Raw genomic sequence first — 57,257 nt, 5'->3', positions numbered from 1 at the left:
CATACGGAATATGCCCCGATGAGCAGATGACGATGTCCGCGGCGGCCAGTTCCTCCCCGTAGTCGTACGGGGCCTGCTTGACGGTGACGTTTTTGCGGCTGAGCGCCATCATCTGCAGGGCATCGGCCGGGTGGGCGTATGCCTCGCCCAGCAGGACGGTCACCTTCAGCGGAATCTGGAGCTGGGTCAGGTGCCGGAGCGTCCGGCGGGACAAATCGCCGGGATCTTCCGGGCCGTGGGTGACGACAATATGCGGGAGGCTTCCCGGAGGGTTCTTTTTCGTGCCGGCGCGCCGGTGCCGGAGGAGGGAAGGGTCGGCGATGAAGCCGGCCGGTCCGGTGACGACGTTTTCCGGCGATTCGCCCCGCTGTTCCCGGTAGAGGGTCTGGAAGACGAGGTCCGCCTCCGAAGAGCCGCCCCCGTCGTCGTCGAAATGAATGACGGCGGGAACGAGACCGCGGAGCACTGCCGCTTCCGCCGGATCGGATCGCCGGTCATCCCTGAGCAGCACGTCGGGCCGGAGGCGTTCCACCGCCTTGATGAGCGCGTTCCTGCCGCTGATGGTTTCAGTCCGGAATCCGGCTTCCTCGGCTCCGGGGAAGGGATGTCCCGACAGGAAAATGACGTCGATCCCGGCTTCTTTCAGCGACTGCGCAATGCGGACGGCGCGCCTCGCCCGGTAGCCGGAAGGGGCCAGTGGATCCGTACAGTGCAGAACGGCTGTCTTCTTTGCTTGTCCGGTCAAGGTCTTCACCCTTTCTGACTTTTAAACTGTGTTCCTGTCCAACATATGGGACAAGGAATGAGATTATGAGGCGCCCGGCTGGAAGTCGGGAGGGAATATGGTAAACTGGTTATTATTTTTGGAAACCGGGGGAAGGAGGCACCTTGAATGTTCGGTTCATTTCTATTTGACATGATGGCGCTCGGCGCACTCGGAATCGGGTCGCAGTGGGTGGCCTGGAAACTCAAGCTACCGGCCATTGTCGTCATGTCCGTCGCGGGTCTGCTCGTCGGTCCGGTGTTCGGGCTCATCAATCCCCAGGAAGGGCTCGGGAGCTTTTTCACCCCGATCATCTCGATCGCCGTGGCGATCATCCTGTTTGAGGGAAGCCTCAATCTCGACTTCCGGGAAATCCGCGGATTTTCGAAGCCGGTCGGCCGGATTGTCACCGCCGGCGCATTCCTCGCCTGGATTCTCGGTTCGCTCGCGGCGCACTTTGTCGCGGGGCTGAGCTGGGAAGTCGCATTCGTCATCGGCGGCCTGTTCATCGTGACGGGGCCGACCGTCATCCTGCCGCTGCTGCGCCAGGCCCGCCTGAAGCCGCGGGTCGCAGCCGTCCTGAAATGGGAAGGCATCGTTGTCGACCCGTTCGGCGCACTGCTTGCGCTGTTCGCGTTCCAGATCATCCGTTTTCTCGGCGGAGATCTGACGGGCGGGGGCATCCTCGTGTTCTTCGCCGCCTCCTTGTTCGCAGGCGTTCTCGGCTGGTTTTTCGGCTGGATGCTCGGGCGCGCATTTGAACGCGATCAGGTTCCGGAGTTCCTGAAGTCGCCGGTGCTGTTCGCCGCGGTGCTGTTCGTCTTCGTCCTGTCCAACGAGGTGATGGATGAAACCGGGCTGCTTGCGGTGACGGTCATGGGGATGACGATGGCGAACATGCACCTGTCGTCGATCGAGGACATCCGGCACTTCAAGGAAAACGTGTCGGTATTGCTCGTTTCCTACATTTTCGTCATGCTGACGGCGTCGCTCCATGTTGACACGCTGCTCGGCATCTTTAATCCGCGGATCATCGCGTTCGTGCTCGCGACGCTGTTCCTCGTGCGCCCGCTGTCGATCTGGCTGTCGACAATCGGCACCGACCTGACAAACCGGGAACGCACGCTCATCAGCTGGATCGCGCCGCGCGGAATCGTGGCGCTGACGGTGTCCGGATACTTCGCATCAATCTTGCTGGAGCACGGCTATGCGGATGCGGAACTGCTGACGGCGCTCACGTTCGCGCTTGTCTTCGGGACTGTGCTCGTCCACGGATTCACACTCGGACCGCTTGCAAAGAAGCTCAATCTCGTGGCATCCGACTCGTCGGGCGTCCTGGTCGTCGGCGGCGGCCTGTTCAGCGCGAACTTCGCGAAGGCGCTGAAGGACGACGGCAAGCCGGCCGCCATCATGGACGACACGTGGCATGACCTGTCGGAGGCAAGGCGGCTCGGCGTTGATGTGCTCACGGGCGACGTGCTGTCGGAACAGGTCGACTACCGGTTTGACCTGACGCCGTACCAGTACATGCTCGCCATGACCCACATGGACCTGTACAACGCGCATGTCTCCAGCGACTTTGCCCACGACCTCGGACAAGACTCGGTGTACCGTGCGGGGCTGCGGGGCGATCCGAAGCGCTACGGCGTGGAAGGCGTCCGGCTTGTCCGCTCGCCGGGCCGTTTCCTGTTTGAACCGGCGCTTCCGGTCGCAGTGCTCGACGCCCGGATCCGTGCGGGGCATGTGATCCGCAAAACGCCGATCACGGAGCGCTACACGTACACGCAATACTTGCGTGAGCGCGACGAAAGCCCTGTGCTGCTGTATATCCTCCGCAAAGACGGCGGCATCGACCTGTACTCGCCGGGCAAGGAAATCGGCGCGGAAGCCGGAGACACCGTCATTTCCCTCGCACCGCCGGACAAGACGGTCGACAAGGTGAAAGAGCGCATCGAAGGCGCCGGCGCCGGCAAAGTGACCGCCAACCGGCGAGAGATCGAGCGGAAGCTGACGAACGGCGGAACCGGCGCAGGCCCGAAAGCCCCGCTCCCCGGTCCCGCACCGGACTCCGCACTGAAATGAACCACATGAACGGCCGGAAGGGGCTTGGCTCCCCTCCGGCCGTTTTTTCGCGGCCGCGCGGGCGTATCGGTCTCTTAAACGGGCGTATCGGTCTCTTGGCAGAAGGAATCGGACTCTTAAACGGCCGAATCGGACTCTTAGCCGCGCGAATCGGACTCTTGGCAAAAAACACTTCCCGCAGCCCACCCGGTGAAATCCGGCTCCCGGTCTTGTATAATTCAAACTGTATGAGAGGAGTGCAACGTTTTGTCGAAATCATTGGTACTCGCAGAAAAACCGTCCGTAGCCCGGGACATCGCCCGCGTGCTCGGATGCAATCAAAAAGGAAACGGCTCGCTTGAGGGGCCGAAGTATATCGTCACATGGGCGCTTGGCCACCTGGTCACCCAGGCCGACCCCGAGCAGTACAATCCGCAATATAAAGAATGGAAAATGGAGGACCTGCCGATTTTGCCGGATCCGTTCAAGCTGGTGCCGATCAAGCAGACGACCCGGCAGTTCAACGCAGTGAAGGCGCTGCTCAACCGGGGCGACGTGAAAGAAGTCATCATCGCGACGGATGCGGGCCGCGAAGGAGAGCTCGTCGCCCGCTGGATCCTTGAGAAGGCGAAATCGAAAAAGCCGGTCCGGCGCCTGTGGATTTCATCGGTCACCGACAAGGCGATCCGCGACGGATTCAGCCGCCTGAAAGACGGCCGGGAATATGACAATCTGTTCCGTGCGGCGGAGGCCCGTGCGGAAGCCGACTGGGTTGTCGGCATCAATGCCACACGCGCCCTCACCGTGAAGCACAACGCCCAGCTGTCGACGGGCCGCGTCCAGACACCGACGCTCGCGATGATCGCGGAGCGGGAGCGCCAGATCAACGCATTCAAGCCGAAAACCTACTACGGTGCCCAGGCACTCACGGACTCCGGCCGTTTCACTTGGGCAGGCGGGAAATCCGGCGACGGCCGGACATTCGACAAAGGTGAAGCGGAAGGTCTGCTGAAGAAGCTCGACCGCCTCCACGAAGGCACGATCACCGAAGTGAAGCGCACGCCGAAGCAACAGCCGGCACCTCCTTTGTTCGACCTGACGGAACTTCAGAAAGAGGCGCACAAGCGGTGGGGCTGGTCGGCGAAAGAAACGCTGAACACGCTGCAGGGCCTGTATGAAACGCACAAGGCCGTGACTTATCCGCGGACCGACTCGAAGCATCTGACGAGCGACATGGCGTCCACGCTGAAAGAGCGGCTGGATGCCGTCCGGCTCGCGCCTTACCGAAAAGACGTCGCGGCCATCATGAAAGCGGGCGCGCCGAAGCCTCAGAAGGGCGTCATCGACGACGGGAAAGTGAGCGACCACCATGCCATCATCCCGACGGAAGAACCGGCGGTGCTCGAACGCATGAGCGATGCGGAAAAACGGCTGTTTGACCTGATCGTCAAGCGGTTCCTCGCCGTGTTCTCCGGCCCGTACCGCTACGAATCGGTGACCGCCGTGCTTGAGGCGGGCGGCGAACGCTTCCATGCAAAAGGCCGGACGATCAAAGACGAAGGCTGGCGCGCGGTGTACGGCCTTGATGCGGAAGAGGACGACGACAAGACGCTGCCGCCTTTTGAAAAAGGCGAGAAGCTCGGCATCCGTGCTTTTTCGATGACCGAGGGCCAGACGAAGCCGCCTGCCCGGTTCAACGAAGGAACGCTGCTTGCCGCGATGGAAAACCCTGCCCAGTTCATGGCGGGCGAATCAAAAGAACTGATCAAAACGCTCGGCGAGACAGGCGGGCTCGGCACGGTCGCAACACGTGCGGACATCATCGAAAAGCTGTTCAACTCATTTGTCATCGAGAAAAAGGGCCAGGACATTTACACGACGTCGAAAGGACGCCAGCTGCTGGAGCTCGTGCCGGAAGACCTGAAATCACCTGCGCTCACGGGCGAGTGGGAACAGAAGCTGACGAAGATCGCGAAAGGCGAACTTCCAAAACAGGCGTTCATGAAGGAAATGACCGACTTCGCGCGCAGTGCCGTGTCGGAAGTGAAGTCCACCGACAAGAAGTTCAAGCACGACAACGTCACCGGCAAAATGTGCCCGGACTGCGGCAAGCCGATGCTTGAAGTGAACGGCAAGCGCGGCAAGATGCTCGTCTGCCAGGACCGCGAATGCGGCCACCGCCAGCGCGTCTCCCAGCTGACCAATGCCCGCTGCCCGAATTGCCATAAAAAGCTCGAGCTCCGCGGCGAGGGGAAAGGCCGAATCTTCACATGCAAATGCGGCTACCGCGAGAAGCTGTCCGCCTTTGAAAAGCGGAGGGCGAAGTCGAACACGGGCAAGGCGTCCAAGCAAGATATGCAAAAGTATTTGAAGAAACAGGAAGAGCCGGCAAATACGGCGATGGCCGATGCGCTGAAAAAGTTGCTCGAGAAAAACGACTGACCGGGGAGGGAGTCCGGAACATGGGGAAGAAGGACAAAGTCCACAAAACAAATGCCGCCCGGCAGCTCGACCGGATGAAGGCAGACTATGAGCTCATTGAATATGCTGTGGATGACGGCCTCAACGACGGCGTGTCGGTGGCACAAAAGACGGACCAGGACCCGCATGTCGTGTACAAAACGCTCGTTTCGACGGCGGGAACGGGGAAGTATTTCGTCTTCGTCATCCCCGTCGAAAAAGAACTCGACTTGAAAAAAGCGGCCAAGGCTGCTGGGGAGAAGAAGATCGACATGCTTCACCTGAAAGACCTGACGGACGTGACGGGCTACGTCCGGGGCGGCTGCTCGCCGCTCGGCATGAAAAAAGCGTTCCCGACATACATCGACGAATCGGGGGAGGGGCTCCCCAAAATCGTCGTGAGCGCAGGAAAGCGGGGGCTTCAGATGAAACTGGATCCGAAGGTATTGGCAGCGGCGGCGGATGCAATATTCGCCCCGCTCGTGAAATGACGCGAACAACGGCCGGCGTCCCGGCAACGAAAGGAAGGGCCGTCATGAAGAAGATGAACCGGACACAGCAGTGGCGCTGGATCTTCTTTTTCGTCGGCCAGCTCATCCTGTCGCTCGGCATCACGATGACGATCAAGGGCGAGAAACTCGGCATCGGACCCTGGGATGTGCTCCACGTCGGCCTGTTCCGGAATTTCGGCCTGACGATCGGATCCTGGTCGATCATCACGGGCTTCCTCATCGTCGGCTGCACGGCTGCGGTGCTCCGCCGCTGGCCGCAGATCGGAACGTGGATGAACATGCTGCTCATCGGGCTGTTCATCGACTTTTTCTACTGGCTCATCCCGCCGATTTATTCGACGGGCGGCCAGACGGCGATTTTCATTGCGGGAACGGCGGTCATGGCGGCGGGCGTCGGCATGTATGTGTCTCCGAACATCGGTGCCGGTCCGCGCGACACGCTCATGCTCATCATCACCGAAAAAACCGGATGGAGCGTCAAAACCGTCCGGACCGGTCTTGAAGTGACCGTCGCGATCGCAGGATGGCTGCTCGGCGGCCCGGTCGGCATCGGGACCGTCCTCATCGCGCTGTTCCTCGGACAGCTCGTCCACCACACGATCCCGTGGTTCCGCACGCTTCTCCTGAGGGTGTGCAGAGGAGACGAAACGGCGCTCGGCGGCAAGCCGAAATGAGTGAAGCACGGCCCCTTCATCCGGGGGACCGTGCTTTTTTGGCTTTCCTTCGCATATACTGTCCCGTCAAAGGAGAAAGGATGATCCGCTTGAACGGGACAATCACTTCATTCATGGGCACGGCCTACACGGGAGACGGCATCGTCCACAATTATTCGGAGCTGTTAGGCGAAGCGTCGAAGGCGGTCCTGCTGAAGGCTCCGCCGACCGGTGCACTGTCCGGCCTGCTGCGTGAAATCGGCATGCATTACGTCAAACAGGGGTACAACATCGACCTGTTCCGCGACCCGCTCACGGCGGACGGCGTCGATGCCGTCTGGGTCGAAAAGCCGGGCTTCCTGTTCGCCCAGGCCTCTCATCCCGCGGCGCTCGAGCCGGCCCATGTCGGCGGCCCGCACCGCGTCGTCACTTTCTACGACAGCTACAACGAGGACCGCCTGCGTCTGCAGAACGGCTTCATCCGGGAAACGGCGGCGAAAGGGGAGCGGGCGCTGGCGAAAACGCTGTCCTCGATGAAGAAGGCGAAACTTCTTCACGATGACTGGGAAAAAGTGAACCAGCGCCGCATGAACTGGGAACTGGCGGACGCGCTGGCCGACAGCCTGAAAGAAGAGCTGTTCGGCTCCATTTCGCTGAATAAGCCGTCGTCCGTCTCCAACCGGTTCATCGGCACGCTGACGGCGGACGGAGCAAGGGATCATTTCCGGGACGTCACGAAAAAGCTGGACCGGCGCCTGCTCATCAAAGCCCATCCGGGAACCGGCAAATCGACGCTCATGAAGGTGCTCGGAAAGGAAGCGCAGGCCCGCGGGTTTGACATCCGGTACGGCTGGTGTGCGCTCGACCCCGGCAGCATCGACCTGCTTGTCCTTCCCGAATTGTCCGTCTGCCTGTTCGATGCGACCAACCCGCACGAATACGGGCCGGAGCGGGAAGGCGACCAGATCGTCGACATGACCGGGATGTGCCGCGACGATGCGGCAGCCGAAAAAGAGGCGGAGGCGATTGCGGGCGAATACCGCGGGCACATCCGCGACGCCCGCGCCTGGATGGGCACATATGCCGAAACCGTCCACGCCGTCCGCGCCCGCATGGACAGCGCCATCGATCCCGAGAAATGGGCGGCAAACGTCGCACGTGTAAAGGCGCAACTGTAACGGAGAACGCCGCCGCAACGGGGGGATGAACCCCGATGCGGCGGTTTTTTGGCGTGGAATCGCTGTCCTTTCCTTCCTTTCCTCCTGAAATTTGATAGAGTGGAAGAACAGGTACACTTTCAAGGAGGGACGGGCCATGCCATGGCTGTATGTATTGTTTGCAGCGATCATCGAGGTGTTCTGGGTTGTCGGGCTGACCCATTCCGATACGGTGCTCCAATGGGCGGGCACCGTTGTCGCGATCATCCTCAGCTTTTATTTCATCATCAAGGCGTGTGAGCACCTGCCGTCGGGAACGGTGTATGCGGTGTTCACCGGCTCCGGGGCGGCGGCGATCGTGCTGGTCGACATACTCGTGTTCGGAGAGCCGTTCGCGCCGGTCAAGCTCATTTTCATTGCGCTCATCCTGATCGGCGTCGCCGGCATCAAACTCACCGATGACACCGGCGGGCCGGAAGGGGGCGAAAGCTGATGGCCTGGTTTTATTTGTTCCTCGCGAGCTTCGGCGAGATCTTCGGCATGATGACGATCAATCTGTATTTGCGGGATAAAAAGTGGTGGCGGCTCATCCCGGTCATCCTGACGTTCGGCTTCGGCTTCCTGTTCCTGTCGCTTGCAATGCGCGACCTGCCGATGGGCACCGCGTATGCGATCTGGACGGGATTCGGGGCGGCGGGTGCCGTGCTCATCGGCATCTTGTTTTTCCATGAGCCGGCCGGATGGAAGCGGCTGCTGTTCATCACCCTCATCATCGCCGGCGCAGCGGGGCTTAAACTGTTCGGCTGACCGCCGGCGTAGGTAAGCACTGCGGCACTATGTTAAAATGAAGGCATCAATGCGTTTTGAAAGGAAGATCCGTCTTGGCAAAGATTCTTGATCAATTTCTCAGCGAAAACCTGCATGAACTCAAAGACGCAGGACTGTATAACGTCATCGACCCGGTCGAGGGTCCGAACGGGCCGAAAATCACGATCGGCGGCAAGGAACTCATCAACCTGAGCTCAAACAACTATCTCGGCCTCGCGACGAATGAAGACCTCAAGAAACTCGCGAAGGCTGCCATCGACAAATACGGCGTCGGGGCGGGCGCGGTCAGGACGATCAACGGCACGCTCGACATCCACGTGAAGCTCGAGGAAAAGCTCGCCGAGTTCAAGGGCACCGAAGCGGCGATCGCCTACCAGTCCGGCTTCAACTGCAACATGGCGGCGATTTCGGCGGTCATGGACAAAAATGATGCGATCCTGTCAGATGAATTGAACCACGCCTCGATCATCGACGGCTGCCGCCTGTCGCGCGCGAAAATCATCCGCGTGAATCACCAGGACATGGACGACCTTCGCAAGAAAGCAAAAGAAGCGACCGAATCCGGCCAGTACAACAAAGTCATGTACATCACCGACGGCGTGTTCTCGATGGACGGCGATGTGGCGAATCTTCCCGAAGCCGTGAAAATCGCCAAGGAATTTGACCTCATCACCTATGTCGACGACGCGCACGGATCAGGCGTCATGGGTGAAGGCAAGGGGACGGTCAAGCACTTTGGGCTTGAAAACGACATCGACTTCCAGATCGGCACGCTGTCGAAGGCGATCGGTGTTGTCGGCGGTTACGTCGCCGGCAAACAGCAGCTCATCGACTGGCTGAAAGTCCGCTCCCGCCCGTTCCTCTTCTCGACGGCGATGACCCCGGGCGACACGGCGGCGGTCATCGGCGCGGTCGACAAGCTGCTCGAGTCGAGCGAACTTGTCGACAAGCTGTGGGAAAACGGCAACTATCTCAAAGAGGGCCTGAAGAAGCTCGGCTTTGACATCGGCCACTCCGAAACACCGATCACCCCGTGCATCATCGGCGAAGAAAAACTGACACAGCAGTTTTCAAAACGTCTCATGGAAGAAGGCGTCTACGCAAAATCGATCGTCTTCCCGACCGTCCCTCAGGGCACCGGCCGCGTCCGCAACATGCCGACGGCTGCCCACACGAAGGACATGCTCGACGAAGCGATCGCCATCTATGAAAAAGTCGGCAAGGAACTCGGCGTCATCGGCTGAGGAGGGATATTCGTGAGAAAACGGGACGAAGAACAGATCCAGCTGCTGCATCCTGAAGGGAAGACAGCCGCGAAAATCCTGAAGCGGCGCTACGACGCCATCCGCAAAGCGATACTGCAAGAAGTGGACGCAAGCCGGGAGATTGCATTCATCGATCTCACCGAACGTGCCCCGAAGAGGCTGTCCCATTTCGACGGCAAGACGACATGGTACATCACTGCCGTCAAACTGGACCTCGAGGCACGCGGTGAACTTGAGCGATTTGAACAGGAAGGCCGGCAGTGGGTGAGAAGACCCGCCGAATAGACGAAAACAGGGCACCCGGGAATCCGCCGGGTGCCCTGTTTTGCTTTTCAAAGCCGGATGATTCCACTCAGCGTCCGTATGCGCTCACTCGGCCTCTCTATGATGTCACTCGCGGGCCAAACGCGCTCACTCACCACCGAGCAAATATCAGAAAAGGTCCACCCTGCGCCGAAAGTATACGAAAAAAACCAACACGGTGAATCACGCGTGTTGGCTCTTGATGAACGGTTTCAGTGGCTCCGCTGGCGGACCGGTCAAACCGGCCGCCGCACTTCCTCCGCAAAGACGGTGACGATTTCGCCGTCGCCGAGTTCCACGTCATACTGGACGATTCCCTCCAGGTCCCGAACGTCTATAATCAGCCCGCGGCGTCCATCCTTCAATTCGACAGCAGTGTTCTCGACGTATTGCAGCATCGATGATCCCTCCTGTTTTAAGAATGGGTGAGGCCTTCCTTCATCTTCTCGAAGTTGTGATAAAGCAGGTAGTGCTGGATGCCGGTGGAAGCGGCTTTGGCTGCGGCGGCTTCATGACGGAACTCGTCGGGCTTGTTCCGGATTTTTGCAATCACGGCGAAGATTGTGTGCTTCATCCAGTCATCGGAAATCCCGCCGGCGATGCGCCGCGCTTCCTCCAGGTCACCGTTCAGGGCATGTCCATAAGCGTAATAGTAAGACCGGAGCGGCCCGGGGTTGATCTTCTCAGCCTGAGCGAGCACATCATCCCCGTCTCCCGAATGAACGCCGAGCAGCGCACCGTACACATGCCGGGAGTCGCCGCTTTTGCTTTTGTCCATGATGTTCCGCAGCGAATCCCGGATTTCTTCTTCGGAGCCGTGTCCGACATTGTAGGCATAATTAAAAATCGGCTTCCGGTAATTCCGCAGCAGGAACCGGTCAATGGCGCGGAGATTCTGTGACTTGTACACAGTATGAAACGTCGGCACGGTCGTCACGGCGATATAAACAGCAACAATGACAAGCAGGATCAGCCAAAACGGAGCTCCGGCCAGCATGAGGATGAATGCGGCGGCCGACAGTGCGATGAGCAGGAGCAAAAATTGAACAACGGCATTCAAAGGCGGCACCTCGGTGTTTTTCTTCATTATACCAACGACCGGCGGGCAGTGAAAGGATTCCGTTGTTGTGCTTTTGGCGGCGACATTTTATAATGGAAAACGTGAAAGACAAGCAGATCAATGCTTTATTCAAATATAATGTACGCCCTAAAAACACAAATGAATGTCTGAGGAGTGATTCGGATGAAAAAAATCATGGTGACCGGCGCGCTCGGCCAAATCGGTTCGGAACTGACCGGAAAACTGAGGGATCTGTACGGTGCAGACAATGTCCTGGCGACGGATCTGCGCGAGCCGGCGGGCGGACAAAACGGGCCGTTCAGCCAGCTGGACGTGACCGATGGGGAACGCATGCAGGAACTCGCCAAGTCATTCGGCGCGGACACGCTGATCCACATGGCGGCGCTCCTGTCCGCGACCGCCGAGCAGAAACCGCTCCTCGCCTGGAACCTGAACATGGGCGGGCTTGTGAACGCGCTGGAAACCGCCCGGGAGCTCAATCTCCAGTTCTTCACCCCGAGCTCGATCGGCGCTTTCGGTCCGTCGACGCCGAAAACGAACACGCCCCAGGACACGCTCCAGCGCCCGACAACGATGTACGGCGTGAACAAAGTGGCCGGCGAACTCCTCTGTGATTACTATTTCACCAAGTTCGGCGTCGACACGCGAGGCGTCCGCTTCCCGGGCCTGATTTCGTATGTCACGCCTCCGGGCGGCGGCACGACCGACTATGCCGTCGACATCTATTACAAAGCGCTTGAGGAAGGCCGCTACACATCGTTCATCGCCGAAGGGACCTACATGGACATGATGTACATGCCGGACGCCCTCCAGGCCATCGTCGACCTGATGGAAGCCGACCCGGCGAAGCTCAACCACCGCAATGCGTTCAACGTCACCGCGATGAGCTTCGAGCCGTCCCAGATCGCATCGGCGATCCAAAAGCACATCCCGGACTTCCGGCTCGACTATGCCGTCGATCCTGAACGCCAGGCCATCGCAGACAGCTGGCCAGATTCGCTCGACGCGACGGCCGCCAGTGAAGAATGGGGCTTCAAGGCGCAATACGACCTCGACTCGATGACCGCCGACATGCTCGCCAAGCTGAAAACAAAACTGGGGAAATAAACCCTGCCAATCCACCGCCGGATCCGATCCGTGCGGTGTTTTTGTACGACCGCCCAAATCTATGCCGACGTTTTGTATACTTGAGGAAAAGGGGTGGAGGTCATGGCATCATTCCTGGTTCGTTCCGGAGGAGATCCAAAAGCGGCGGCAGCCTTCCTCGAGCGTCTTAACCGGCTGCCGTCCAGCCACATCGGCTATTGCGGAGAAGATTATGGGGAAATCCTTCACACCATTGAAGCAGATTTTTCGGATCTCGGATTTGAAAAGTCGTTCTGGGTGGCGGAAGAAGAGAAAGTCATCATCGGAGCACTCGGTTTGGACATCAGCGTGGAGGACAGGGAAGCCGGGGTGTGGGGCCCGTTTGTCGACCCGGACTATCCGTTCAGGGAGGTTGCGGAACGGCTCTGGAAAAAAGCGGTCGGATCAGTGGTTGGAAAGGTTTCCCGGTTTGGTTTCTTTACCAACGAAGAAAATTTCGAGGCCGCGGCGTTTGCGGATCGACTCGGCGCTGTCCGGGCCGGCCGTCATATCGTGTTGCAGGCAGAACGGAAGGAAGGCCGGGCAGACCGGTCGGCTGTACCGTTTGAGCCGTGTCATGAAAAAGCATTCAGGGAACTGCACGAAGCGTCTTTCCCCGGCACTTATCTTTCTTCGGATGAGATTCTGGACCGGTTGAACGGCCATTATCGGCTTCTTGTCATTCCTGACGAGTCGGACGGCCTCAAAGGATATATTTATGTGGAGGCCGATCCCTTGCACGGCGAAGGCGCGATAGAATTTCTTGCCGTATCTACGCGCCACCGCCGGCAGGGAATTGCGACGCGGCTCCTCAGGACCGGGCTGGCCGAACTTTTCGGCCATGAAAAAATCCTCAGCATCCGGCTGACGGTGGAAGAGGGCAATGAAGCCGCACTGGCGCTTTATAAAGCTGCGGGATTCCGGTCGGTCCACCGGCTGACCGCCTGGACAATGGAAAGGTGAAAAAGCCGGCACTCCCACAAAGGGTGCCGGCTTCGCTTGATTCAGAACAGCATATGTGCAATGACCGAAATGATCGGGAGCGCGATGAGCGTGCGCAGGATGAAGATGACGAACAGTTCGAAGAAGTTGACCGGAATTTTCGACCCGAGGATCAGGCCGCCGACTTCCGACATGTAGATGAGCTGCACGACGGAAATGGCAGCTACAGTGAAGAGCGTCACTTCCGAGGTGATCGTCCCGTCCGCCAGGATTGACGGCAGGAACATGTCGGCGAATCCGATGATCATGAGCGGAGCGGCTGCGGCGGCTTCAGGGATTTGAAGAAGCGCCAGGTACGGCTCAAACGGCTTGCCGATGATCTGAAAGAGGCTGGTGTATTCAGCCAGGATGAGGGCGATCGTACCAAAGCCCATCACAACGGGAATGACACCGAACCACATGTCAAAGACGTTTTTCATGCCGTCCTTGAATGTGCGGCCGAGATGACGGTTCTTCTCGGCCGTGGACAGGGCGTTCTCCAGGCCGTGTGTGATCACGTTGTAACCCGGAGGAACTTTCTCTTCTTCGCCGGTGAATTTCCGCCCGTCTATGTATTCCTCTTTTTTGCGGGAAAGCGGATAAATCCGCGGCATGATGAGCGCCAAGATGAGGCCGGTCACGACAACAGTTCCGTAGAACGGAAGGAAGTACTTTTCCATTCCGACCGTTCCGATGATGACGATCGAGAAAGTGATTGAAACGACAGAGAACGTCGTGGCGATGATCGTTGCTTCTTTTTTCGTGTAATGTCCTTCCTGGTATTGCTTGTCCGTGAGCAGGACGCCGATCGTTCCGTCACCGACCCAAGAGGCGAGCGCGTCGATCGACGAGCGGCCCGGCAATTTAAACAGAGGCCGCATCACTTTCACCATCATCGTTCCGAAAAATTCTAGGAGCCCGAAGTTCATGAGCAGCGGCAGAAGCAGCCCCGCAAAGATGAAGATGGTGAACAGGAACGTTACGAGCCCTTCCGCCGGATCAAGAAGCAGCCCGCCGGTGTTGCCGCTCCATACTGCTTCGGGTCCAAGCTTGAACGCGGTCATGATGGCAAACACTGCGCCGAGGATGCGGACGATCGTCCAGAACAGGGAGACCCCGAACAGGTTTTCCCAGAAGGTGCGCTCTTCCGGCGCCTTCTTCGGTGCAAACAGCATGATGACCGAGCCGAGCGCCGCAGCGGACAGGACGGCCACGGCGATCCACTCGATGACCGGGACGATCCAACCCGCCAGCCAATTGGCGAGTATGGCGATCGGCACGATCCAGTCGCCTTCATATTTGATCGGCACCATGAACAGGAAGACGCCGATAATCGACGGGATGAGGAACCAGGTCCACGTCGACGCATTGAATTTCTTCATTTTCTTTTTCCCCCATCTTCTATTTTTCCCGGGTGGCTGAATTCGATAGGATACATAATAATTCACTTTAATGAATAAGTAAATACTCCATTTGAAGTGAGTGAATTCAGTTAATTCCGGACAAGAAAAACCCCCTCTCCCAAGATATCAAGGAGAGGGGGCTTCGTCAAAATGTTTCTTCAAAATCGTCGTGCCAGCGGTAATTATAAAATTTCTCTTTTGCAAAACGCTCGAGTGCCTCGGGATCCTTTGCCCGGATCTTCGGCTCCATTTCCGCCATGAGCCAGGCGGTCTGGGAAGCATGGGCATTCAGCGTGTTGATCTTCCGTTCCAGCATGTCTGTGACGTCATGAACAACATCCGGCGCACCGAGATCGTGGTCCGTTTCATTTGCGAATGCGACCGTATACAACTTCGGCCGGCCGGCTTCCGGGATGCGGCGCACGGCACGGACAACCGCGCGTGCCGTTGCTTCATGGTCCGGATGGACGGAGTAGCCCGGATAAAATGTGATGATGAGCGAAGGAGCGGTTTCGTTGATCAGATCCGTGACCAGCTGGACCATCTTCTCGTCATCCTCAAACTCGACCGTCTTGTCCCGGAGGCCCATCATGCGGAGATCATCCAGCCCCATCGCCGCGCAGGCGGCCTTCAGTTCTTTCTTCCGGATCTCCGGCAGCGTTTCACGGGTCGCGAACGGCGGCATGCCGAGGTTCCGGCCCATTTCACCGAGCGTCAGGCAGGCATATGTAACCGGTACGCCCATTTGAATATAGCTTGAGATCGTTCCCGATACGCCGAATGCTTCGTCATCGGGATGAGGGAAGACGACGAGCACGCGGCGTTCTTTTTCAATTGGCATTCCGCTTCACTCCTTAATAAGCAAATGGCGTCTCGCTCAGTTCGAGTGCGACGGCGAGCTTTCCGCTGCCTTCGAGCCCGGCCATGAGGAGGCGGCCATATTCATCAATTTCATAATGGGTGATGCCCTGAGCGTACACCCAGCCGTGCGGCAGCTTCAGTCCGACGCGGTGCGGCGAGTCCCCGACGACCTTGCCGAGTTCAAAGCGCACCTGCACGTTCCGGATGAACGCTCCCGCGTTGAAAAACCCTTCGTTAAAATGGGCCGCATACGAACCGTTCGTCGTCTCAAGGTGGAGGTACACCTCTTTGCCGGCAAACGCGTCGATGTGGCGCTGCAGATCCTCCCGGTTCACTTTTTCCATCAGCCATTCAGCCCTCCCAATAAACTTCTCACTTGATCAAGTATAGAGAATATCCGCCCCAAATGCGATTTCCGCGCTTGCGGGGGGGGGGGTTGGACAATCCGGCCGGCCGGACAAACGGGCCCGCTTGCTGCAAGCGTATAAAAACGGCCGGGCATCAGGCGCCCGGCCGTTTTTTCAGATTTCTTTCACCGTTACTTCCGGAGTCTCAAACTGGTTTTTCGCGCCGTGGAGGACCGGGCCGACGAATTGGTTGAGCTGCCAGCCGTGCTGGATGGCGGCTGCAACGAATTTCTTCGCTTCGAGGACGGCATCCCGGACATCAAGGCCGTTCGCGAGGTTGGCCGTGATCGCCGCTGCGAATGTGCAGCCGGCCCCGTGGTTGTAGGTTGTGTCGATTTTGTCTGTTTCAAGGAGGAGGAACCGGCTGCCGTCGAAGTACAGGTCGACCGCCTTGTCATGCTGGAGCTGCTTTCCGCCTTTGATGACGACATGCTTTGCGCCGAGCCCGTGGATCTTTTCAGCGGCTTTTTTCATGTCATCGACCGTCGTCAGTGCACCGAGGCCGGAGAGCTGTCCGGCTTCGAACAGGTTCGGCGTTGCCACTTCCGCGACGGGAAGGAGGTATTCGACCATGGCGCCGACCGTGCCCGGGTTGAGCACTTCGTCTTCGCCCTTGCACACCATGACCGGGTCGATGACGACATGTGTCGTGCCGGAATCCCGGATGCCTTCGCCGGCTGTGCGGATGACTTCCTCGGTGCTCAGCATGCCCGTCTTGAGCGCGTCGATGCCGACGGAGAGCGCTGTCTTCAGCTGCTCTTTCAGGACATCGATCGGCAGCGTGTAAACGCCGTGGCTCCAGTTGTTGTCCGGGTCCATCGTCGCAATGACGGTGATGGCCGTCATGCCGTATGTGCCGTGTTCCTGGAATGTTTTCAGGTCCGCCTGGAGGCCGGCACCGCCGGACGTATCGGATCCTGCAATGGTGAGTGTCTTTTTGAGTGCCATCATGAAGACTCCTTTTCAAAGTGAATTCTCATTTTATTGTAACAGGAATTCACAGGATTATCGAAATTTCTGCCAAGAAATCACTTCCAGCCGCTTTCCGGCTGCCTGGCCCCTCCTGCACGCGTTTTCCGGCCGGGAATCGGGTAATATTAATAGAATCAGAGAGTCAACCGCCGAACGGGCGGGGAAGGAGGCGGAAGATGGCGGACTGGAAAGAAAGAAACACCGGCCGGAACCGGGAGGAGGAAGAGTCGGCCGTGACGGTCGACGAAGTGTGGGACGCGCCGGCAGCCGGCGATGAACCGTCAGCCGGCCCCGGGCAAAAGGGAAAAGGTCGGCGTGCGCTCAAGACGTTTCTCTGGATCGCCGTTCCGCTGCTCGCCCTGATCCTGATCGTTACGTTCATCGCCATCCGGATGCTTGTCGGCGGCAGCACATTCATGGAGCAAAAAGGTGCGGTCGTCGAGCGGGTTCAGGCGCTGAGTGAACTGGCGACCGCGGAAGCCTACACGAAAGTGATCATCGAACGCTCGGACAATGAGCTGTTCGGACAAAGCATCGGACTCGACATCCCGGGTACGAAGCGCCATCTGCTCGTCGTCATCCCGGGGTCGGTGAAGGCCGGGATTGATTTCTCCAAAGTCGGCGAAAAAGACATCCGGATTGACACCGAGGCAGAAACGGTCCGGATCGAGGTTCCGGAACCGCAATTCCTCGGCGATCCTGAAATCCGGTTCGATGATGTGGAGATTTATTCGCAGGAAGGCCTGTTCCGAAGCAAAGCCGACATCCAGGAAGGCTATGACCTCGCCAGGGAAGCGCAGGCGCTCATCACCAAAGAAGCGACCGAGCGTGGAGTGCTGGAAACGGCGCGGCGGAACGCGGAAACGGCGCTGAAGGAAATGTTTTCATTCGCAGGGTATGACGTTCAAGTGAAATTCAAGGAGTGATGCCTGTTGGCAAAGGATATTTTGAGCAACGACTGGCAGGGCGAGCTGGAAGGGGAATTCGAAAAGCCGTATTACCTGAAGCTGCGCGAGTTTCTGAAGGAGGAATACAGCAGCCGGGAGATCTACCCGCCGATGCATGACATCTGGACGGCGTTCGAGCTGACGCCGTACGAAGAAGTGAAGGCCGTCATCCTCGGCCAGGATCCGTACCACGGCCCGGGACAGGCGCACGGCCTGAGCTTCTCGGTGAAGGCGGGCGTGCGCAAGCCGCCGAGCCTGCGCAATGTGTTCAAGGAGCTGAAGGCGGACATCGGCTGCGCGGAGCCGGAGGACGGCACGCTCACCGGGTGGGCAAATCAGGGCATCATGATGCTCAATACGGTGCTCACGGTCCGAGCGGGCGAGGCGAACTCCCACCGGAAACAAGGCTGGGAGACGCTCACCGACGAAGTGATCCGCAAGCTGTCGGAGCGGGAAAAGCCGGTCGTCTTCGTCCTGTTGGGCAAGCCCGCCCAGCAGAAAAAGCAGCTCATCGACCTGTCACGGCATGCGGTGATCGAGTCGCCGCATCCGAGCCCGCTCAGCGCCAGCCGGGGGTTTTTCGGCAGCAAGCCGTTCTCGAAAGTGAACGAACAGCTCCGGCGGTGGGGCGAAGAAGAGATCGACTGGTGCAGAACAAAGGCGTAGTGCCGGGTGGATCATTGCGGTATAATGGTCACCGGATTGTGCGCCCGCCAAAAGCCGGGACATGATAAAGTGAGTGAATGGAGGGAGATCGGATGGTGCCGATCGAACGGATCTTTGAAGAAATGGAAAAGCAGCTGCGCGACGCGAAGAATTCCTCCGATGAATCAAGGCGGCGGGAGGCCCTGGCGGCAATCCGGTCGCTCGCGGACGTCGCACTCGGCGACAGGCCGAAAAACGGGATGCCGGAAGTGAAACCGCTGCCGCTGTCCGCTCCTCAGGCGACCATGACGGCGCCTGCGCAAGACGCAGACGGCGCGAACGGCAACTCCATATTTGATTTCTGACTCCGATACAGACCATACAGAACGAAAGAAGGGGAAATGAGTGAAGTTCTTTTTGATTGCCGGAGCGATCAACGCCATGATTTCCGTGGCGGCCGGCGCATTCGGCGCGCACGGGCTGGAAGGCAAGCTGAACGACCATTACATGAGCGTCTGGGAAAAGGCCGCCATGTATCAGATGTACCATGCGCTCGGCCTCATCATCATCGGTGTGCTGAAGCACCCGTCGCTGCTCGGCAATATCACCCAGCTGAACTGGGCAGGGTGGCTGCTGTTTGCGGGGATCATCCTGTTTTCCGGCAGCCTGTACGTGCTTGCACTCACGCAGATCGGCGTGCTCGGCGCCATCACGCCGCTCGGGGGCGTCGCGTTCATCATCGGGTGGCTCATGCTCGCAATCGGCGCGGCCAAGCATCTCGGCTGAACCCCCATACAAGGAAAAGGACATCCGTCGGGCTTTTGCCGTCGGGATGTCCTTTTTTTCATCTCGGCTGCTGGTTGAAGTAATTCAGCTCCTCGTCGAATTCCGCGTAGTCAAAGTAGATCATCGGGAACAAGAATCGGTGGTCGGTCCGTGCCTCGCGCAAAATTACGTGGTCACGGCCGGCCGCTTCCACAAACCCGCGGACCACCTTCGTCGTCGTCCCCCGCTCACCGTGCTCGAATGAGAAGTGGAACGTTCCCGGCTGGCCCCGGTTGAGCCGGAGGATGTTCTCGATGTACGACTCTTCCCCCTGAGCCGGCGGCCGGCCTGTGGGCAGGGTCACCTGCGGAGGTATCGTGCCCTGTGGAACGGTCGGCTGCATCGGCACCGGCCGGATGTTCGGATTCCAATAATACTGGACCATCTGGATCCACCTTTCATGTTATGGATTGGATTGGCGGCATTCGCCTGGTGATGGAAAGCGAAACGCAGTGCGGCTATGAGCGGCCCGAGTTCTGCCGGCTGTGCAACCGTTCCGATCATTTTCGGCGGCATGGCCCGCACTTTCGCCTGACCTCCTCGGAATGACTATATGAGCGGGAGGGCGGGTACATTCCTGTATAGCAATGAAAACGGACAGGAGATGAGAGAAACAGTGGCGATCGACAACACGGTTTATGAATTCATGCAGCGGTATGACAGCGGCAGGCTGAGGACGAAAGACGGACTGGAAGCCTATTTCTCCGAATATCCGGGGTTTTTCGAGGAATACTTCCCGAAACACTGCCCGAAGACCGATGAGCGCCTCATCCGCGCAATCGAGCAATACCCGGGAAAGATTAAAGACATCGAGGCTGCCGGACAGCGGCTGCCGGAAGAAATCGAAAAAGTGGAAGCGGCTTACCGGGAACTCACCGGGATTGACCCGCACATGGACCACCATCTGTTCGTCGGCACATTCGGCTCGAATGCATTCATCGGCGGCAAAGAAAAAAACGATGCCTACTATGCGCTGGAAATGCTGTCACCGGATCCCGATGATCTTCGCCTCGTCGCCGCCCACGAAACCGGCCATGTCGTGCAGTACCGGATGTCCGGGGAAGCGGGCGGGGAGACGTGGTGGCGCCATGTCGACTGGTCGCATCCGGCCGTCACCCTGATGTCTGAAGGGGGGGCGCTCCACCTTTCCAAGCTCGCCGTCCCCGGACTCGACCAGCCGTCCTACACGTCGTTCGGCACGCTGCCGGAAGAGGGATACGGATTTTTCATGGCGAACAAGCGGCAGATCAAAGATGAGTTCCTGAAAGACATGGACGGAGGCTGGACCGGCGGCAATGAAATGGAATGGTTCCGGCTTTCGGGCGGCCGCCGGCACGGCTTTTCCCGGCTCGGTTATTACCTCGCAGGCGAATTCATGGAACGGCGCGCAGAGATACGCGGTCTTGAACCGGCACTCACCGACTGGGACCGCCTCACGCTTGAGGAAGAAGTTCACGACTATCTGAAGGAATAAAAAAACGGGCAGCCCGATTGCGGCTGCCCGTTTCCGGATTTTATTTCACATCAAAAAAGGTGTTGCGGTCTTCGCCCTGCAGGATCGTGCCCACGAAGAAAGAGCCGAACACGCCGTAGCGGGCGCTCACTTCGTCAAAGCGCATTTCGTAGACGAGTTTCTTGAACTGGAGAACGTCGTCGGAGAAAAGCGTGACCCCCCATTCGTAGTCGTCAAAGCCGACGGAACCGGAGATGATCTGCTTGACCTTTCCGGCATACTCGCGGCCGATCATCCCGTGGCTGCGCATGAGCTCGCGGCGGCGGTCCATGTCGAGCATGTACCAGTTATCCTCGCCTTCGCGTTTTTTGTCCATCGGGTAGAAGCACACGTACTGCCAGCGCGGAAGTTCCGGATACAGGCGGCCGCGGACGTACGGGTTCTGGTATGGATCCTCGTTGGATTCCTTCGCCAGGTAGTTCGAAAGTTCAACGACGGAGACGTAGGAGTACGACGGGATCAGGTAGTCGGCGATCGCGAGTTTATTAAGCTCGGCTTCCAGCTTCTGAAGCTCGTCCATCGTCGGGCGGAGAATCATGAGCATGAAGTCGGCTTTCTGGCCGACGACCGTATAGAAGGCATGGCTGCCGGTCTTTTCGTCGTCCGCCTTTTGGAGCTTGTCAAGAAAAGCAATGAATTCATCGGTTGCGGCTTTCCGTTCCTCCGCGGGGAGCGCTTTAAAGGTGGCCCAGTCGACCGTGCGGAAGTCATGGAGCACGTACCAGCCGTCAAGTGTGATTGCTGCTTCGATCATATGAATGACACTCCTTTTGATTCGGATAGCCCAAGTGTAGCACAGACGGATGCGAGGAAGGAGGCTGAGCGTCCGGCGTCACACTTTTGTAAAAAGAAGCGGTACTTTTCTGCGACGGCCCGTTTGTGTATGCTTAACGGAGAATAATGAATTTCCGGCGTGCCGGAAAACAGATCAGGAGAATGAACATGGACAAGACATCGGATTTGACGGCCGCCCTGCTGCAGCCGCCGTCTTGGCGCTTCATCGATCAGTCGGTGAGCGGTCTCGGCCGGTCCGCACTTGAATCCTTTGCGATGGATGACACGCTCTGCCATCTCGTCGGCCAGGGGAAGAGCATTCCGGCCGTGCGGACTTGGGTGCATGACCGGACCGTCGTGCTCGGGATTCAGGATCACCGGCTTCCGTACATCGGAGAGGCGGTTTCGTTTCTGGAGACGAACGGCTGGCGCCCGATTGTGCGGAATTCCGGCGGCCTGGCGGTCGTGCTCGACGAAGAAGTGCTGAACATCACGATTGCACTGACCGAACAGGGCCGCCCGATCGACATTCCGGCCGGCTACGAAGTGATGCTGGAATTCGTCCGGCTCCTGCTCCCGGAAGCGGCGGAACAGATCGAGGCCTATGAAATCGTCGGTTCGTACTGCCCGGGATCGTATGACCTGAGCATCGACGGAAAGAAATTCGCCGGCATCTCCCAGCGGCGCCTCCGCGGCGGCATCGCCGTCCAGGTGTACCTGTGCGCAGGCGGCAGCGGGGCAAAGCGGGCGGAACTGATCCGCGACGTCTATGAGACAGGCCTGAAAGGCGAGAAGACGAAATTCGAGTATCCGTCGATCCGCCCCGAAGTCATGGCCTCCCTCACCGAGCTCCTCGGCAAACCGGTCACGGCATTCGAACTGAACACGCGCGTCCGGCGGCTGCTGGGGGTGCTGTCCGGCGACGTGCGGCAAAATCTGTTCGAAGGGGAAGAAGTGGATTTGTATGGCAAGTACCTGAAGCGCGTCGTTGAACGGAACGCGAAGCTGCTTGAGGGTGTGTGAAGGCGGGTGCGTTTTGCCGAGAGTCCGATTCGGCTGTTTAAGAGTCCGATTCGGCCGCGCAAGAGTCCAATTCGGCCTTGTAAGAGTCCGATTCTCCCCGCTAAGAGTCCGATTTCCTCAATGAATCAATCAAATGCAAAAGCTGCCGTGGGTACCGGCAGCTTTTTGAATTTATGAGTGCGTCTGATTGTCTTCGTCTGTTGTGAGATTGCCGTCTGTCTCCATCCCGAACGCAGGCGCCTCGGCCTCGTCGCCGTCAAGCGTCACCAGCTTGCGCGCACGGTTCATGATGCGGACAAACTGATCGTAGTCTTCGCGGATCGACTTGTTTTCTTTTTCAAGGTTGCCGACTTCCTGTTCGAGTTCGGCGATCCGCCGTTCGGCCGCCGTCGCTTCCCGCTGCCACTTCATCGCTTCATGGCCTGCCGGGTTGGTATGCTGCAGGCGCATCAGGTAGGCGATGACGACGTCAAGCGACAGGTTCGACAGGCGTAGAGGGGCGCCGCTCACGCTTTCGCCGTCGTTGCCGACAACGTAAAGTCCCGCATTGTTCCGGCGGAAATCTTTCCCGAGCGCACGCATCGTTTCCTTGCGCTCCTTTTTCGCTTCGGCAAGTTCTTTCTCATATTCTTTCCGGACCACCGCATTCCAGCGGAACCCGCAGGCCGCCGCCGTCCGGTTCATCGCATCCCCGGCTTCCTCAAATGCATTCAACTGCGTGCTGCCATCTCGGACATGCCGCAACACCGTCTCTGCAAGCAACTGGTCGTTCTCTTCAAGCCAAGCATCCTGTCTGACTTTCACCATTTAGAGTCCTCCTGCCATCTTCATAGTCTGTTTCCTTGCATGCAGTCTGTACGGGAAGCCTTTGTTTTATACGGTCTCTTTTATATTTTCCAAAGACTTCTCAAATAGGAAAAGAGCCTCATCGGGAAGTGGGATAGAGAGTGGTGAGACAAGAGGGTAATGAGGGTTTCGCAGTTAGCGGGTTGGATTCGCACTTAGGGCGGCGCGTTCGCACTTAGAGGAGAGGTTTCGCACTTAGAAGGTTGGTTTCGCACTTAGAGGATAGGTTTCGCACTTAGAGGGCTGGTTTCGCACTTAGAGGACAGGTTTCGCACCTAGAAGGTTGGTTTCGCACTTAGAGAGGCTCGATCGCACCTAGAGAAGCACGATCGCACTTAGGCGGACAGCTCCGCAACCGGGAGCCGCTTCTGCAGGGCCACTTGTCGATTTCTCCGCCGGTTCGCTTGATTTTGATTGATTCTCCGAAAATTGAAAGTCTGCCGGGCGGATTCCCAAGGAGAGTTGGAAGGGGTATACTGGGGGAACCGAACGTTTTTTGCGGGGGGTGCCATATGCAGTATGCCAATGAGAAATTGAAGGAAGAAAAAGTGTTCAAGGATCCGGTGCACCGCTACGTCCATGTGCGCGACCGGGTCATCTGGGATCTCATCGCAACGAAGGAATTCCAGCGGCTGCGGCGGATCCACCAGCTTGGCACAACCAATCTTGTTTTCCACGGAGCGGAGCACAGCCGGTTCAACCACTCGCTTGGCGTCTATGAAATCGTGCGCCGGATCATCGACGACAACTTCAGCGGGCGTCCTCACTGGAACGGCTCGGAGCGGCTCGTCACGCTGTGTGCGGCGCTGCTTCATGATCTCGGGCACGGCCCGTTTTCGCACGCGTTCGAGAAGGTGTTCGACCTTGATCACGAATATTACACGCAGCAGATCCTCTTGGGCGACACCGAGGTGAATGCGGTGCTGCGCCGGGTGAGCGAAGAGTTTCCGAGAAAAGTGGCTGACGTCATCGGCAAAACTTATCCGGACAAGCTCGTCGTCTCCCTGATTTCCAGCCAGATTGACGCCGACCGCATGGATTATCTCCAGCGTGACGCCTATTTCACGGGGGTCAGCTACGGCCATTTCGACATGGAGCGGATCCTCCGCGTCATGCGGCCGGAGGAAGACCAGGCCGTCATCAAGCTGAGCGGGATGCACGCGGTCGAAGACTATATCATGAGCCGCTACCAGATGTACTGGCAGGTATACTTCCATCCGGTTTCCCGGTCTGCAGAAGTGATTCTCGTGAAAATTTTGCAGAGGGCGAAATTCCTGAGCGAAGAAGGGTATACGTTCAAGCAAGACCCGGTCCACTTCCGGTCGTTTTTCGGGAAGTCGATCGATCTGCAGGAATACCTGGACCTCGACGAATACATCCTCATGACGTATTTTCAGATGTGGATGAAGGAAGAAGACGAGATTCTCGCCGACTTGTGCGACCGTTTTGTGAACCGCCGCCTGTTTCAGTACATTGACTTCAACCCGGCGAAAGAATACCGGAAACTCGGGGAACTCGAGACACTGTTCCGGAAAGCCGGGATCGACCCGGATTATTATCTTGTCGTGGATTCCTCTTCGGACCTGCCGTATGACTTTTACCGGCCGGGCGAGGAAGAGGAGCGGCTGCCGATCCATCTGCTCATGCCGGACGGAGAATTGCGGGAACTGTCCCGGGAGTCCGACATCGTCGATGCGATCAGCGGCAAACGGCGGACCGACCATAAATTGTATTTCCCGGAGAACTTGCTCCGGGAAGGCAGGAAGAAGAAAGTGTTCAGGCAGCAGATCCTGGACATTCTCGGTAGAACCGAAGGGAGAGAGTGAAATGCTTCGGGAGCATGCGAAGATTGTGCAGTTCGTCTCCATGGCGGACGGCGTGACGGGACGTAAGAAACTGCAGAAGATGATTTACATTGCCAAGAAGATGGATTTCCCGTTTCAGGAAAAATACGAACTGCATATGTACGGGCCTTATTCGGAAGAGCTGACGCTGCGTGTCGAGGAGTTGTGCGAGATGGGATTCCTCGACGAAACGCCAGAGGACAAGGGATCGTATATGCAATACAGCTACAAAGTGACAGAAGAGGGCAGCCGGTTCATCGGGGAAGCGGATGAGGCCCCGGCCGCGCTCGGCGATTGCATCGTCAGGATGAAGGAAAAAAGTTCCCGTTTCCTGGAGCTCGTGTCGACGCTTCTTTACTTTGACCACCTGCCGCGCGAAGAACAGATCACCAATTTACATATCGTCAAGAATAAGCTGAACTTTTCGGAGGCGGAGATCGCGGAAGCGTTCAGCTTCATGGACGAACTGGCCGGCTGCATCCGCCAGTGAAGCGCGCGCCTTTTATACGGCCGGCGGAATGGATATAATGGCAGTTGAGGGGGTGCTTGACCATGGCGAACGATAATAAGCCAAAGCCAAAAATGGGGTTCACGATTCTCCGGGACGATCCGATCGACGGGCACAAGGGATTCGGCAGGAGCTCCCTGTCTCTTGAGAACGTGTCTCCTGTCATCGTCGATGTTGATGAAGGAACCGCACAGGTCGAGATGGGGGCCATGCATGCGCGGAGCCTCACCGAACGGGGCATTAAGTTCACCGTCAACCGGGAAGATTCCGAAGGCGGCAAGCCGTACTGGCTCGTCTGGGTGACGATCGACTACAAGGAAGACGGACCGTATTACGCAGGCGTCACGGCTGCGGAAATGGTCATCAACCGGGAAAAGCGCCGCGGCTATAAAGTGCTGGCGGACCATGTCAATCTGCTGGACAAGTCGATCAAGCGGAAGATCATCGTTGACGGAATGGATGACAGGGCGAAAGAGATCCTGGCCGATTTCCTGAAGAGCCACAACGAGGAGCTGTGGAGAAACAGCAGTCCGGAACTGTTTGAAAGTCTGAACGTGGCCGAATAAACGTTCCAGCCCGAAAATATGAACGATCTTTGACAGTTTTTCCGAACCGGCGGCAGACGGTTGAACCCGGCCGCAAAAGGGAGTAAACTTTAAATAATGCTTGCTGAATACAAGCTAGGACAGCCTGCCGCGCGTAGCGGCACGGCAGGCAAAACCCGACCCGCCCCGGAGGATTCCGGTGGCGGGTCGGGTTTTTTATTGAGGCGGTTGAGTGGCGGAATCGGGGACGAGTCGTACGGATCGGGGCTTGAACCGTACGGATCCGGCCTTGAGTCGTACAGGTTAGTTCCTCGAGCCGCGAGTCGTACGGATCGGGTCTTGAACCGGACGGATCCGGCCATGAGTCGTACAGGTTAATCCCTCCAGGGGTGAGTCGTACGGATCCGGCTCTGAGTCGTACGGATCGGGGCTTGAACCGTACGGATCCGGCCGCGAGTCGTACAGGTTAGCCCCTCGAGCCGCGAGTCGTACGGATCCGGCCTTGAGTCGTACAGGTTAATCCCTCCAGGGGCGAGTCGTACGGATCCGGCTCTGAGTCGTACGCATTACGGCTTGAACCGGACGGATCCGGCCATGAGTCGTACAGGTTAGTCCCTCGAGCCGCGAGTCGTACGGATCCGGCTCTGAGTCGTACGGATCGGGGCTTAAACCGGACGGATCCACCCAGGCTCCCACTCATTCAAAGAACGAAAACGGGAATAGGCGGAGGGGGCCGCCGTCTTTTGTGTCGGTTGAGCGGTCCAGACGGAGTGCGGGGTCCGTGCACAGTTTCTTCGGGACGTCTTTTTCCCGCACATAGACAAGCCGCTGTTTTCCGCAGCCGTCGACGGCGAGGCCGCCGGTTTCCACGTCGACGATGACGCCGGTGACGCCGTCCGGTTTCTGGAAGGCTTCGGGTGGCGTGCCGGAATGCACATCTTCCATGAATTCGATCCACATTTTCTTTGCGGCCATCTTGTCGCTGTTTTCGGTGAGCTGGCGGCCTTCGTCGAACCCGGCCCAGATGCCGGCGGTGAGTGCCGGGGAGTAGCCGATCAAGTATTGGTCGGACAGCGTCGTTCCGGATTTCGCCGCGTACGGGCGGGTCTGTCTCGGACGGAGCGAAAGTCCGGTTGCCGGGGAATAGTCGCTGAACACCGGATCGAACATGCCGGTCATCATCTCGGTGAGGACGTAGGCATCGGCGGGATCCATCACCTGCCGTTTCGTTTCGGGCTCCTGACGGTAGATGACTTTGCCGGAAGCATCGGAAATGGACACAATCGTCGTCGGCTCGATTCGAAGTCCGTGCGCGGCAATCCGATTATAGGCGCCGGTCATTTCGTAGAGCGTCACTTCGGCCGTGCCGAGCGCGGTTGCCGGCGCGTCCGTGAACTTGCCGCTGATGCCGAGTCGGGCGGCCATGTCCTTGAACGGTTTGTACCCGATTTCCTCGAGCGTTTTCACGGCATAGATGTTGTCGGATATGGCGAGCGCCTGGGCGAGTGAAATCGGACGCTCGGCGAATTTCCCGTTGACGTTCTGCGGTTCGTACGTCTGCCGCCCGTCGTCATAGGTGAACACGGTTGGCTCGCTTTTCAGGAACGTCAGCGGGGTGAAGCCCTCTTCAAGCGCCGCTGCATACAGCACCGGCTTCATGGCCGAACCGGATTGCCGCTCCGCCTGCGTCACCCGGTTATACGGACTTTCCGCGTAGTCCCGTCCGCCGATCATCGACGTGACCCGCCCTGTTTCAGGCTCCATCGAGACGAACCCGAACTGAAGGCCGTTTTCGGGAAGCCACCGGGCCGCGGCGGCTTCGGCCATTTTCTGATGGTGCGGATCGAGCGTCGTCTTGATCGTCCAGCCGCCCTCGGCAATGTTCCGTCCCTCCGCTTTCAGGATCGACTCCGCTTCCCGCCACACTTCATCCAGGAAATAGGGCGCCGACTTTTTCGCCCCGTCCCACTCGCCGGACTTGAGCACGACCCGCTCGGCCAGCGCATGATCTGCTTGGTCCTCCGTGATGTAGCCCTGCCTGACCATTGCGCCGAGGATGATTTTCTGCCGATTCCTCGCCGCTTCCGGATGATCGACCGGGGAATAAACCGACGGGCCTTTCGGAACCGCCGCCATCAGCGTGGCTTCGGCCAGCGTCAGCTCATCCGCATCCTTGCCGAAATAAAACCGGCTCGCCGCCTCGGCCCCGTACATTCCGTGCCCAAAATATACCGTGTTCAAGTAGCCTTCCAGGATGGTGTCCTTGTCATAAAACGTCTCGATCCGGCGGGCGTACACCGCCTCGTTGATCTTCCTGGACCAGGTCTTGTGGTGGGAAAGGTACAAGTTCCGGGCATACTGCTGGGTGATTGTGCTGGCACCCTCGACTTTGCGGAACGCCTTCGCATCCTTGAGCACCGCCGCGGCGATCCGGGAATAATCAAACCCCTTATGTTCCCGGAAATCCTTGTCTTCCACCGCAACGAATGCATCCTGCAGGAACGGCGAAATTTCGGTCAGGGAAGCCGGGTAGCGCCGCTCGCCCGAATGCCGGTCGCCGATCGGATGGCCGTTCCGGTCGAGGAACACAGTCGCCGACGGCACATCCAGCGCCGGCGGGCCCGCCGCCCGGATATAAAGCAGAAACGCCCCGTACATCACCCCGGCCGCCACGCCGAGGCTCACCAATAAAAGCAGGCCCCGCCGGACTGCCGCCTGCCGCCTCCGCTTTCGCCTGATCTGCGACCGTCTCATCCTTTCGCCGCCTTTCGCCGTTTTCCCCGAGTATGCGCAGTCTGGCGCCATTTCAACCATCCGCACCGGGATTCGTTGCCGTTCAGGCCGGCCGGACCGTGCGCTCGTCATTCCATGAACGGGAAATCGCGAACCTCTTCATCTTCTCGCCGGGCCATGCAAAAAATGGTTGCAAGCGGCGTCTGAGGCCTTATAATGAAGCTTAGTTTCCAAGAGGCCCGCACGGAATGCGGGCGGCGGGACAGTGAAGCATAAGGAGGGTTTACTTTAAAATGGCAGGCCTTTGGTATACAGAAAAGCAGACGGAACACTTTGGCATCACGATGAAGATCAAGCGGACGCACCATGTCGAGCAGACGGATTTCCAGCTGCTGGAGATGGCGGAAACGGAAGAGTGGGGGAACATGCTGTTTCTCGACGGGATGGTCATGACATCGGAGCGGGATGAATTCGTCTACCATGAAATGGTGGCGCATGTGCCGCTCTTCACTCACCCCCATCCGAAAAAAGTGCTCGTCGTCGGCGGCGGGGACGGCGGCGTCATCCGGGAAGTGCTGAAGCACCCGGAAGTGGAGCTTGCGGTCCTTGTCGACATCGACGGGAAGGTCATCGAGTATTCAAAGAAGTACCTTCCGTCCATTGCCGGCAAGCTGGAAGACCCGCGCGTCGATGTCCGGGTCGGCGACGGCTTCATGCACATCGCCGAGTCCGAAAACGAATATGATGTCATCCTGGTGGACTCCACGGAACCGGTCGGCCCCGCGGTCAACTTGTTCACAAAAGGGTTCTATGCCGGCATTTCCAAGGCGCTCAAGGAAGACGGGCTGTTTGTCGCGCAGTCGGACAATCCGTGGTTCAAGGCGGACCTGATCCGCCAGGTCCAAAAGGATGTCCGGGAGATTTTCCCGGTCACGAAGATGTACACGGCGAACATCCCGACTTATCCGAGCGGCCTCTGGTGCTTCACGCTCGGCTCAAAAAAGTATGATCCGCTCCAAGTGGAGGAAAGCCGATTCCATGAGATCGACACGAAGTACTACACAGACGAACTGCATAAGGCGGCTTTCGTCCTGCCGAAATTCGTCAAGGACCTGGCGGAAGGGGAAGGCGAATGAGATTCGAGGAAGCGTATTCCGGCAATGTGTTCATCAAAAGCGGCACCGACTACGGCAAAGCCGACGCCGTCATCTATGGCATGCCGATGGACTGGACGGTGAGCTGGCGTCCGGGCTCACGGTTCGGCCCCGGCCGGATCCGCGAAGCGTCGATCGGCCTGGAGGAATACAGCCCGTATCTCGACCGCGAACTCGATGATATCCGTTACTTTGACGCCGGAGATATTCCGTTGCCGTTCGGCAATGCGGAAAAATCGCTCAAGCTGATCGGCGGCTTTGTGCGCCAGCTGCTGTCGGACGGCAAAATCCCTGCCGGCATGGGCGGCGAGCATCTCGTGTCGCTTCCGGCCATGCAGGAAACGGCGGCCAAATATCCGGACCTTGCGATCATCCATATGGACGCTCACACCGATCTGCGGACGGAATACGAAGGAGAGCCGCTGTCGCATTCGACGCCGATCCGCAAGATCGCCGAGCAGATCGGCCCGCACAATGTCTACTCGTTCGGCATCCGGTCGGGCATGAAGGAAGAATTTGACTGGGCGCGTGAAAACGGCATGCACATTTCAAAATTCGACGTGCTCGAGCCGTTGAAGGAGATCCTGCCGACGCTTGCGGGCCGCCCGGTCTACGTGACAATCGACATCGATGTGCTCGATCCGGCACATGCACCCGGCACCGGCACCGTCGACTGCGGGGGCATCACTTCCCGCGAACTGCTCGCGTCCATCCATGAAATCGCCCGCTCGGACGTCCGGGTCGCCGGCTTTGATCTGGTGGAGGTGGCGCCCGTTTTTGATCCGTCTGAACAAACGGTGAACACGGCGAGCAAGCTGTTCCGCGAAATGCTGCTCGGCTTTGTAAAATAAACCGCGAAAAACGTGATGCCCGGTTTGGGACATCACGTTTTTGCGATGGATTCGGTTCGGGGCGTCCAGGCAACAACCCGGTTGCGGCCGGTCTGCTTGGCGGTGTACAGCGCTTCATCCGCTCGTTGGTACAACTGCTTTGTATCTTCAGCTTGCCCGGGAAACGAGCAGACCCCGAGTGAAATCGTCACGGGGATCGACAGGCCGCCGTCGAGGATGAACGGATTGCCGGCCACCGCCCTGCGCAGCTTCTCCGCAACGGACAGTGCCTGGTCTTCCGCAATCCCCGGAAGCAGCACGGAAAATTCCTCGCCGCCGTTCCGGGAAAGAACCGCACCCTTGGGCAGGGCACAACGGCGAATTCTCCCGGCAAGTTCCGTCAGCACTTCGTCGCCGACGGGGTGGCCGTATGTATCATTGACTTTCTTGAACCGGTCGATGTCAAACAGGACCAGGGACACGGGGCGGGTGCCGTCTTCCAGCATCGAGCTGATGATTTCGCCGAAGGACCGGCTGTTGTTGAGTCCGGTGAGGAAATCGGTCTTGGAAAGCTTTTCGATGCCGGCGAGTTTCTTGAAGTGGCTGTTCAGTTCTCTCAAGATCACCGTGACGGTGAAATAAGACAAATACGAATACGCGATGAACATGGCCGTGTTCATGACGACCCCGGCTCCTTTTGGCAGCAGGAAGATCAGGACGACGGCCGTCTCCAGTACGGCAAAATGGAAGAACAGCCGGGCGGTCCGGAATGACGAGCCTTTCCAGGCAAAGAATCCCGACGCTGCGATGCCGATGAACACGGCGTTCAGCCCCGCGACGAGACCGGCGCCCGCGAATCCGGACATCCCGATCCGGACCAGGCCGACCACGGCTGCCGCGATGACCGGGGCGACCGGTCCGCCGAAAATGCCCGAAATGACGATGACCGAAATTCGCGCATCGACGAAGACTCCGCCCTCAAGCCGGACGGATGCCGCCAGGAGAAACGTGGCGGTCACGCCGGCCGTCAGACCAATCAGCACCGGATGGAGTTTCGGGTAAGGGATCCTGAATCGCCCGCGGTCCTGGAACGGCCAGTAGCTGATGATGGAGAACGTGAACAAGATACAGAAGTTAACGGCGAGCTGATAAAGCAAAAGGGCCCCCTCCAAATTCAGGACGCTGAGTTTCCGGAATTTTTCCAAACTGAGGAACGGCGGCCCCGTCCTGAAGCATGCCATTCATTGGATTCATTATAGACGATGTTCCCGCCTCAGACATCCGGTCAGTGTCCGGGCGGCATGCCGGGCTGTCCCGGCACCCATGATTCCACCCGATTCCGCCTGTGTGATTTTGCCGCAAACAGCGCCTCATCCGCGGCCCCGTCCATTTTCTTGATTATACCATCTTTTCTATCTCCGGCAGCCCGCCTCCCGGCATTCATTGAAATGCTGTGTCCGGACGGGCTATAATAAGGGAATGATTTTCATGAACGGAGGCAGGAAGATGAACAATCCGGCGGAAGGAAGAGCCGCTGCCATCCGGCTCATCTCGACGATCACGCAGCCGGGTGAGCCCCCGGCGAAGCATATCGTGAAAGCGGACGGGCATCTGATCGAGCGGGGCGGCCGGCTGTGGCTGCGCTTTGAGGAGAAGATGGACGGCCGTGAAATCCGGACGACTGTCCGCATGGGACACGACGAAGCGCTCATCATGCGCGGCGGCGACGTGACGATGCGGCTGCCGCTCGTTCTGGGCGAAGAACGGCCCGGCACTTACGGCGTCGGGAAGATGGAACTCCCGCTCACGGTGCGGACGCAGACGATGAAATTCGATCCGGCCGGCGGCAAGTTCCTGGCAGTGTACCGGCTCATTTCGGGCGGCCAGGACATCGGGACATACGAAGTAGAATTCATTTATTCGGAGGGAAAACAATGAACATTGTGGAACAGGTGCAGCAGCAGTTGAAAGACGCAATCGGAGCGGCCGTCGAAAAATCCGGCTTTGCGGAAGAAACTGCACTGCCGGAAGTCATGATCGAAACGCCGAAAAACAAAGACAACGGCGACTATGCGACGAACATTGCGATGCAGCTGACGAAAATCGCAAAAAAGCCGCCGCGCGCAATTGCCGAAGCCATCATCGCGAACCTTAACACGGACAGCACGCCGATCCGCTCGGTGGACATCGCCGGCCCCGGCTTCATCAACATCACGCTGAAGCCGGATTATCTCGGCGAAGTGGTCAAGGATGTTCTGGAAAAAGGGGAGGACTTCGGCCGGAGCAATGCCGGCGGCGGCGAAAAGGTCCAGGTTGAGTTCGTTTCCGCGAACCCGACGGGCGACCTGCACCTCGGCCATGCCCGCGGCGCCTCCCTCGGCGATTCCCTCTGCAACGTGATGGACTTTGCCGGGTATGACATGTCCCGCGAATACTACATCAACGATGCGGGCAATCAGATCAACAACCTTGCGAAGTCGATCGAAGCCCGCTACTTCCAGGCGCTCGGCAGGGAAGCGGAGATGCCGGAAGACGGCTACTATGGCCAGGACGTCATCGACATCGCCGAAGCATTGGCGAAAGAGCACGGCGACAGATTTGCGGACATGCCGGAAGAAGAGCGGTTCCAGTGGTTCCGCAAGCACGGCCTCGGCGTCGAACTCGACAAGCTGAAGCAGGACCTCGCCGCCTTCCGGGTGAATTTCGATGTCTGGTTCTCCGAAACGTCCCTTTACGAGGACGGCAAGATCGACAAAGCGCTCGACAAACTCAAAGAGAACGGCCATGTGTTCGAGGAAGACGGCGCCACCTGGTTCCGCTCGACCGACTTCGGGGATGACAAAGACCGCGTGCTTATCAAGCAGGACGGGTCCTACACTTATCTTCTTCCGGACATCGCCTATCATGAAGACAAGCTCCAGCGCGGGTTCGACAAGCTCATCAACATCTGGGGTGCCGACCACCACGGCTACATTCCGCGCATGAAGGCGGCAATCGAAGCGCTCGGCTACGACAAAGACACGCTTGAGGTGCTCGTCGCCCAGATGGTCCAGCTTTACAAAGACGGCGAAAAGTTCAAGATGAGCAAGCGCACCGGCAAGGCGGTCACGCTCCGTGAGCTCGTCGACATGGTCGGCCTCGATGCGGTCCGCTACTTCTTCGTCATGCGTTCCGGCGACTCCCAGATGGACTTCGACCTCGACCTCGCCGTCTCGCAGTCCAATGAAAACCCGGTGTACTATGCGCAATATGCCCATGCCCGCATCTGCTCGATCCTGCGCCAGGCGGACGATGCCGGACTGTTCGCTTCGACGGATCATGTGGACCGGCTGCTGGATTCCGAGAAGGCGCTTGATCTCATGCGCAAGCTCGGCGACTTCCCGCAGGTCGTGGCCGACGCCGCCAAATTGCGTGCGCCTCACCGTGTGGCGACGTATATCCATGAACTTGCCGCCGCATTCCATACGTTCTACAGCACCGACAAAGTCGTCGATCCGGACAACCAAGAACTGTCCGAGGCGCGCCTCGCCCTCGTCACGGCAACCCGCACCACCATCGCCAACGCCCTCCGCCTCATCGGCGTCGACGCCCCGGTCAGGATGTAATCGATAGAACGAATGAAAAACCGGCCCGTTGCGGCCGGTTTTTCCATAAGTGCGGGGAGCGTTATCTTTATCGGGGAGAGCGTTATCTTTATTACATGGAACGTTATCTTTATCCGGGTGAACGTTATCTTTATCAGGCAAAACCTTATCTTTATCCCGCCCGCCCCTCGACAAATTCCGCGGGTTCTGATTAAATTGAGGAAGAATTGAATATCCGTCTGCCGGGGTGCCAGCTGCAGCCCGGCGACGGATGACGCGAAGGTGCCCCGTTCCGGGGGTAAAAGGGAAGCCGGTGAAAGTCCGGCACGGTCCCGCCACTGTGAGCGGCGCTGCGAACGCAGACGCCCCAAGTCAGGAAACCTGCCTTCGCGGAAACACCCGAATTGCGCCTGCGAGGACAGGCCGGTGTGGCACGGCGCCTGTCTCGGCAGGCTGCGGTCGTTTTTCCGCATGCCGTCCTGCCGGTTTGATTGGACCCCCGCCGAGTGCGGGGGTTTTTCGATTCTCGCAAACTTCATCGACAGGGGGAACAGCAACAATGAGCAAGAAATGGATCAAATGGATGGCCGTTTTCCTGGCAGCGCTGCTTTTGACGGCGTGCGGATCAAACGGAAACAAGGCCGATGAGCCTCAGATGAAACAGGAAGAAGGAACTGCCGACCAGCAGGATGGCGATAAGTCCGGCGAACAGGCAACATTCCCTGTGACGGAGACCGACGCGGTCGGCAATGAAATCACGCTTGAACAGGCACCTGAAACCATCGTCTCCATGATGCCGAGCAACACGGAAATCCTGTTCGGAATCGGAGCGGGAGACAAGGTTGTCGGTGTCAATGATTACGATGACTACCCGGAAGAAGTCCAGGACATCGAAAAAATTGGCGGACTTGAATTCAATGTAGAGAAAATCATCGGGCTCCATCCCGATGTGGTTTTTGCCCATGAATCCGGACTCGGAACGGGCGAAGAAGGGCTCCAGCAGCTCCGTGACGCGGGCCTGACCGTGTTTGTCGTTAAAAATGCGACCAACTTTGAAGAGACATACAGCACCATCAACCAGATCGGCAAACTGACCGGCCATGAAACGGAAGCCGATGAAGTCGTCGAAGGCATGAAAGCGAAGGTTGCCGAGATCGAAGAAAAGGCGAAAGAAGTGAAAGACGAGAAGAAAGTATTCGTCGAAACTTCCCCGGCTCCTGAAATCTATGCGCCGGGTGCCGGCACGTTCATGCAGCAGTTCCTCGATATGATCCATGCGGAAAATGTCGCGGGTGACCAGGAAGGCTGGGTCATGATGGATCCTGAAGAAATCGTCAACCGCAATCCGGATGTGATCATGGTCATGTACGGGGACGACAGCGCGGTCGATGCCGTGTATGACCGCGAAGGCTTTGACGCAATTGCGGCGATCAAGGACAAACAAGTCGTCCGTGTGGATGAAAACACGACGAGCCGGACGGGTCCTCGCCTTGCAGAAGGCCTGGAAGCCGTGGCCAAGGCGGTTTATCCCGACATCTTCGGAGAAAGCCAGGCGGATGACCAGGCCGAAGACGAAGACGATCAGGCGGCCTGACATGAACAAGCGCCTGTTCGCCTACATCGTGACCACCGCCGTGCTCCTTGCGGCGATCTGGCTCGGCGTGTCGATCGGGACGGTGCGAGTACCGCTCAGGGTGCTGTGGGATCCGGCAGCGGATGAAACCGCCTCGAACATCCTGTGGAAAATCCGCATGCCGCGCGTTGTGCTCGCGGGGCTTGTCGGAGGATCCCTCGCCATGGCGGGGGCGGCTTTTCAGGGATTGCTTAAAAACCCGCTTGCGGATCCCTACACCCTCGGAGTGTCGTCCGGTGCCTCGGTGGGCGCCGTGGCGACACTCTTTTTCGGACTCGGCCTGTTCGGATCTTACACGCTGCCCGTCTTCAGCATGGCGGGCGCGATGGCGGTGCTGCTGCTCGTCATCGGGTTCTCGAGGGCAGTCGACCGGTCGCTCAAAATGGAAACGATCATTTTGACCGGCGTCATCTTCGGCTCGTTTCTCGGCTCGCTGCTGTCGCTCATGATCGCGCTCACCGGCGAGGAGCTCCGCCAGATCATCGGCTGGCTGCTCGGAAGCGTGTCGATGCGCGGCTGGAAATACATCTGGATGGTGTGGCCGTTCATGTTCATCGGCGCGCTTATGCTCTGGCTTTGCCGCCGGGAGCTCAACGCGATGCTGTTTGGCGAGGAACGTGCGCATCACCTCGGCGTCGATGTCAAAAAACGCAAGTGGATGATCCTCGGCGGCGGCTCGATCCTGACCGGTTCCGCCGTCGCGGTGTCCGGCACGATCGGATTCGTCGGCCTCGTCGTCCCGCACATGACGAGGATCCTGTGGGGGACCGATCACCGGCACCTGCTGCCGCTGTCCCTCATGAACGGAGCGTCGCTGCTGATTCTTTGCGACCTCATCGCACGGACGATCATTTCGCCGACCGAACTGCCGGTCGGGGTGATCACGTCATTCATCGGCGCGCCGGTGTTTGCATTCATTTTCTACAGACAACGGAGGAAAGGGGCGTTGCGGCATGCTTGAGGTAAGAGAACTGACGGGCGGATACGGCGATTCGCCGGTCGTCCGCTCGGTATCGTTCGAAGTCGGAAAAGGCGAGATGCTCGGCATTCTCGGACCGAACGGAAGCGGCAAGTCGACGCTCCTGAAAATGCTGAGCGGACTGTTGCCCGCGGATTCCGGGACGGTGACTGTGGCGGGAAAGACCGTCCGTGAGTATTCGCGGAAAGAGTTTGCCCGGCAGGTGGCCGTTCTGCCGCAGCTTCAGGCGGATACATTTTCCCATAGCGTCTTTGAAACGGTGGCCCTCGGCCGCTATCCGCACCAGTCGGGACTGTTCTCGGCCTGGTCGGAGCGGGACGAGCGGGCCGTCGCGGATGCAATGGACAAGATGGGCGTCACCCGCTACCGTGACACGCAGATCGAATTCATGTCAGGAGGGGAGCGCCAGCGGGTGTTTGTCGCACAGGCGCTTGCCCAGGAAGCGCCGGTCCTGCTGCTGGATGAGCCGACCAATCATCTCGACATCGCCCACCAGCAACAGCTTCTCGATACGATCCGCCTGCAGGCGACGGAAAACGGACTGACCGTCGTGTCGGTGTTCCATGACATCAACCTGGCTTCGCTTTATTGCGACCGGCTGCTGCTCCTTGACCGGGGTGAAGTCGCTGCCATCGGCACACCGGACGCGGTGGTCGATGAAGCAAAGATCAATGCCGTTTATTCCGCCCGGGTGAAGGCGGGCATGCATCCGGAAATCCCGAAGCCGCAGATCACCCTCCTGCCGGGCGAGGGTCCGCCGGAGCGGAAACGGGCAGTGAAAAAGGAAGACATCAAGGTATCCGGACAATTCGTACATCTGGATGCCGAGGTGCCGGTCAAGGCCATCTCCTCCGCCGTCCACCAGGCGGGGGCCGGATGGTTCCGCCACTTCGTCAACCGGCATGTGGACGCCGGCTACCGATCCGATGATGCAACGGCCGAAATGCGTGACTGGCTGTCAGGCAACGGATTCCCGCTTTCCCAGACGGCCGCCATGATGACCGCCGCGATGACGGAGGACGCCGTCATCGGTGAATACGGCACGCCGGATGCCCCTGTCGTCGTCTGCGTGACCGCGGGCGTCGGAAACGCGGTGGATGCATCGATCGGGGCCGGGCGGGAGATGTATGCCGGCACGATCAACACATGGGTGATCGTCAACGGACACCTTACCGACGAAGCGCTCATCCAGGGGATGGTGACGGCAACCGAGGCGAAGACAAAGGCGATGCACGCCGAAGAAGTGCTGGACCCGCTCACCGGCACCGTCGCCACCGGAACCTCGACCGACAGCCTGCTCATTGCAGCCACTCAGACGGGGGTCCGATATCCTTACGCGGGCACCGTTACGGAACTCGGCGGAGCGATCGGGCGCGGCGTGTACGAATGCACCGTCCGGGCCATCCGGAAATACCGGGTGCGCAAATCGGCGGCGGAAAGGGACGGACAATGATAATGATCCTGAATCACTTGATCGCCTGTCTGGCAGGCTTTGTCATCGACCGCGTCATCGGTGACCCTCCAGGCTGGCCGCATCCGGTGCGCTGGATCGGCCGGCTGATCGGTTTACTGGACCGGAAGTGGAACCGGGGGCGGAATCGGCGGTTGAAAGGACTTCTTTTGCTGGCGGTCACGATTTTCGTGTCGGTCCTCGCGGCGTGGGCCGTCATCTGGATTTGCTATAGCCTGCACCGCGCCGCCGGCATTGCGGCGGAGGCGTTGCTGATCGGGGCCGGGCTGGCACAGAAAAGCCTGGCGTCGGCGGCGATGGATGTTTACCGGCCGCTCCGGCGGGGCGATCTGCAGCAAGCCCGTGAAAAACTCGGCTGGATCGTCGGGCGCGACACGGATGGACTCACAGAGCCGGAGGTTGTCCGCGGCGTCGTCGAAACCGTTTCAGAAAACACGTCGGACGGCGTGACGGCGCCGCTGTTCTGGGCCCTCCTGCTCGGCGCGCCGGGGATCTGGGGGTACAAGGCCGTCAATACGCTTGATTCGATGGTCGGCTACCGGAACGAAAAGCACGGGGAGTTTGGCTTTTTCTCCGCGAAGGCGGATGATGTGCTGAACTGGATCCCGGCCCGGCTGACCGGGTGGTTGATTTTGGTTTTCACTCACAATAAAGGCGGGCTGCCGCTGAAGGAGCGGTGGCGGCGGTGGCGCCGGGACGCCCGGCGGCATCCGAGTCCGAACAGCGGCTGGCTTGAGGCGGCGACCGCCTGCCAGCTCGGCGTCGAACTTGGCGGACGCAACTATTACGGCGGCGTCCCATCTGACCGGGCGCGGATGGGCCTGCCGCTCCGGCCGCTTGCAGCAGCCGACATTCCGGAATCGGTGAACGCCATGCACCGGGTGTCCACGGCATTTCTGATTTTATTTCTTTTGACGGGAGGGGCTGCGATTGGCATCGTTGCCTGAACACGGGGCGAACCCCGCACTTTTATACCGGCGGCTCGGGATGGAGGCGCCGGCTGAATTGATTGATTTCAGCGAAAACGTAAACCCGCTCGGAATTCCCCGCCGTGTGAAGGAAAGCTGGCCGGCACTGATCGGATCGCTGGCCCATTACCCGCATCCGGACGGTGAACCGTTCCGCTCGGCGGCGGCCGCGTTTCATGGTGTGCCGCCGGAATGCGTGATGGCGGGAAACGGGGCGGCCGAACTGTTCGCAATCCTTGCCGACCGGTACCGCGGCAAGCGGGCGCTCCTCATCCATCCGACTTTTTCGGAATACCGGTCAACGCTTGAAGCAAAGGGGGCACATTGCCTGGACCTCGTGACGGATCCTTCAGACCCGGCCATTCCGCTGCGTGAAATCATGGAAGCGATGGAAACGGCGGACGTCGTGTACCTGTGCAATCCGAACAATCCGACAGGCGTCCGGATTCCGGAAGACGATCTTCTGCGGCTGGCCGGGCGGGGGCGCGAAACCGGCTGCGAGCTAGTGATCGACGAAGCATTCATGGACTTCGCCGGCGAGGAGCATTCTTTCATCCCCCATCTTTCGGACCATCCGCATGTCACCGTCGTCCGTTCCATGACGAAAATGTATGCGATCCCGGGCATCCGGCTCGGCTATATGATCGCCCCGGAAGAGCGGATTGCAGAGCACCGGATGTCCGCGCCGCATTGGAACGTCAACGGCGTCGCCGCCCGCATCGGCGGGAGTTGCCTGCTTGAAGAGGATTTTCGGCAGCGGACGATCCGCTACTGCACAGAAGCGAGGGAAGACCTTGCCGCCTTTCTCCGCCAAGCAGGATGCCGGGTGTCAAAAAGCGAAACCAACTACATCAGCTTCCGGCCGCCGGGGAATCCGGGAGCGCTTTACCGGGCGATGCTCGAAAAGGGAATCGTCCTGCGGCATTCGGAGAACTTCCGCGGCATGGACGGCAACTGGCTGCGGGCCGGAATCAAGGAAAAGTGGAAAATGGATAGGCTGAAGGAGGCGCTTGCCGGATGGTTCGGGGGAAGATCACCTTTATAAGCGGCGGCGTGCGGAGCGGCAAAACGGCCTACGCGGAAACCCTGCTGGAAAAGTCGGAATGCGGGCGGCTCGTCTATGTGGCAACCGGGCGTCCGTCCGACCGGGAAATGGAAGAACGGATCCGCCGTCACAGGCAGGACCGGCTAGACAGCCCCGGCAACTGGGAAACGATTGAGCGTCCGCTCGGTTTGCCGGGCATCCTTCCGTGCTTTCGTAAGGGAGACGGAGTTCTGATCGACTGCATCACAACCTGGCTTGCCAACGAAATGTATGAAGGAGCCGATTCCGGCCGCCCCTGCCTCAACCGGCTCGGCTGCATGGAAAAGAAGATCGATGCGCTCATGGATGCGCTGGCGGACCTTTCGTCAGTGGCCGCCGAAGTCGTCGTCGTAAGCAACGAAGTATTGGATGAGCCGCCGTCCGAATGGACCGAAACCCGGCAGTATGCGGAGCTGCTCGGCGGAATCCACCGGCGGCTCGTCCGGCTTGCCGACCGGGCGATTGAAATGGACGCGGGCATCGCACACAGATGGAAGTGAGGGGAGAGCCATGAATGGAATCATGATCCAGGGGACGGCTTCCCATGTCGGAAAAAGCATGGCCTGCACCGCCATCTGCCGCCTTCTAGCCAACGAAGGCGTACGGGTAGCGCCGTTCAAATCACAGAACATGACGGGAAGGACCGTCCAGATCGGAGGGGACCTCCAGATCAGCGGGGCGCAGGCTTCCCAGGCGGAGGCGGCCAAAACGGTCCCTCGGGCCGAGATGAACCCGATCGTCCTGATGCCGGCGGATGACCGGGCCTCCGACATTATCCTGCTCGGCAAGCCGAAAGGCCGTATGGTCGGCATGGATTACCGGAACCGTTTTTTTGAAACGGGCATGCAGGCGATCCGGGAATCCCTTGAATTTCTGGCCCGGCGGTATGAAGCGGTTGTCATTGAAGGGGCGGGAAGTCCCGCGGAAGTGAATCTGAACGACCGGGAACTCGTCAATATGCGGGTTGCCCGTGCGGCGGATGTGCCGGTTCTGCTTGTTGCGGACATTGAGCGGGGCGGCGTGTTCGCTTCCGTCATCGGCACACTTGATTTGCTGCCGGAAGAAGACCGCAGGCGGGTCAAGGGGCTGATCATCAATAAATTCCGCGGGGACGCCCGGCTGTTCGAAGACGGCGTGGCGTTCCTTGAGGAAAGGACGGGGTTGCCGGTGCTCGGCGTCATTCCGGTGATGGACAGTCACGGAATCCAGGAAGAGGATTCACTCGGCCGGCGGGAGACGGAAAGGCTACATCCGGACTATGACGGATGGGCGGATCACTTCCGAAAATATGCCGACTGGCCGGAAATCCGCCGGCTGATCGGTCTTCCGGACAAGGTGCCCGGGCCGTGATCCGCGGGTTCCTGCTGGCCGTCCAGTTTTTCACGGCAGTGCCCGTCCGCAGAAATCTTCCGATCGGCAGGAGGGAGACCGTCTGGATGTTCACGCTTTACCCGGCGGTCGGCGCATTGATCGGCCTAGCCGCCTGGGGAGCCTCGTTCCTGCTGTCGGGGCCGGCCGGGACGGGCAGCTTTCTCTCGGCATTTGCGGCCGTGCTCCTGTTCGCCGTTTTGTCGGGCGGTCTTCATCTGGACGGATGGGCGGACACGGGCGACGCCTTTTTCTCTTACCGGGACCGTGAAAAGCGGCTGGAGATTCTGGGGGATCCCCGGATCGGCGCGTTCGGGACGATGGCGCTTTTGTTCCTCGTCGCCGGGAAATTGGCCGTGCTGAATGAATTGATCTCCCGCGGCGGTCTCGGGTGGGTTCATTTCATGATTGTCCCGTTCGCAGCGCGCGCTGGGCTGGCGATGTTTTACGGGACGGTTCCCACCGCAAAAGATTCAGGGCTGCTCGCCTTTTTGAAGAAGCGGGCGGACGGCATGCAGGTTGTCGTGCCGGGGCTTTTGGTGCTCATTGCCGGGCTGGCCGCCGCCGGATTGTTCATCGGCACGCCTGAAGTTCCCCTTGCAATCTTGGCGGCCATACTGGCGGCAGTTTTCCTTTCCGGCCGGTGGGCAGTCCGCCATTTCGGAGGAGCGACGGGAGATTTGGCCGGTGCATTCGTCGAAGGGAGTGAACTGCTGCTGTGGATCGTCCTTTTGTTCTTTATCTGATCCGTCATCTGGAGACGGCGGCCAACCGCGAACGGCGGTATGTCGGCTGGACAAACGTCCCGGTTTCCGCATCTGCGGGGCCCGCCCCGTTTTGTCCGGACGTCGTATGGGGGAGTGATCTGCTCCGCTGCCGGCAAACGGCCGCACTGCTGTTCCCGGGGAGGGACTTTTATCCGGCGTCCGACTTCCGGGAATGCCATTTTGGCGATTGGGAAATGAAAAGCTATGATGAGTTGAAGGAAGATGTCCGTTACCGCAGCTGGATCGACGACCCGGCATCTGTACGGCCGCCGGGCGGGGAAACGTTTGGGGAAATGGCGGCCCGTGCCGACAGGGGACTTTCGGAACTGCGCGCACTGTCCGGCATTGGTTCGGCTGCGGTCGTCTCGCACGGCGGACCGCTGAGACATATCCTGATGCGGCTCGCCCCGGAGGAGAAGCCGTTCTTCGACTGGCGGGTGCCGGCGGGATCCGTCCACGAGCTGCAGTGGAACAGCAGGAAAGACTGGGAGGAGGGAGCACGTTGCACATTTATTTCGGCGGCGCCCATAACGGAAAACGGGACTTTGTGAAAGGCCTGCTTGGAGAAGCGGCGCATGAATGGATTGAAGCCGGCGAACTCAAAGCGCTGCCGGAACCCCCGTCCGGCCGGGTTGTCGTGGCCGGACTGGAAGAGTACATAAACGACCATCACACGGACGAAGAGGAAGCGGTCGCCGATGTGCTCCGCTTTCTGGAGCGGGCGGACCGGGACGGGCTCATTATCATCCTGACGGACATGGGCCGCGGAATCGTACCGGTGGATCCGCACGCCAGGTGGCTGCGCGATGCATGCGGCCGTCTCGGACAGCGGCTGTCCCGGCAGGCGGACGGGATCACCCGCATCTGGTACGGCATTCCGCAGAAAATACGATGAAGGAGGAAGGGCAACATGGGAATTTACACACGAACGGGAGACAAAGGGAAAACAGGACTGATCGGCGCGCGGGTGTTCAAGGACAACCTCCGGGTGGAAGCCTACGGCACGACGGACGAACTGAATTCATTCATCGGCAAGGCCATGACCGAACTGCCGGAAGGGAAGTTTGCAGACCTGCTTGAGGACCTGGAGACGATCCAGCATGAACTGTTCGACGGAGGCGGCGACCTGGCGAACGTCTCCGACAAACGGACGGACAAGCTGAAGGCGGAGTCGGTCGATGTGCTTGAGCGCCGGATCGATGAGCTGATGGCAGAGGCACCGGAACTTGAGCGATTCATCCTGCCCGGCGGCTCCGCCCCGTCCGCAACACTGCACATCTGCCGCACGGTCGCAAGGAGGGGCGAACGCCAGATTGTCCGTCTGATCAACTCCGGGGAAGAAGTGCCGGAAACCGTGCTCCAGTACCTCAACCGGCTTTCCGACTATCTGTTCGCCGCAGCGCGCGTCGCAAATGCCCGGCTCGGACAGCCGGACGTGGAGTACGTGCGAAGTGCGAAAGTGTTCCGCAACAAGACAACGAAGAAAAAAGAGGACGGCGGGGAATGAAAAACCCCCGGCTGATCGCGCTCACCGCACTCATCTCCGCGATGTGTGCGGTCGGTGCGTTTATCAAGATTCCCCTCGGCGTCGGGTCTGCAGCGCTTGATTCTTCGCCTGCGCTCGTGTCGGCCGTGTTCCTTCCGCCGGCCGCCGCCGGAGTTGCGGCGATGGTCGGTCATTTCGTATCCGCATTGACGGCCGGGGCCCCGCTCGGTCCGCTTCATATCCTCATTGCCGGTGAAATGTTCGTCATCATCAGTGTGTTTGCCTTCTTCCACCGGAAAGGGTGGCACCGGATGAAATGGTGGTTCTTCATCGTGGCAAACGGCTTCCTCGCGGTCCTGCCGTTTTACTGGGTCATCTCGCCTGCCTTCTTTGCTGCGTCCGTCGCGGGCATCTTGGCCGCCACATTCGTCAATGCGGCACTCGGCGCGGTCGCCATGCCGTTCGTCCAAAAAGCCGTCGTCCGGAAGGGGCCGGTCCGATGAGAAATTCCCTCAGATTCGGAGACGGACTCATCGTCACGACCGACAATTCCGGCGGCATCGGCATGAAGCCCGAAGATCCGGTGCGGGCATCCGATGAAACGGTCGCTTACTTTTCTGCGCGGGTGGCCCTGCTGGAGCAGTGGGCGGCCGGTGCCGATCCGAAGGCGGTGATCATTCACAATTTCACGGGATCCGGCAGCTGGGACGCCTACAGTGAAGGGGTCCGCCGGGCGTTTTTTGAGAGCGGGGCGGACGCGCCTCCGATATCCGGAAGCACGGAAACAAACATGGACATGGTCCAATCGGCCGTTGCCGTGACGATGATCGGGAAGACAAGCCGCCTGGCGGACGGAGCCGGAGAAAACTGGTTTCTGTACGGCCGCCCGCTTGTCGGTGAAGCGGTCCTGAACGAACGCGGGAAAGTCGCCCGTCTGGATCAAGTGAAAAAAGCGCTTGACGCCGGGCTCGCTTCTGCCGTCTGGCCCGTCGGTTCCGGCGGCCTGGCACGGGAGTGGGAGCGGATGACGGGGCGCACGCTTTCGCAGTGGCCTGCCGGCGTGGATCCGGCCGCCTCCGCCGGCCCGTCCACGGCCGTGCTCGTCCGGATCGCGCCGGAAGCGGAAAAACAGGCCGGCGAACACTTCGGCGAATTTTTCGGACGCGTGAAATAGCATGACGGTCAGGTCTCTCTTCGGAGAGGCCTTTTTTGCTGCGGCGGAAGCGGTGCGGGAGGGGGAGGGTGGTGTGGGCCGTACGGGTTGCGGACTGAGCCGTACGGATCCGGGCTCGAGTCGTACGGGTCACGCCTTGAACCGTACGGATCGCCCGAGTCGTACGGATTACACCTCAAGTCGTACGGATCCGGGTCCGAGCCGTACGGATCGCGCCACGAACCGTACGGATTGCCTGAGTCGTACGGATCGATCCTTGAGTCGTACGGGTCACGCCTTGAACCGGACGGATCACTTCCCGGGCCGTGCGGATCGTCTCTGAACCGGCCGGATCCGGCGGCACGGCCGATTTCTCATTGCACAGGCGGCCGGCATCCCGTACAATCGACAGAAACAGTTGCTTTTTTTTAAGACACATGGAAATATTCTAAAATAGTGTTGACTGAATGCTCATTCATTATTAAACTGTATCCATAGACATTGCCGGAACCAGGCCTGTCACGAAGCTGAAAGCGGATACAGAGACGCCGTCCGGCAAACGGAAAGAAAGGGGAGGACATTGTGAACCCATTGCTCATCGCCAACTGGATTTTATTCCTGGCCGTCGTTGCCTACGGGCTCGGACTGTTCACATACGTCGTCAAAACACGGATCCAGTTCATCAGGCTCGGAAAGAAAGAGGAATTCGACCTCAAGCTCCAGGAACGCCTGCATATGATCTGGGTGAACGTCTTCGGACAGAAGAAGCTGTTGAAAGACAAGAAGAGCGGCGCGATCCACGTCATGTTCTTCTACGGATTCCTGCTCGTGCAGTTCGGAGCGATCGACCTCATCTGGAAAGGACTCAAGCCGGGATCCCACCTGCCGTTCGGCCCGGTGTATCCGGCGTTCACGTTCTTCCAGGAGATCGTCGTCTTCATGATCCTCGTCGCGGTCGTCTGGGCATTCTACCGCCGTTACGTCGAGAAGCTCGTCCGGCTGCGCCGCGGCTGGAAAGCGGGCCTCGTCCTCATCTTTATCGGGACGCTCATGCTGTCGACGCTCGTCGCCAACGGCATGAACATGATCTGGCACAACGAGGCGGCCACCTGGACGGAACCGATGGCATCGCTCATCGCCGGCGGATTCCGCTGGATGCCGGCATCTGCGGCAACGGCGATTTTCTTCGTTGCCTGGTGGGTCCACCTGCTCACGCTGCTCGCGTTCCTCGTGTACGTGCCGCAGTCCAAGCACGCGCACTTGATCGCCGGACCTGCAAACACGTTCCTCATGCGCTTTGACCGCCGCGGCAAGCTCGCGCCGATCGACTTCTCCGTTCTGGAAGAAGAAGACGGCGACGAGGAAGAAATGCCGTCGATCGGCGCTGGCAAGATCGAGGACTTCACGCAGCTCCAGATGCTCGACTTCTACGCTTGTGTCGAATGCGGACGCTGCACGAACATGTGCCCGGCGACCGGCACCGGCAAGATGCTGTCGCCGATGGACCTCATCACGAAGCTGCGCGACCACCTGACGAACACCGGGGCGGTCACGACAAAGCAGAAACCTTGGGTGCCGCAGTTCATGTTCAGCGACACGCGCGGCAACCAGCTCGCGATGGCGGCAGGCGCTGAAGGCGCGGTCATCGGAGACATCTACAGCCCGTCGCTCATCGGTGACGTCATCACGGAAGAAGAAATCTGGGCGTGCACGACCTGCCGGAACTGTGAAGACCAGTGCCCGGTCATGAACGAACACGTCGACAAGATCATCGACCTCCGCCGCTACCTCGTTATGACGGAAGGCCGCATGGATGCGGATGCACAGCGTGCGATGACGAACATCGAGCGCCAGGGCAACCCTTGGGGCCTCAACCGGAAAGAGAAGGAGAACTGGCGCGATGCGCGTCCGGATCTTCACATCCCGACGGTCAAGGAAGCGAAGAAATCGGGCGAAGGCTTCGAGTACCTGTTCTGGGTCGGCTCGATGGGCGCCTTCGACAACCGCTCCCAGAAGATCGCGCTCTCGTTTGCGCATCTGATGAACGAAGCGGGCGTCAAATTCGCCATCCTCGGCAACAAGGAAAAGAACTCCGGCGATACGCCGCGACGCCTTGGAAACGAGTTCCTGTTCCAGGAGCTCGCCGAAGCGAACATCAAGGAATTCGAGAAAAACGACGTGCAGAAGATCGTCACGATCGACCCGCACGCCTACAACATCTTCAAAAACGAATATCCGGACTTCGGATTTGATGCAATCGTCTACCATCATACGGAGCTGCTGTACAAGCTCATCATGGAAGGCCGCCTGAAGCCGAAGTATGCAATCAACGAAAAGATCACGTTCCATGATTCGTGCTACCTTGGCCGCTACAACGATGTGTATGATCCGCCGCGTGAGATTCTCAAGTCGATCCCGGGCGTCGAACTTGTCGAAATGGTCCGCAACCGCCAGGACGGCATGTGCTGCGGCGCGGGCGGCGGCCTCATGTGGATGGAGGAAGACGCCGGACACCGCGTGAACGTCGCGCGGACCGAGCAGGCGCTCGAAGTGAACCCGTCCGTCATCTCCTCGGGCTGCCCATACTGCCTGACGATGCTGTCCGACGGCACGAAAGCGGTCGAAGTGGAAGACAAGGTCGGCACGTACGACGTCGCCGAGCTGCTGGAGCGCTCGATCTTCGGAGACCACCCGGAAGCTGCGGTTGCCGAAGAAGAAGAACCCGTCCTGCAGTGATTCTTGCACTATCTTTGAAAATTCGATACAATGAAACAAATGAGAGAGGGAGTGCATTGCGTCACTCCCTTTTCTTTGGAGGAAATGTCGAGCGAGCGTTCAGTCACCGGCCATGCACCGAAAAACGGACGTCCGCCCGGCTTTCTCCGGGAACTCTATGAAAACGCTCTCAACTTTAAAGGGGGAAACTCAAATGGCGAAAACGGTCATCCTCGGCGGCGCACGGACGCCGTTCGGCAAATTCGGCGGGCTCCTTGCCAAGAAAACGGCAAGCGACCTCGGCGGCACGGCAATCCGGGCGGCACTCGAGCGGACGGAGACGGCACCTGAAGAAGTCGATGAAGTGATCATGGGCACGGTGCTCCAGGGCGGGCAGGGACAGATCCCGTCCCGTCAGGCGGCAAGCAAAGCCGGACTTCCGTGGAGCACGAAAACCGAGACGGTGAATAAAGTCTGTGCATCCGGCATGCGGAGCGTCACGCTCGCCGATCAGATCATCCGGCTCGGCGACGAAGAAGTGATCGTCGCGGGCGGTATGGAATCGATGTCAAATGCGCCGTATTACATGCCGAAAGGCCGTTTTGGGCTGAAAATGGGTGATGCCCCGCTTATCGACGGCATGATCCACGACGGCCTGTCCTGCTCGTTCCACCCGGAGCGCGTCCACATGGGCACGTACGGAAATTCCACCGCCGAAGAAATGAGCCTCAGCCGCGAAGCGCAGGATGACTGGGCCCTCCGCAGCCATGAACGGGCCGTGAAGGCGATCGACGAAGGCCTGTTTGTCGAAGAAATCGTGCCGGTGGAAGTGCCGGCGCGAAAAGGCCAGTCGATCCTTGTCGGCGAAGACGAAGCCCCGCGCCGCGACACGTCGAAAGAGTCGCTCGCAAAACTGCGTCCGGCATTCGGCAACGACGGCACGATCACGGCGGGCAACGCGCCGGGCGTCAACGACGGTGCGTGCGCACTCGTATTGATGAGTGCAGACCGCGCCGAAAAGGAAGGCCGGGACATTCTGGCGGAAGTGCTCGGACACGCCGAAGTGGCTGTCGAGCCGGAGCATTTCCCTCAAACGCCGGGACTCGTCATCAATGCATTGCTTCAAAAGACCGGAAAATCGCTTGAGGACATCGACTTGTTTGAGATCAACGAGGCCTTCGCGGCAGTGGCGCTTGCCAGCTCCGAGATCGCGAAGCTCGACCCTGAAAAAGTGAATGTGAACGGCGGAGCCGTGGCACTCGGACACCCGATCGGGGCAAGCGGCGCCCGCATCATCCTGACGCTCGCACACGAACTGAAGCGGCGCGGCGGCGGGATCGGCATCGCGGCGATCTGCTCGGGCGGCGGCCAGGGCGACGCCATCATGATTGAAGTACCGGAGGGGGAATGACGGATGGATATTAAAAAGATAATGGTGATCGGAGCAGGACAGATGGGCGGCGGCATCGCGCAAGTGTGCGCCCAGTCCGGCTTCGACGTCACCTTGAACGATATCAGTGAAGCATCCTACGAAAAGGGCCTCGGCGTCATCACGAAAAACCTGTCGCGCAATGTCGACAAAGGACGGATGACCACCGAAGAGAAGGAAGCAACGCTTGGCCGGATCACGAAATCGACCGACCTGGCCGATGCCAAAGACGCCGACCTCATCATTGAAGCGGCGGTCGAGAAAATGGAGATCAAGCAGTCGATCTTCCGCCAGCTTGATGAAACCGCGCCGAAACAGGCCATTCTCGCCACGAACACGTCGGCACTGCCGATCACGGAAATCGCAGCGGTGACCGGCCGGCCCGGCCAGGTCATCGGCATGCACTTCATGAATCCGGTCCCGGTCATGAAGCTCGTTGAAATCATCCGCGGGCTCGCCACCACCGACGAAACGTACAAAGCGATCGAAGAGATGACGCGCAAGCTGTCGAAGACGCCGGTCGAAGTGAACGACTATCCGGGCTTTGTCTCCAACCGCGTCCTCATGCCGATGATCAACGAGGCGATCTTCACTCTCTATGAAGGCGTTGCCACGAAAGAAGACATCGACGAAGTGATGAAGCTCGGCATGAACCACCCGATGGGCCCGCTCCAGCTCGCCGACTTCATCGGCCTCGACACTTGCCTGTACATTCTGGAAGTGCTCCAGGAAGGATTCGGCGATCCGAAATACCGTCCGTGCCCGCTCCTGCGCAAATACGTCAACGCCGGCTGGCTCGGCAAAAAGTCCGGCCGCGGCTTCTATGTCTACGAATAAAGAATAAATCATCATACAGAAAGCCTTAAAGAGGTGCACAGCATGGATTTTCATTTCACCGAAGAACAAAAGATGATGCGCAAGATGGTGCGGGACTTCGCCAAAAACGAAATCGAGCCGTTCATCCCGCGCATGGAAGCCGGGGAATTTCCGCGCGACATCGTCCGCAAGATGGGCGAGCTCGGCCTGATGGGCATTTCCGTCCCCGAAAAATACGGCGGCTCGGAAATGGACTACGTGAGCTACATCATCGCCGTCCATGAACTTTCGAAAGTGAGCGCCGTGCCGGGCGTCATCCTGTCGGTCCACACGTCGGTCGGAACCAATCCGATTCTCCTGTTCGGCACCGAGGAACAAAAGCAGAAATACGTGCCGAAGCTCGCATCGGGCGAGTACCTCGGAGCCTTCTGCCTCACCGAACCGTCCGCCGGATCCGACGCCGGAGCGCTGAAGACTCGCGCTGTGAAGAAGGACGGAGGGTATGTCCTGAACGGTTCGAAAATTTTCATTACAAACGGCGGGGAAGCGGATGTGTACATCGTCTTCGCCTCGACCGACCCTGCCGCCGGGACACACGGCATCACGGCGTTCATCGTCGAAGCCGGCACGCCGGGGCTCGTCATCGGCAAAGACGAGAAAAAGATGGGTCTCCATGGCTCCCGGACCGTCGGGCTCACATTCGAAGATATGAACGTGCCGGAGGAAAATGTGCTCGGCAAGCCGGGCGAAGGATTCAAAATTGCCCTCGCCAACCTCGACGCCGGCCGGATCGGCATCGCGGCGCAGGCCCTCGGCATCGCGGAAGCGGCACTTGAAGCCGCGACCGGGTACGCGAAGGAACGCGTCCAGTTCGGCAAGCCGATTGCGGCCAATCAAGGCATCGGCTTCAAGCTTGCCGATATGGCCACACAAGTTGAAGCGGCCCGGCTCCTCGTCTACCGTGCCGCCTGGCTTCGCTCGCAGGGGCTGCCGGCGGGCAAGGAAGCGTCAATGGCAAAACTGTGGGCTTCCCAGGCGGCCGTCGACTGTGCGACCGAAGGCATCCAGGTGTTCGGCGGCTACGGCTACACCGAAGACTACCCGATGGAACGATTTTTCCGTGACGCCAAAGTCACCCAGATTTACGAGGGCACGAGCGAGATCCAGCGGCTCGTCATCAGTAAACATCTGACGAAGTAAGAGGTTCTGTGCCAAAACGTTGTTTCGGCGGATAAAGATCATGCTTCCCGGGATAAAGATAACGTTCGCCTTGATATAGATAACGCTTTGGCCGATAAAGATAACGTTCGGCCCGATAAAGATAACGCTTCACTGCAATCACTTCATTGATGACCGAAAGGGTGTTGAAAATGGATTTTAAGCTTTCTGAAGAACATGAGATGATCCGAAAAATGGTGCGCGATTTCGCGACGAAGGATGTGGCGCCGACCGCTGCAGAGCGCGACGAGGAAGAACGGTTCGACATGGAGATCTTCCACAAGATGGCGGAACTCGGCCTGACGGGGATTCCGTGGCCGGAAGAGTACGGCGGCATCGGGTCCGATTTCCTGGCTTATGTGATCGCGGTCGAGGAACTGTCGCGCGTCGATGCATCCGCCGGAGTTGTCCTGTCCGCGCACACGTCGCTCGCCGGCTGGCCTGTGTTCAAATACGGCAACGAAGAGCAGAAGCAGAAGTACCTCCGGCCAATGGCGGAAGGGTCGAAAGTCGGCGCGTACTGCCTGACGGAAGCGGGTTCCGGTTCCGACGCGGGCGGCATGAAGACGACGGCCAAGAAAGACGGCGACCACTATATCCTGAACGGCTCGAAGATGTTCATCACGAACGGCGGCATCGCCGACACGTACATCGTGTTTGCGGTCACTGATCCGACTTCGAAGCACAAAGGCACGAGCGCGTTCATCGTCGAGAAGGACTTTGAAGGATTCTCGGTCGGCAAAAAAGAGAAGAAGATGGGGATCCGCTCGTCCCCGACAACGGAAGTCATCTTCGACAACTGCAAAGTGCCGGCGGAAAACCTGCTCGGCGAAGAAGGCCAGGGCTTCATCATCGCGATGAAGACGCTCGACGGCGGCCGCAACGGCATCGCCGCACAGGCAGTCGGCATCGCACAGGGCGCACTGGACGCATCGGTTGATTACGCGAAGGAACGCGTCCAGTTCGGCAAGCCGATCGCGGCCAATCAAGGCGTCGGCTTCAAGCTTGCCGACATGGCGACGTCGATCGAAGCGTCCCGCCTCCTCACTTACCAGGCAGCCTGGCTCGAGTCGAACGGCCACCCGTACGGCAAGGAATCCGCGATGGCGAAACTGATGGCCGGCGACACGGCGATGAAAGTCACGACCGAAGCGGTCCAGGTCTACGGCGGTTACGGCTACACGAAAGACTATCCGGTAGAGCGCTTCATGCGCGACGCGAAGATCACCCAGATCTATGAAGGCACGCAGGAAATCCAGCGCCTCGTCATCTCCCGCATGCTGACGAAATGACGGAACAGCACAAACAGGCACGCCATGAGGTGAAGTCGTCCGTCAAAGACGAGACGCTCATCGAGAAGCGCCGTGACCAGATGATCCGCGGAGCGGTGAAGCTTTTCAGGGAGAAGGGGTTCCACCGCACGACGACGCGGGAAATCGCGAAGGAAGCGGGCTTCAGCATCGGCACGCTGTATGAATATATCCGGACAAAGGAAGACGTGCTGTACCTCGTCTGCGACCGGATCTACGACGAAGTGAACAGCCGCCTGTCTCCGCTCGCCGGACAGCCCGGCACGATCGACGGCCTGAAAGACGCCATCCTGCAGTACATCACACTCATCGACGATATGGAAGACGAGTTCACCGTCATGTACCAGGAGTCGAAATCGCTGCCGAAGACGGCACTGAAATACGTTCTTGAAAAAGAGCTTGAAATGACCGCCCTGTTCAGGAAAATCCTCGCCGGCTGCGCGGAGTCGGGGGAACTCCGTCTTTCCGAAAAGGAAACGGAGCTGGCTGCGCACCACATCGTCGTCCAGGGCCAGATGTGGGCATTCCGCCGGTGGGCGCTCCATAAACTGTTCACGCTCGAGGAATTCATTACCATGCAGACGGATGAGCTCATCCATGGACTGAGCGTCCGTCTGCGGGAGGGGGAACCATCTTGACCACAGCACCAGTTGAAGTGTACCGCCCGGTGAACCATGTCCGGTTCGTCACGGCTTCCAGCCTGTTCGACGGCCACGATGCGTCGATCAACATCATGCGCCGCATCCTCCAGGCGAGCGGCGCCGAAGTCATCCACCTCGGCCACAACCGTTCCGTCGAGGAAGTCGTCAACGCCGCCATCCAGGAAGACGTCCAGGGCATCGCGATCTCGTCCTATCAGGGCGGCCATGTGGAATATTTCAAGTACATGCACGACCTGCTCAAGGAAAAAGGCGCACCGCACATCCGCATCTACGGCGGGGGAGGCGGCGTCATCATTCCGAAAGAGATCAAGGAACTGCAGGACTACGGCATCTCCGGCATCTTCTCGCCTGAAGACGGACGCCGGCTCGGCCTTCAGGGCATGATCAACGAAATGCTGAAGCAGTGCGACTACAAGACGTCCGAGAAAAAAGACCTCGGCCATCCCGAAGACCTCACGACAGAAAACGTTCCGCTTCTCTCCGGCCTGATCACGATGGCGGAGGACGCCCACAAAACCGGCGACGAGGAAGCCGAAAAGATGCTCGAAGAAGTCCGGAAGCATTCGAAAAACACACCGGTGTTCGGCATCACAGGCACGGGCGGCGCCGGCAAGAGCTCGTTGACGGATGAACTAATCCGCCGGTTCCTGCACGAGCTGCCGGACAAGAAAGTCGCCATCCTGTCGATCGACCCGACAAAGCAGAAGACGGGCGGCGCGCTGCTCGGCGACCGGATCCGGATGAACGCCATCTTCAGCAACCGCGTCTACATGCGGTCGCTCGCCACGCGCGGATCGCGCTCCGAGCTTTCCGGAGCGATCAAAGATGTGCTCGATGTTGTGCGTGCGGCCGGCTTTGACCTGATTGTCGTCGAGACGAGCGGAATCGGCCAGGGCGATGCGGAAGTCGCGGAAATCTCCGATGCTTCGATGTATGTGATGACGAGCGAATTCGGCGCACCGACGCAGTTGGAAAAGATCGACATGATCGACTTTGCGGACTTGATCGCCATCAACAAGTTCGAGCGCAAAGGATCTGAAGACGCCCTGCGCCAGGTGCAGAAACAGTACCAGCGCAGCCGCACGCTGTTCGACAAGAACCTCGACGACATGCCGGTGTACGGCACGATCGCCAGCCAGTTCAATGACAAAGGGACCAACTCGCTGTTCGCGGCGATCGTCGACGTCCTGAACGAGAAATTCAACCTCGGCTGGGAGACGTCCTACAAGCATTCGGTGAAAACTCAGAAGCAGAACGTTATCATCCCGAACGACCGCCGCTACTACCTCCGCGAAATCACGGACACGGTCCGCGATTATCACAAGCGTTCGGAGCAGCAGGCGGAATTCGGACGGCGCCTGTTCCAGCTGGAAGGTTCGCTTGGGATGATCCGTGAAAAAGGCGGCGATGAAGCGCTCGAGAAATCACTCGAATCGCTCATGGCAAGCGTGCGCGACGAGCTCACTGCGGAATCCAAGCGTATCCTCGACAACTGGGAAAGCTTGAAAAAAGCCTACTCCGGCGAGGAATTCGTGACGAAAGTCCGCGACCGCGAAATCCGCACGATTCTGCGCACGGAAAGCCTGTCCGGCCTTCAGATCCCGAAAGTCGCCTTGCCACGATTCAAGGACTACGGCGAGATCCTCCGCTGGGTGTATGCCGAAAACGTGCCGGGTTCATTCCCTTACACGGCGGGCGTGTTCCCGTTCAAGCGCCAGGGCGAAGATCCGAAGCGCCAGTTCGCGGGCGAAGGAACGCCGGAGCGGACCAACCGCCGGTTCCATTACCTGTCAAAGGACGACGATGCCAAGCGGCTGTCGACCGCATTCGACTCGGTCACCCTCTACGGGGAAGATCCGGATTACCGCCCGGACATCTACGGAAAAGTCGGCGAGTCCGGCGTTTCCATCTGCACGCTCGAAGACATGAAGAAGCTGTACGACGGCTTTGACCTGTGCGCGCCGACGACGTCCGTCTCGATGACGATCAACGGCCCGGCGCCGATCATCCTCGCAATGTTCATGAACACCGCGATCGACCAGCAGGTGAAGAAGAAAGAAGAAGAGCTCGGCCGCGTACTCACCGTGGAAGAGTTTACCGACGTCCGGGAACAGACGCTGCAGACCGTCCGCGGCACCGTTCAGGCGGACATCCTGAAAGAAGACCAGGGCCAGAACACATGCATCTTCTCGACGGAATTCGCGCTCCGGATGATGGGCGATATCCAGAAGTACTTCATTGACCACAAAGTGCGCAACTATTACTCGGTTTCGATCTCCGGCTACCATATCGCGGAAGCGGGGGCGAACCCGATTTCTCAGCTGGCGTTCACGCTGGCGAACGGTTTCACGTACGTCGAGTACTACTTGAGCCGCGGCATGAACATCGATGACTTCGCACCGAACCTGTCGTTCTTCTTCTCGAACGGGCTGGATCCGGAATATACGGTCATCGGCCGTGTCGCACGCCGCATCTGGGCGGTCGCGATGCGCGAGAAATACGGCGCGAACGAACGCAGCCAGAAGCTGAAGTACCATGTCCAGACGTCCGGACGCTCGCTGCATGCCCAGGAGATTGACTTCAATGATATCCGCACCACACTCCAGGCGCTCATGGCGCTGCAGGACAATTGCAACTCGCTGCACACGAACGCCTACGACGAAGCGATCACGACGCCGACCGAAGAATCGGTCCGCCGGGCGATGGCGATCCAGATGATCATCACGAAGGAACACGGCCTGTCGAAAAACGAAAACCCGCTCCAGGGATCGTTCATCATCGAGGAACTCACCGACCTTGTCGAACAGGCGGTGCTTGAAGAATTCGACCGGCTCAACGACCGCGGCGGCGTCCTCGGCGCGATGGAGACCCAATACCAGCGGGGCAAGATCCAGGAAGAATCGATGTACTACGAGCACCTGAAGCACTCGGGCGACCTGCCGATCATCGGCGTGAACACGTACCTCAACCCGAACCCGCCGAGCGAAGAAGACATCGACAGCATGGAACTCGCACGCGCGACGAAGGAAGAGAAAGAAACCCAGATCCACAACCTCCGCGCCTTCCAGGAAAGCCACGAAGACAAAACGGCCGAAGCCCTCAACCGCCTCAAGCAGGCCGCCGTCTCAAACGGCAACATCTTCGAGGAACTCATGGAAACGGTGAAAGTGGCCAGCCTCGGTCAGATCACCGGCGCGCTTTATGAAGTCGGCGGACAGTATAGAAGGAATATGTAAGAACAAAAGCGGAGCGGGCCTGCCAAGACCCGACAGGCATAAGGCAGGATGCAGAGCGAAGCCCGCTTCGCGGCGCATCATGACTTATGACCCCGAAGGTCTGGCCCGCGCAGCTGGATGGAACAAAAGCGGAGGGCGGCTGGAAGGATGAAGTCAGCCAAAGTCCGCCGCTATGCGGCAAAGGCGGACGGCCGAGTCGTACGGATCCCGGCTTGAGTCGTACGGATCCGTCCCCGAGTCGTACGGGCTGAGTCACCCGGCGCCCGGATGCGGCCGAGTCGTACGGATCCTGGCCTGAACCGTACGGAACCCGGCTTGAGTCGTACGGATCCGTCCCCGAGTCGTACGGGTTGAGTCAC

56 protein-coding genes and 1 riboswitch (1 of these 57 running past the window's edge) are annotated in these 57,257 nt (G+C 59.1%); of the genes, 44 read left to right on the top strand and 12 right to left on the bottom strand.

Annotation, left to right across the window (positions count from 1 at the left end):
* Window positions 1-745 carry the 5' portion of a hypothetical protein gene (locus ACFFIY_RS06510; RefSeq protein WP_354197111.1) on the bottom strand. Its footprint begins 287 nt before the window's first position, so 745 of the gene's 1,032 nt are visible here — the first part of the coding sequence; the start codon lies at window positions 743-745; its stop codon lies beyond the left edge, outside the window.
* A gap of 147 nt (window positions 746-892) precedes the next feature.
* Between ACFFIY_RS06510 and ACFFIY_RS06505 the strand changes: the two genes are divergently transcribed.
* The 9 genes from ACFFIY_RS06505 (at window position 893) to ACFFIY_RS06465 (ending at window position 9,984) form a co-directional block, all read left to right on the top strand.
* Window positions 893-2,845: a cation:proton antiporter gene (locus ACFFIY_RS06505; RefSeq protein ID WP_354197113.1), complete on the top strand. Its 1,953-nt coding sequence runs from the start codon at window positions 893-895 to the stop codon at window positions 2,843-2,845.
* Between the two features lie 246 nt (window positions 2,846-3,091).
* On the top strand, window positions 3,092-5,266 hold the full coding sequence (locus ACFFIY_RS06500; RefSeq protein WP_354197115.1) for a DNA topoisomerase III: 2,175 nt from the start codon (window positions 3,092-3,094) through the stop codon (window positions 5,264-5,266).
* 20 nt (window positions 5,267-5,286) lie between these two features.
* Window positions 5,287-5,775: a Cys-tRNA(Pro) deacylase gene (ybaK, locus tag ACFFIY_RS06495; RefSeq protein WP_354197117.1), complete on the top strand. Its 489-nt coding sequence runs from the start codon at window positions 5,287-5,289 to the stop codon at window positions 5,773-5,775.
* Window positions 5,776-5,828: 53 nt separating this feature from the next.
* Window positions 5,829-6,470: a YczE/YyaS/YitT family protein gene (locus tag ACFFIY_RS06490; RefSeq protein WP_354197246.1), complete on the top strand. Its 642-nt coding sequence runs from the start codon at window positions 5,829-5,831 to the stop codon at window positions 6,468-6,470.
* Window positions 6,471-6,559: 89 nt separating this feature from the next.
* Entirely contained in the window at window positions 6,560-7,627 is a 1,068-nt protein-coding gene (locus ACFFIY_RS06485) for a hypothetical protein (protein WP_354197119.1), read from the top strand.
* Window positions 7,628-7,763: 136 nt separating this feature from the next.
* Entirely contained in the window at window positions 7,764-8,099 is a 336-nt protein-coding gene (locus tag ACFFIY_RS06480) for a DMT family transporter (RefSeq protein ID WP_354197121.1), read from the top strand.
* The gene (locus ACFFIY_RS06475; protein WP_354197123.1) at window positions 8,099-8,413 is read left to right on the top strand and encodes a DMT family transporter; all 315 of its coding nucleotides are present in this window, start codon (window positions 8,099-8,101) and stop codon (window positions 8,411-8,413) included. The genes ACFFIY_RS06480 and ACFFIY_RS06475 overlap by 1 nt, the downstream gene beginning before the upstream one ends.
* A 74-nt stretch (window positions 8,414-8,487) precedes the next feature.
* Complete coding sequence (locus tag ACFFIY_RS06470) at window positions 8,488-9,678, top strand: glycine C-acetyltransferase (RefSeq protein WP_354197125.1); 1,191 nt, start codon at window positions 8,488-8,490, stop codon at window positions 9,676-9,678.
* A gap of 12 nt (window positions 9,679-9,690) precedes the next feature.
* Window positions 9,691-9,984, top strand: a complete 294-nt coding sequence (locus tag ACFFIY_RS06465) for a DUF6958 family protein (RefSeq protein ID WP_354197127.1) — start codon at window positions 9,691-9,693, stop codon at window positions 9,982-9,984.
* A gap of 254 nt (window positions 9,985-10,238) precedes the next feature.
* Here ACFFIY_RS06465 and ACFFIY_RS06460 read toward each other — a convergent pair whose 3' ends face one another.
* Both ACFFIY_RS06460 and ACFFIY_RS06455 read right to left on the bottom strand, forming a co-directional pair.
* Complete coding sequence (locus tag ACFFIY_RS06460; protein WP_354197129.1) at window positions 10,239-10,400, bottom strand: hypothetical protein; 162 nt, start codon at window positions 10,398-10,400, stop codon at window positions 10,239-10,241.
* Between the two features lie 17 nt (window positions 10,401-10,417).
* The gene (locus ACFFIY_RS06455) at window positions 10,418-11,089 is read right to left on the bottom strand and encodes a hypothetical protein (protein ID WP_354197131.1); all 672 of its coding nucleotides are present in this window, start codon (window positions 11,087-11,089) and stop codon (window positions 10,418-10,420) included.
* A gap of 156 nt (window positions 11,090-11,245) precedes the next feature.
* Between ACFFIY_RS06455 and ACFFIY_RS06450 the strand changes: the two genes are divergently transcribed.
* Together ACFFIY_RS06450 and ACFFIY_RS06445 are read left to right on the top strand one after the other, a co-directional pair.
* On the top strand, window positions 11,246-12,190 hold the full coding sequence (locus ACFFIY_RS06450) for an L-threonine 3-dehydrogenase (RefSeq protein ID WP_354197133.1): 945 nt from the start codon (window positions 11,246-11,248) through the stop codon (window positions 12,188-12,190).
* A 102-nt stretch (window positions 12,191-12,292) separates the two neighbouring features.
* The gene (locus ACFFIY_RS06445; RefSeq protein ID WP_354197135.1) at window positions 12,293-13,171 is read left to right on the top strand and encodes a GNAT family N-acetyltransferase; all 879 of its coding nucleotides are present in this window, start codon (window positions 12,293-12,295) and stop codon (window positions 13,169-13,171) included.
* A gap of 41 nt (window positions 13,172-13,212) precedes the next feature.
* Here ACFFIY_RS06445 and ACFFIY_RS06440 read toward each other — a convergent pair whose 3' ends face one another.
* The 4 genes from ACFFIY_RS06440 to thiD all read right to left on the bottom strand — a co-directional run bounded on the left by ACFFIY_RS06440 (window position 13,213) and on the right by thiD (window position 16,808).
* Window positions 13,213-14,571, bottom strand: coding sequence for a YjiH family protein (locus ACFFIY_RS06440; RefSeq protein ID WP_354197137.1), 1,359 nt, complete (start codon window positions 14,569-14,571; stop codon window positions 13,213-13,215).
* A gap of 166 nt (window positions 14,572-14,737) precedes the next feature.
* A complete protein-coding gene (gene bshB2, locus ACFFIY_RS06435) occupies window positions 14,738-15,433 on the bottom strand; it encodes a bacillithiol biosynthesis deacetylase BshB2 (protein WP_354197139.1) in 696 nt (231 codons plus the stop codon).
* 13 nt (window positions 15,434-15,446) lie between these two features.
* Window positions 15,447-15,797, bottom strand: a complete 351-nt coding sequence (locus tag ACFFIY_RS06430) for a YojF family protein (protein ID WP_354197141.1) — start codon at window positions 15,795-15,797, stop codon at window positions 15,447-15,449.
* 177 nt (window positions 15,798-15,974) lie between these two features.
* On the bottom strand, window positions 15,975-16,808 hold the full coding sequence (gene thiD, locus ACFFIY_RS06425) for a bifunctional hydroxymethylpyrimidine kinase/phosphomethylpyrimidine kinase (RefSeq protein ID WP_354197143.1): 834 nt from the start codon (window positions 16,806-16,808) through the stop codon (window positions 15,975-15,977).
* Between the two features lie 200 nt (window positions 16,809-17,008).
* On the opposite strand from thiD, the gene ACFFIY_RS06420 reads away from it, so the two are divergent.
* From ACFFIY_RS06420 to ACFFIY_RS06405, 4 genes are all read left to right on the top strand, one after another.
* A complete protein-coding gene (locus ACFFIY_RS06420) occupies window positions 17,009-17,758 on the top strand; it encodes a DUF4230 domain-containing protein (RefSeq protein ID WP_354197145.1) in 750 nt (249 codons plus the stop codon).
* Window positions 17,759-17,764: 6 nt separating this feature from the next.
* Entirely contained in the window at window positions 17,765-18,445 is a 681-nt protein-coding gene (locus ACFFIY_RS06415; RefSeq protein WP_354197147.1) for a uracil-DNA glycosylase, read from the top strand.
* Between the two features lie 77 nt (window positions 18,446-18,522).
* On the top strand, window positions 18,523-18,789 hold the full coding sequence (locus ACFFIY_RS06410) for a YwdI family protein (protein ID WP_354197149.1): 267 nt from the start codon (window positions 18,523-18,525) through the stop codon (window positions 18,787-18,789).
* A gap of 40 nt (window positions 18,790-18,829) precedes the next feature.
* Complete coding sequence (locus ACFFIY_RS06405; protein WP_354197151.1) at window positions 18,830-19,210, top strand: DUF423 domain-containing protein; 381 nt, start codon at window positions 18,830-18,832, stop codon at window positions 19,208-19,210.
* Between the two features lie 58 nt (window positions 19,211-19,268).
* Here the strand turns inward: ACFFIY_RS06405 and gerQ are convergent, their stop codons facing one another.
* Complete coding sequence (gerQ, locus tag ACFFIY_RS06400; RefSeq protein WP_376837207.1) at window positions 19,269-19,634, bottom strand: spore coat protein GerQ; 366 nt, start codon at window positions 19,632-19,634, stop codon at window positions 19,269-19,271.
* A gap of 219 nt (window positions 19,635-19,853) precedes the next feature.
* Here gerQ and ACFFIY_RS06395 point away from each other — a divergent pair, with 219 nt between their 5' ends.
* The gene (locus ACFFIY_RS06395; protein ID WP_354197153.1) at window positions 19,854-20,723 is read left to right on the top strand and encodes a DUF2268 domain-containing putative Zn-dependent protease; all 870 of its coding nucleotides are present in this window, start codon (window positions 19,854-19,856) and stop codon (window positions 20,721-20,723) included.
* 40 nt (window positions 20,724-20,763) lie between these two features.
* Here the strand turns inward: ACFFIY_RS06395 and hemQ are convergent, their stop codons facing one another.
* Complete coding sequence (gene hemQ / locus ACFFIY_RS06390) at window positions 20,764-21,516, bottom strand: hydrogen peroxide-dependent heme synthase (RefSeq protein ID WP_354197155.1); 753 nt, start codon at window positions 21,514-21,516, stop codon at window positions 20,764-20,766.
* A 188-nt stretch (window positions 21,517-21,704) separates the two neighbouring features.
* Here hemQ and lipL point away from each other — a divergent pair, with 188 nt between their 5' ends.
* The gene (gene lipL, locus ACFFIY_RS06385; RefSeq protein WP_354197157.1) at window positions 21,705-22,559 is read left to right on the top strand and encodes an octanoyl-[GcvH]:protein N-octanoyltransferase; all 855 of its coding nucleotides are present in this window, start codon (window positions 21,705-21,707) and stop codon (window positions 22,557-22,559) included.
* A 171-nt stretch (window positions 22,560-22,730) separates the two neighbouring features.
* On the opposite strand, the gene ACFFIY_RS06380 is transcribed toward lipL, so the two are convergent.
* Window positions 22,731-23,366, bottom strand: a complete 636-nt coding sequence (locus tag ACFFIY_RS06380; protein ID WP_354197159.1) for an RsfA family transcriptional regulator — start codon at window positions 23,364-23,366, stop codon at window positions 22,731-22,733.
* Window positions 23,367-23,917: 551 nt separating this feature from the next.
* Here ACFFIY_RS06380 and ACFFIY_RS06375 point away from each other — a divergent pair.
* The 3 genes from ACFFIY_RS06375 to ACFFIY_RS06365 all read left to right on the top strand — a co-directional run bounded on the left by ACFFIY_RS06375 (window position 23,918) and on the right by ACFFIY_RS06365 (window position 26,323).
* The gene (locus tag ACFFIY_RS06375; protein ID WP_354197161.1) at window positions 23,918-25,231 is read left to right on the top strand and encodes an HD domain-containing protein; all 1,314 of its coding nucleotides are present in this window, start codon (window positions 23,918-23,920) and stop codon (window positions 25,229-25,231) included.
* Window position 25,232: 1 nt separating this feature from the next.
* The gene (locus ACFFIY_RS06370) at window positions 25,233-25,739 is read left to right on the top strand and encodes a YwgA family protein (protein WP_354197163.1); all 507 of its coding nucleotides are present in this window, start codon (window positions 25,233-25,235) and stop codon (window positions 25,737-25,739) included.
* A gap of 62 nt (window positions 25,740-25,801) precedes the next feature.
* Complete coding sequence (locus ACFFIY_RS06365) at window positions 25,802-26,323, top strand: YwhD family protein (protein ID WP_354197165.1); 522 nt, start codon at window positions 25,802-25,804, stop codon at window positions 26,321-26,323.
* A gap of 675 nt (window positions 26,324-26,998) precedes the next feature.
* Here the strand turns inward: ACFFIY_RS06365 and ACFFIY_RS06360 are convergent.
* The gene (locus ACFFIY_RS06360) at window positions 26,999-29,056 is read right to left on the bottom strand and encodes a transglycosylase domain-containing protein (RefSeq protein ID WP_354197167.1); all 2,058 of its coding nucleotides are present in this window, start codon (window positions 29,054-29,056) and stop codon (window positions 26,999-27,001) included.
* A 272-nt stretch (window positions 29,057-29,328) separates the two neighbouring features.
* On the opposite strand from ACFFIY_RS06360, the gene speE reads away from it, so the two are divergent.
* Window positions 29,329-30,171, top strand: a complete 843-nt coding sequence (speE, locus tag ACFFIY_RS06355) for a spermidine synthase (RefSeq protein ID WP_354197169.1) — start codon at window positions 29,329-29,331, stop codon at window positions 30,169-30,171.
* Window positions 30,168-31,040 carry an agmatinase gene (gene speB, locus ACFFIY_RS06350; RefSeq protein ID WP_354197171.1) on the top strand — a complete coding sequence of 291 codons (873 nt, stop codon included), beginning with the start codon at window positions 30,168-30,170 and terminating at the stop codon, window positions 31,038-31,040. Before speE ends, speB begins: the two co-directional genes overlap by 4 nt.
* A gap of 32 nt (window positions 31,041-31,072) precedes the next feature.
* Here the strand turns inward: speB and ACFFIY_RS06345 are convergent, their stop codons facing one another.
* The gene (locus tag ACFFIY_RS06345; RefSeq protein ID WP_354197173.1) at window positions 31,073-32,176 is read right to left on the bottom strand and encodes a GGDEF domain-containing protein; all 1,104 of its coding nucleotides are present in this window, start codon (window positions 32,174-32,176) and stop codon (window positions 31,073-31,075) included.
* A gap of 349 nt (window positions 32,177-32,525) precedes the next feature.
* On the opposite strand from ACFFIY_RS06345, the gene ACFFIY_RS06340 reads away from it, so the two are divergent.
* From ACFFIY_RS06340 to icmF, 22 genes are all read left to right on the top strand, one after another.
* Window positions 32,526-32,957 (top strand): YwiB family protein, encoded by a 432-nt coding sequence (locus tag ACFFIY_RS06340; RefSeq protein ID WP_354197175.1) that lies wholly within the window; start codon window positions 32,526-32,528, stop codon window positions 32,955-32,957.
* Window positions 32,954-34,624, top strand: coding sequence for an arginine--tRNA ligase (gene argS, locus ACFFIY_RS06335; RefSeq protein ID WP_354197177.1), 1,671 nt, complete (start codon window positions 32,954-32,956; stop codon window positions 34,622-34,624). The genes ACFFIY_RS06340 and argS overlap by 4 nt, the downstream gene beginning before the upstream one ends.
* A 242-nt stretch (window positions 34,625-34,866) precedes the next feature.
* Window positions 34,867-35,006: riboswitch (cobalamin riboswitch) on the top strand.
* Between the two features lie 156 nt (window positions 35,007-35,162).
* Window positions 35,163-36,197, top strand: coding sequence for an ABC transporter substrate-binding protein (locus tag ACFFIY_RS06330; RefSeq protein WP_354197179.1), 1,035 nt, complete (start codon window positions 35,163-35,165; stop codon window positions 36,195-36,197).
* 1 nt (window position 36,198) lies between these two features.
* Window positions 36,199-37,197: a FecCD family ABC transporter permease gene (locus tag ACFFIY_RS06325; protein ID WP_354197250.1), complete on the top strand. Its 999-nt coding sequence runs from the start codon at window positions 36,199-36,201 to the stop codon at window positions 37,195-37,197.
* Window positions 37,190-38,668: an adenosylcobinamide amidohydrolase gene (locus tag ACFFIY_RS06320; protein ID WP_354197181.1), complete on the top strand. Its 1,479-nt coding sequence runs from the start codon at window positions 37,190-37,192 to the stop codon at window positions 38,666-38,668. The genes ACFFIY_RS06325 and ACFFIY_RS06320 overlap by 8 nt, the downstream gene beginning before the upstream one ends.
* 2 nt (window positions 38,669-38,670) lie before the next feature.
* Window positions 38,671-39,633 (top strand): adenosylcobinamide-phosphate synthase CbiB, encoded by a 963-nt coding sequence (gene cbiB, locus ACFFIY_RS06315; protein ID WP_354197183.1) that lies wholly within the window; start codon window positions 38,671-38,673, stop codon window positions 39,631-39,633.
* Complete coding sequence (gene cobD, locus ACFFIY_RS06310; RefSeq protein WP_354197185.1) at window positions 39,617-40,699, top strand: threonine-phosphate decarboxylase CobD; 1,083 nt, start codon at window positions 39,617-39,619, stop codon at window positions 40,697-40,699. The genes cbiB and cobD overlap by 17 nt, the downstream gene beginning before the upstream one ends.
* Window positions 40,672-41,238, top strand: coding sequence for a bifunctional adenosylcobinamide kinase/adenosylcobinamide-phosphate guanylyltransferase (locus ACFFIY_RS06305; RefSeq protein ID WP_354197187.1), 567 nt, complete (start codon window positions 40,672-40,674; stop codon window positions 41,236-41,238). The genes cobD and ACFFIY_RS06305 overlap by 28 nt, the downstream gene beginning before the upstream one ends.
* Window positions 41,239-41,248: 10 nt before the next feature.
* A complete protein-coding gene (locus ACFFIY_RS06300) occupies window positions 41,249-42,088 on the top strand; it encodes a cobyric acid synthase (protein ID WP_354197189.1) in 840 nt (279 codons plus the stop codon).
* The gene (gene cobS, locus ACFFIY_RS06295) at window positions 42,085-42,852 is read left to right on the top strand and encodes an adenosylcobinamide-GDP ribazoletransferase (protein ID WP_354197191.1); all 768 of its coding nucleotides are present in this window, start codon (window positions 42,085-42,087) and stop codon (window positions 42,850-42,852) included. Before ACFFIY_RS06300 ends, cobS begins: the two co-directional genes overlap by 4 nt.
* Complete coding sequence (locus tag ACFFIY_RS06290; RefSeq protein WP_354197193.1) at window positions 42,825-43,424, top strand: histidine phosphatase family protein; 600 nt, start codon at window positions 42,825-42,827, stop codon at window positions 43,422-43,424. The genes cobS and ACFFIY_RS06290 overlap by 28 nt, the downstream gene beginning before the upstream one ends.
* On the top strand, window positions 43,376-43,768 hold the full coding sequence (locus tag ACFFIY_RS06285) for a bifunctional adenosylcobinamide kinase/adenosylcobinamide-phosphate guanylyltransferase (protein ID WP_354197195.1): 393 nt from the start codon (window positions 43,376-43,378) through the stop codon (window positions 43,766-43,768). Before ACFFIY_RS06290 ends, ACFFIY_RS06285 begins: the two co-directional genes overlap by 49 nt.
* 15 nt (window positions 43,769-43,783) lie before the next feature.
* A complete protein-coding gene (locus ACFFIY_RS06280) occupies window positions 43,784-44,380 on the top strand; it encodes a cob(I)yrinic acid a,c-diamide adenosyltransferase (protein WP_354197197.1) in 597 nt (198 codons plus the stop codon).
* The gene (locus ACFFIY_RS06275; protein ID WP_354197199.1) at window positions 44,377-44,862 is read left to right on the top strand and encodes an ECF transporter S component; all 486 of its coding nucleotides are present in this window, start codon (window positions 44,377-44,379) and stop codon (window positions 44,860-44,862) included. Before ACFFIY_RS06280 ends, ACFFIY_RS06275 begins: the two co-directional genes overlap by 4 nt.
* Window positions 44,859-45,533 carry an alpha-ribazole-5-phosphate synthase gene (locus tag ACFFIY_RS06270; RefSeq protein WP_354197201.1) on the top strand — a complete coding sequence of 225 codons (675 nt, stop codon included), beginning with the start codon at window positions 44,859-44,861 and terminating at the stop codon, window positions 45,531-45,533. Before ACFFIY_RS06275 ends, ACFFIY_RS06270 begins: the two co-directional genes overlap by 4 nt.
* Window positions 45,534-46,094: 561 nt before the next feature.
* The gene (locus ACFFIY_RS06265) at window positions 46,095-48,248 is read left to right on the top strand and encodes a heterodisulfide reductase-related iron-sulfur binding cluster (protein WP_354197203.1); all 2,154 of its coding nucleotides are present in this window, start codon (window positions 46,095-46,097) and stop codon (window positions 48,246-48,248) included.
* A 193-nt stretch (window positions 48,249-48,441) separates the two neighbouring features.
* On the top strand, window positions 48,442-49,638 hold the full coding sequence (mmgA, locus tag ACFFIY_RS06260; protein ID WP_354197205.1) for an acetyl-CoA C-acetyltransferase: 1,197 nt from the start codon (window positions 48,442-48,444) through the stop codon (window positions 49,636-49,638).
* Window positions 49,639-49,641: 3 nt separating this feature from the next.
* A complete protein-coding gene (locus ACFFIY_RS06255) occupies window positions 49,642-50,493 on the top strand; it encodes a 3-hydroxybutyryl-CoA dehydrogenase (protein WP_354197207.1) in 852 nt (283 codons plus the stop codon).
* Between the two features lie 42 nt (window positions 50,494-50,535).
* Complete coding sequence (locus tag ACFFIY_RS06250; RefSeq protein ID WP_354197209.1) at window positions 50,536-51,672, top strand: acyl-CoA dehydrogenase; 1,137 nt, start codon at window positions 50,536-50,538, stop codon at window positions 51,670-51,672.
* A 170-nt stretch (window positions 51,673-51,842) separates the two neighbouring features.
* Window positions 51,843-52,982 carry an acyl-CoA dehydrogenase gene (locus tag ACFFIY_RS06245; protein ID WP_354197211.1) on the top strand — a complete coding sequence of 380 codons (1,140 nt, stop codon included), beginning with the start codon at window positions 51,843-51,845 and terminating at the stop codon, window positions 52,980-52,982.
* Entirely contained in the window at window positions 52,979-53,638 is a 660-nt protein-coding gene (locus tag ACFFIY_RS06240; RefSeq protein ID WP_354197213.1) for a TetR/AcrR family transcriptional regulator, read from the top strand. Before ACFFIY_RS06245 ends, ACFFIY_RS06240 begins: the two co-directional genes overlap by 4 nt.
* On the top strand, window positions 53,635-56,898 hold the full coding sequence (gene icmF, locus ACFFIY_RS06235; protein WP_354197215.1) for a fused isobutyryl-CoA mutase/GTPase IcmF: 3,264 nt from the start codon (window positions 53,635-53,637) through the stop codon (window positions 56,896-56,898). Before ACFFIY_RS06240 ends, icmF begins: the two co-directional genes overlap by 4 nt.
* Window positions 56,899-57,257: the final 359 nt, after the last annotated feature.

It is taken from the genome of Bhargavaea ullalensis (assembly GCF_042432615.1).
Taxonomy (GTDB): domain Bacteria; phylum Bacillota; class Bacilli; order Bacillales_A; family Planococcaceae; genus Bhargavaea; species Bhargavaea ullalensis.
Note: the sequence above shows the minus strand (reverse complement) of the source record. Positions and strands in the feature narration are given on the sequence as shown.

Coding starts and splice junctions, on each gene's coding strand:
- ACFFIY_RS06505 (WP_354197113.1), top strand. CDS start 893: ATGTTCGGTTCATTTCTATTTGACATGATGGCGCTCGGCGCACTCGGA.
- ybaK (WP_354197117.1), top strand. CDS start 5,287: ATGGGGAAGAAGGACAAAGTCCACAAAACAAATGCCGCCCGGCAGCTC.
- ACFFIY_RS06490 (WP_354197246.1), top strand. CDS start 5,829: ATGAACCGGACACAGCAGTGGCGCTGGATCTTCTTTTTCGTCGGCCAG.
- ACFFIY_RS06480 (WP_354197121.1), top strand. CDS start 7,764: ATGCCATGGCTGTATGTATTGTTTGCAGCGATCATCGAGGTGTTCTGG.
- ACFFIY_RS06475 (WP_354197123.1), top strand. CDS start 8,099: ATGGCCTGGTTTTATTTGTTCCTCGCGAGCTTCGGCGAGATCTTCGGC.
- ACFFIY_RS06460 (WP_354197129.1), bottom strand. CDS start 10,400: ATGCTGCAATACGTCGAGAACACTGCTGTCGAATTGAAGGATGGACGC.
- ACFFIY_RS06455 (WP_354197131.1), bottom strand. CDS start 11,089: ATGAAGAAAAACACCGAGGTGCCGCCTTTGAATGCCGTTGTTCAATTT.
- ACFFIY_RS06450 (WP_354197133.1), top strand. CDS start 11,246: ATGAAAAAAATCATGGTGACCGGCGCGCTCGGCCAAATCGGTTCGGAA.
- ACFFIY_RS06445 (WP_354197135.1), top strand. CDS start 12,293: ATGGCATCATTCCTGGTTCGTTCCGGAGGAGATCCAAAAGCGGCGGCA.
- ACFFIY_RS06440 (WP_354197137.1), bottom strand. CDS start 14,571: ATGAAGAAATTCAATGCGTCGACGTGGACCTGGTTCCTCATCCCGTCG.
- bshB2 (WP_354197139.1), bottom strand. CDS start 15,433: ATGCCAATTGAAAAAGAACGCCGCGTGCTCGTCGTCTTCCCTCATCCC.
- ACFFIY_RS06430 (WP_354197141.1), bottom strand. CDS start 15,797: ATGGAAAAAGTGAACCGGGAGGATCTGCAGCGCCACATCGACGCGTTT.
- thiD (WP_354197143.1), bottom strand. CDS start 16,808: ATGGCACTCAAAAAGACACTCACCATTGCAGGATCCGATACGTCCGGC.
- ACFFIY_RS06420 (WP_354197145.1), top strand. CDS start 17,009: ATGGCGGACTGGAAAGAAAGAAACACCGGCCGGAACCGGGAGGAGGAA.
- ACFFIY_RS06410 (WP_354197149.1), top strand. CDS start 18,523: ATGGAGGGAGATCGGATGGTGCCGATCGAACGGATCTTTGAAGAAATG.
- gerQ (WP_376837207.1), bottom strand. CDS start 19,634: ATGGTCCAGTATTATTGGAATCCGAACATCCGGCCGGTGCCGATGCAG.
- ACFFIY_RS06395 (WP_354197153.1), top strand. CDS start 19,854: ATGAGAGAAACAGTGGCGATCGACAACACGGTTTATGAATTCATGCAG.
- hemQ (WP_354197155.1), bottom strand. CDS start 21,516: ATGATCGAAGCAGCAATCACACTTGACGGCTGGTACGTGCTCCATGAC.
- lipL (WP_354197157.1), top strand. CDS start 21,705: ATGGACAAGACATCGGATTTGACGGCCGCCCTGCTGCAGCCGCCGTCT.
- ACFFIY_RS06380 (WP_354197159.1), bottom strand. CDS start 23,366: ATGGTGAAAGTCAGACAGGATGCTTGGCTTGAAGAGAACGACCAGTTG.
- ACFFIY_RS06375 (WP_354197161.1), top strand. CDS start 23,918: ATGCAGTATGCCAATGAGAAATTGAAGGAAGAAAAAGTGTTCAAGGAT.
- ACFFIY_RS06370 (WP_354197163.1), top strand. CDS start 25,233: ATGCTTCGGGAGCATGCGAAGATTGTGCAGTTCGTCTCCATGGCGGAC.
- ACFFIY_RS06365 (WP_354197165.1), top strand. CDS start 25,802: ATGGCGAACGATAATAAGCCAAAGCCAAAAATGGGGTTCACGATTCTC.
- ACFFIY_RS06360 (WP_354197167.1), bottom strand. CDS start 29,056: ATGAGACGGTCGCAGATCAGGCGAAAGCGGAGGCGGCAGGCGGCAGTC.
- speE (WP_354197169.1), top strand. CDS start 29,329: ATGGCAGGCCTTTGGTATACAGAAAAGCAGACGGAACACTTTGGCATC.
- speB (WP_354197171.1), top strand. CDS start 30,168: ATGAGATTCGAGGAAGCGTATTCCGGCAATGTGTTCATCAAAAGCGGC.
- ACFFIY_RS06340 (WP_354197175.1), top strand. CDS start 32,526: ATGAACAATCCGGCGGAAGGAAGAGCCGCTGCCATCCGGCTCATCTCG.
- argS (WP_354197177.1), top strand. CDS start 32,954: ATGAACATTGTGGAACAGGTGCAGCAGCAGTTGAAAGACGCAATCGGA.
- ACFFIY_RS06330 (WP_354197179.1), top strand. CDS start 35,163: ATGAGCAAGAAATGGATCAAATGGATGGCCGTTTTCCTGGCAGCGCTG.
- ACFFIY_RS06325 (WP_354197250.1), top strand. CDS start 36,199: ATGAACAAGCGCCTGTTCGCCTACATCGTGACCACCGCCGTGCTCCTT.
- ACFFIY_RS06320 (WP_354197181.1), top strand. CDS start 37,190: ATGCTTGAGGTAAGAGAACTGACGGGCGGATACGGCGATTCGCCGGTC.
- cbiB (WP_354197183.1), top strand. CDS start 38,671: ATGATCCTGAATCACTTGATCGCCTGTCTGGCAGGCTTTGTCATCGAC.
- ACFFIY_RS06305 (WP_354197187.1), top strand. CDS start 40,672: ATGGTTCGGGGGAAGATCACCTTTATAAGCGGCGGCGTGCGGAGCGGC.
- ACFFIY_RS06300 (WP_354197189.1), top strand. CDS start 41,249: ATGAATGGAATCATGATCCAGGGGACGGCTTCCCATGTCGGAAAAAGC.
- ACFFIY_RS06280 (WP_354197197.1), top strand. CDS start 43,784: ATGGGAATTTACACACGAACGGGAGACAAAGGGAAAACAGGACTGATC.
- ACFFIY_RS06275 (WP_354197199.1), top strand. CDS start 44,377: ATGAAAAACCCCCGGCTGATCGCGCTCACCGCACTCATCTCCGCGATG.
- ACFFIY_RS06270 (WP_354197201.1), top strand. CDS start 44,859: ATGAGAAATTCCCTCAGATTCGGAGACGGACTCATCGTCACGACCGAC.
- mmgA (WP_354197205.1), top strand. CDS start 48,442: ATGGCGAAAACGGTCATCCTCGGCGGCGCACGGACGCCGTTCGGCAAA.
- ACFFIY_RS06255 (WP_354197207.1), top strand. CDS start 49,642: ATGGATATTAAAAAGATAATGGTGATCGGAGCAGGACAGATGGGCGGC.
- ACFFIY_RS06250 (WP_354197209.1), top strand. CDS start 50,536: ATGGATTTTCATTTCACCGAAGAACAAAAGATGATGCGCAAGATGGTG.
- ACFFIY_RS06245 (WP_354197211.1), top strand. CDS start 51,843: ATGGATTTTAAGCTTTCTGAAGAACATGAGATGATCCGAAAAATGGTG.
- ACFFIY_RS06240 (WP_354197213.1), top strand. CDS start 52,979: ATGACGGAACAGCACAAACAGGCACGCCATGAGGTGAAGTCGTCCGTC.